The organism is Cellulosimicrobium composti (assembly GCF_010287905.1).
GTDB classification, from domain to species: Bacteria; Actinomycetota; Actinomycetes; order Actinomycetales; family Cellulomonadaceae; genus Cellulosimicrobium; species Cellulosimicrobium composti.
Genome location: NZ_JAAFAN010000027.1, coordinates 1 through 52,958 on the forward strand (window position 1 = coordinate 1; position 52,958 = coordinate 52,958).

47 protein-coding genes are annotated in these 52,958 nt (G+C 76.5%); 15 read left to right on the forward strand and 32 right to left on the reverse strand.

Features of this window, described 5'->3' with window-relative positions; all coding sequences use genetic code 11:
* Positions 1-834: 834 nt before the first annotated feature.
* Entirely contained in the window at positions 835-3,180 is a 2,346-nt protein-coding gene (locus GYH36_RS09595) for a glycoside hydrolase family 65 protein (protein ID WP_162289735.1), read from the forward strand.
* 11 nt (positions 3,181-3,191) lie between these two features.
* Here GYH36_RS09595 and GYH36_RS09600 read toward each other — a convergent pair whose 3' ends face one another.
* The 3 genes from GYH36_RS09600 to GYH36_RS09610 all read right to left on the reverse strand — a co-directional run bounded on the left by GYH36_RS09600 (position 3,192) and on the right by GYH36_RS09610 (position 5,901).
* Positions 3,192-4,058 carry an alpha/beta fold hydrolase gene (locus GYH36_RS09600; protein ID WP_162289736.1) on the reverse strand — a complete coding sequence of 289 codons (867 nt, stop codon included), beginning with the start codon at positions 4,056-4,058 and terminating at the stop codon, positions 3,192-3,194.
* A gap of 137 nt (positions 4,059-4,195) precedes the next feature.
* Positions 4,196-5,308 (reverse strand): hypothetical protein, encoded by a 1,113-nt coding sequence (locus tag GYH36_RS09605; protein WP_162289737.1) that lies wholly within the window; start codon positions 5,306-5,308, stop codon positions 4,196-4,198.
* Positions 5,305-5,901 (reverse strand): RNA polymerase sigma factor, encoded by a 597-nt coding sequence (locus GYH36_RS09610; protein WP_162289738.1) that lies wholly within the window; start codon positions 5,899-5,901, stop codon positions 5,305-5,307. The genes GYH36_RS09605 and GYH36_RS09610 overlap by 4 nt, the downstream gene beginning before the upstream one ends.
* 134 nt (positions 5,902-6,035) lie before the next feature.
* On the opposite strand from GYH36_RS09610, the gene GYH36_RS09615 reads away from it, so the two are divergent.
* From GYH36_RS09615 to GYH36_RS09625, 3 genes are all read left to right on the forward strand, one after another.
* Positions 6,036-7,247 (forward strand): serine/threonine-protein kinase, encoded by a 1,212-nt coding sequence (locus GYH36_RS09615; protein WP_162289739.1) that lies wholly within the window; start codon positions 6,036-6,038, stop codon positions 7,245-7,247.
* A 126-nt stretch (positions 7,248-7,373) separates the two neighbouring features.
* Positions 7,374-8,048, forward strand: coding sequence for a histidine phosphatase family protein (locus tag GYH36_RS09620; protein WP_162289740.1), 675 nt, complete (start codon positions 7,374-7,376; stop codon positions 8,046-8,048).
* A gap of 46 nt (positions 8,049-8,094) precedes the next feature.
* Positions 8,095-8,625 (forward strand): GNAT family N-acetyltransferase, encoded by a 531-nt coding sequence (locus GYH36_RS09625; protein WP_162289741.1) that lies wholly within the window; start codon positions 8,095-8,097, stop codon positions 8,623-8,625.
* A gap of 28 nt (positions 8,626-8,653) precedes the next feature.
* On the opposite strand, the gene GYH36_RS09630 is transcribed toward GYH36_RS09625, so the two are convergent.
* Complete coding sequence (locus tag GYH36_RS09630; RefSeq protein ID WP_034604843.1) at positions 8,654-9,115, reverse strand: DUF6194 family protein; 462 nt, start codon at positions 9,113-9,115, stop codon at positions 8,654-8,656.
* Positions 9,116-9,156: 41 nt separating this feature from the next.
* Between GYH36_RS09630 and GYH36_RS09635 the strand changes: the two genes are divergently transcribed.
* Positions 9,157-9,945 (forward strand): MerR family transcriptional regulator, encoded by a 789-nt coding sequence (locus GYH36_RS09635; protein WP_312028581.1) that lies wholly within the window; start codon positions 9,157-9,159, stop codon positions 9,943-9,945.
* Between the two features lie 133 nt (positions 9,946-10,078).
* The gene (locus tag GYH36_RS09640) at positions 10,079-11,965 is read left to right on the forward strand and encodes a glycerophosphodiester phosphodiesterase family protein (protein ID WP_162289742.1); all 1,887 of its coding nucleotides are present in this window, start codon (positions 10,079-10,081) and stop codon (positions 11,963-11,965) included.
* A gap of 236 nt (positions 11,966-12,201) precedes the next feature.
* Here the strand turns inward: GYH36_RS09640 and GYH36_RS09645 are convergent, their stop codons facing one another.
* The gene (locus tag GYH36_RS09645) at positions 12,202-13,035 is read right to left on the reverse strand and encodes a VOC family protein (RefSeq protein ID WP_162289743.1); all 834 of its coding nucleotides are present in this window, start codon (positions 13,033-13,035) and stop codon (positions 12,202-12,204) included.
* Between the two features lie 367 nt (positions 13,036-13,402).
* Here GYH36_RS09645 and GYH36_RS09650 point away from each other — a divergent pair, with 367 nt between their 5' ends.
* On the forward strand, positions 13,403-14,524 hold the full coding sequence (locus tag GYH36_RS09650; protein ID WP_246209318.1) for an endonuclease/exonuclease/phosphatase family protein: 1,122 nt from the start codon (positions 13,403-13,405) through the stop codon (positions 14,522-14,524).
* Positions 14,525-14,751: 227 nt separating this feature from the next.
* Here the strand turns inward: GYH36_RS09650 and pstS are convergent, their stop codons facing one another.
* The 3 genes from pstS to GYH36_RS09665 form a co-directional block, all read right to left on the reverse strand.
* Positions 14,752-15,891 carry a phosphate ABC transporter substrate-binding protein PstS gene (gene pstS / locus GYH36_RS09655; RefSeq protein WP_024841923.1) on the reverse strand — a complete coding sequence of 380 codons (1,140 nt, stop codon included), beginning with the start codon at positions 15,889-15,891 and terminating at the stop codon, positions 14,752-14,754.
* A 213-nt stretch (positions 15,892-16,104) separates the two neighbouring features.
* A complete protein-coding gene (locus GYH36_RS09660) occupies positions 16,105-16,809 on the reverse strand; it encodes a response regulator transcription factor (RefSeq protein ID WP_115943189.1) in 705 nt (234 codons plus the stop codon).
* Entirely contained in the window at positions 16,806-18,044 is a 1,239-nt protein-coding gene (locus GYH36_RS09665) for a sensor histidine kinase (RefSeq protein ID WP_231492900.1), read from the reverse strand. The genes GYH36_RS09660 and GYH36_RS09665 overlap by 4 nt, the downstream gene beginning before the upstream one ends.
* A 220-nt stretch (positions 18,045-18,264) precedes the next feature.
* Here GYH36_RS09665 and phoU point away from each other — a divergent pair, with 220 nt between their 5' ends.
* Complete coding sequence (gene phoU, locus GYH36_RS09670) at positions 18,265-18,948, forward strand: phosphate signaling complex protein PhoU (protein WP_155097893.1); 684 nt, start codon at positions 18,265-18,267, stop codon at positions 18,946-18,948.
* A gap of 156 nt (positions 18,949-19,104) precedes the next feature.
* Here the strand turns inward: phoU and GYH36_RS09675 are convergent, their stop codons facing one another.
* Positions 19,105-19,842, reverse strand: coding sequence for a phosphoglyceromutase (locus GYH36_RS09675; protein WP_115943191.1), 738 nt, complete (start codon positions 19,840-19,842; stop codon positions 19,105-19,107).
* 123 nt (positions 19,843-19,965) lie between these two features.
* Here GYH36_RS09675 and GYH36_RS09680 point away from each other — a divergent pair, with 123 nt between their 5' ends.
* Positions 19,966-20,412 carry a nitroreductase family deazaflavin-dependent oxidoreductase gene (locus tag GYH36_RS09680; RefSeq protein ID WP_115943192.1) on the forward strand — a complete coding sequence of 149 codons (447 nt, stop codon included), beginning with the start codon at positions 19,966-19,968 and terminating at the stop codon, positions 20,410-20,412.
* Positions 20,413-20,440: 28 nt separating this feature from the next.
* Here the strand turns inward: GYH36_RS09680 and mshA are convergent, their stop codons facing one another.
* The 22 genes from mshA to dacB form a co-directional block, all read right to left on the reverse strand.
* Entirely contained in the window at positions 20,441-21,697 is a 1,257-nt protein-coding gene (mshA, locus tag GYH36_RS09685) for a D-inositol-3-phosphate glycosyltransferase (protein WP_034605322.1), read from the reverse strand.
* Between the two features lie 68 nt (positions 21,698-21,765).
* Positions 21,766-22,947 (reverse strand): lactonase family protein, encoded by a 1,182-nt coding sequence (locus GYH36_RS09690; protein WP_162289744.1) that lies wholly within the window; start codon positions 22,945-22,947, stop codon positions 21,766-21,768.
* A gap of 141 nt (positions 22,948-23,088) precedes the next feature.
* Positions 23,089-23,424, reverse strand: a complete 336-nt coding sequence (locus GYH36_RS09695; RefSeq protein WP_024841931.1) for a histone-like nucleoid-structuring protein Lsr2 — start codon at positions 23,422-23,424, stop codon at positions 23,089-23,091.
* A 178-nt stretch (positions 23,425-23,602) separates the two neighbouring features.
* On the reverse strand, positions 23,603-23,782 hold the full coding sequence (locus GYH36_RS09700; RefSeq protein WP_024841932.1) for a hypothetical protein: 180 nt from the start codon (positions 23,780-23,782) through the stop codon (positions 23,603-23,605).
* A 26-nt stretch (positions 23,783-23,808) separates the two neighbouring features.
* On the reverse strand, positions 23,809-25,272 hold the full coding sequence (gene lysS, locus GYH36_RS09705) for a lysine--tRNA ligase (protein ID WP_162289758.1): 1,464 nt from the start codon (positions 25,270-25,272) through the stop codon (positions 23,809-23,811).
* A 131-nt stretch (positions 25,273-25,403) separates the two neighbouring features.
* On the reverse strand, positions 25,404-26,381 hold the full coding sequence (gene nadC, locus GYH36_RS09710; protein ID WP_115943194.1) for a carboxylating nicotinate-nucleotide diphosphorylase: 978 nt from the start codon (positions 26,379-26,381) through the stop codon (positions 25,404-25,406).
* Between the two features lie 58 nt (positions 26,382-26,439).
* Positions 26,440-26,880 carry a hypothetical protein gene (locus tag GYH36_RS09715; RefSeq protein ID WP_143314355.1) on the reverse strand — a complete coding sequence of 147 codons (441 nt, stop codon included), beginning with the start codon at positions 26,878-26,880 and terminating at the stop codon, positions 26,440-26,442.
* Between the two features lie 85 nt (positions 26,881-26,965).
* Entirely contained in the window at positions 26,966-28,666 is a 1,701-nt protein-coding gene (locus tag GYH36_RS09720; RefSeq protein ID WP_162289745.1) for an L-aspartate oxidase, read from the reverse strand.
* On the reverse strand, positions 28,663-29,103 hold the full coding sequence (gene panD, locus GYH36_RS09725; protein WP_034605323.1) for an aspartate 1-decarboxylase: 441 nt from the start codon (positions 29,101-29,103) through the stop codon (positions 28,663-28,665). Before panD ends, GYH36_RS09720 begins: the two co-directional genes overlap by 4 nt.
* A gap of 53 nt (positions 29,104-29,156) precedes the next feature.
* A complete protein-coding gene (gene panC, locus GYH36_RS09730) occupies positions 29,157-30,182 on the reverse strand; it encodes a pantoate--beta-alanine ligase (protein WP_162289746.1) in 1,026 nt (341 codons plus the stop codon).
* Positions 30,179-31,210: a Rossmann-like and DUF2520 domain-containing protein gene (locus tag GYH36_RS09735; RefSeq protein ID WP_162289747.1), complete on the reverse strand. Its 1,032-nt coding sequence runs from the start codon at positions 31,208-31,210 to the stop codon at positions 30,179-30,181. Before GYH36_RS09735 ends, panC begins: the two co-directional genes overlap by 4 nt.
* Positions 31,207-32,745: a PH domain-containing protein gene (locus GYH36_RS09740; protein WP_162289748.1), complete on the reverse strand. Its 1,539-nt coding sequence runs from the start codon at positions 32,743-32,745 to the stop codon at positions 31,207-31,209. Before GYH36_RS09740 ends, GYH36_RS09735 begins: the two co-directional genes overlap by 4 nt.
* On the reverse strand, positions 32,742-33,260 hold the full coding sequence (locus tag GYH36_RS09745) for a PH domain-containing protein (protein ID WP_115943199.1): 519 nt from the start codon (positions 33,258-33,260) through the stop codon (positions 32,742-32,744). Before GYH36_RS09745 ends, GYH36_RS09740 begins: the two co-directional genes overlap by 4 nt.
* Before the next feature lie 69 nt (positions 33,261-33,329).
* Positions 33,330-33,836: a DUF3180 domain-containing protein gene (locus GYH36_RS09750; RefSeq protein ID WP_024841942.1), complete on the reverse strand. Its 507-nt coding sequence runs from the start codon at positions 33,834-33,836 to the stop codon at positions 33,330-33,332.
* The gene (folK, locus tag GYH36_RS19295) at positions 33,836-36,478 is read right to left on the reverse strand and encodes a 2-amino-4-hydroxy-6-hydroxymethyldihydropteridine diphosphokinase (protein ID WP_312028582.1); all 2,643 of its coding nucleotides are present in this window, start codon (positions 36,476-36,478) and stop codon (positions 33,836-33,838) included. Before folK ends, GYH36_RS09750 begins: the two co-directional genes overlap by 1 nt.
* Positions 36,479-36,601: 123 nt before the next feature.
* Complete coding sequence (gene folP / locus GYH36_RS09765) at positions 36,602-37,474, reverse strand: dihydropteroate synthase (protein WP_081772491.1); 873 nt, start codon at positions 37,472-37,474, stop codon at positions 36,602-36,604.
* Positions 37,475-37,538: 64 nt separating this feature from the next.
* On the reverse strand, positions 37,539-38,198 hold the full coding sequence (gene folE, locus GYH36_RS09770) for a GTP cyclohydrolase I FolE (protein WP_024841945.1): 660 nt from the start codon (positions 38,196-38,198) through the stop codon (positions 37,539-37,541).
* Entirely contained in the window at positions 38,198-40,300 is a 2,103-nt protein-coding gene (gene ftsH, locus GYH36_RS09775; RefSeq protein WP_024841946.1) for an ATP-dependent zinc metalloprotease FtsH, read from the reverse strand. Before ftsH ends, folE begins: the two co-directional genes overlap by 1 nt.
* 180 nt (positions 40,301-40,480) lie before the next feature.
* Positions 40,481-41,035, reverse strand: coding sequence for a hypoxanthine phosphoribosyltransferase (hpt, locus tag GYH36_RS09780; RefSeq protein ID WP_024841947.1), 555 nt, complete (start codon positions 41,033-41,035; stop codon positions 40,481-40,483).
* A 5-nt stretch (positions 41,036-41,040) separates the two neighbouring features.
* Positions 41,041-42,084, reverse strand: coding sequence for a tRNA lysidine(34) synthetase TilS (tilS, locus tag GYH36_RS09785; RefSeq protein WP_162289749.1), 1,044 nt, complete (start codon positions 42,082-42,084; stop codon positions 41,041-41,043).
* Between the two features lie 3 nt (positions 42,085-42,087).
* Positions 42,088-43,254: an Rv3626c family coenzyme F420 biosynthesis-associated protein gene (locus GYH36_RS09790; protein WP_312028583.1), complete on the reverse strand. Its 1,167-nt coding sequence runs from the start codon at positions 43,252-43,254 to the stop codon at positions 42,088-42,090.
* A 61-nt stretch (positions 43,255-43,315) separates the two neighbouring features.
* Positions 43,316-44,728: a D-alanyl-D-alanine carboxypeptidase/D-alanyl-D-alanine endopeptidase gene (gene dacB, locus GYH36_RS09795; RefSeq protein WP_162289750.1), complete on the reverse strand. Its 1,413-nt coding sequence runs from the start codon at positions 44,726-44,728 to the stop codon at positions 43,316-43,318.
* A 244-nt stretch (positions 44,729-44,972) separates the two neighbouring features.
* Between dacB and GYH36_RS09800 the strand changes: the two genes are divergently transcribed.
* Positions 44,973-45,476 (forward strand): inorganic diphosphatase, encoded by a 504-nt coding sequence (locus tag GYH36_RS09800; RefSeq protein WP_024841951.1) that lies wholly within the window; start codon positions 44,973-44,975, stop codon positions 45,474-45,476.
* 79 nt (positions 45,477-45,555) lie between these two features.
* Here GYH36_RS09800 and GYH36_RS09805 read toward each other — a convergent pair whose 3' ends face one another.
* Positions 45,556-47,022 (reverse strand): C40 family peptidase, encoded by a 1,467-nt coding sequence (locus GYH36_RS09805; RefSeq protein ID WP_162289751.1) that lies wholly within the window; start codon positions 47,020-47,022, stop codon positions 45,556-45,558.
* A 321-nt stretch (positions 47,023-47,343) separates the two neighbouring features.
* Between GYH36_RS09805 and GYH36_RS09810 the strand changes: the two genes are divergently transcribed.
* The 5 genes from GYH36_RS09810 (at position 47,344) to GYH36_RS09830 (ending at position 52,807) form a co-directional block, all read left to right on the forward strand.
* A complete protein-coding gene (locus GYH36_RS09810) occupies positions 47,344-48,681 on the forward strand; it encodes a bifunctional o-acetylhomoserine/o-acetylserine sulfhydrylase (RefSeq protein WP_034605307.1) in 1,338 nt (445 codons plus the stop codon).
* A 46-nt stretch (positions 48,682-48,727) separates the two neighbouring features.
* Positions 48,728-50,038, forward strand: a complete 1,311-nt coding sequence (gene metX, locus GYH36_RS09815) for a homoserine O-acetyltransferase MetX (protein WP_162289752.1) — start codon at positions 48,728-48,730, stop codon at positions 50,036-50,038.
* 61 nt (positions 50,039-50,099) lie between these two features.
* Positions 50,100-50,810 (forward strand): maleylpyruvate isomerase N-terminal domain-containing protein, encoded by a 711-nt coding sequence (locus tag GYH36_RS09820; protein WP_162289753.1) that lies wholly within the window; start codon positions 50,100-50,102, stop codon positions 50,808-50,810.
* A gap of 69 nt (positions 50,811-50,879) precedes the next feature.
* Positions 50,880-51,839 (forward strand): zinc-binding dehydrogenase, encoded by a 960-nt coding sequence (locus GYH36_RS09825; protein ID WP_162289754.1) that lies wholly within the window; start codon positions 50,880-50,882, stop codon positions 51,837-51,839.
* Entirely contained in the window at positions 51,836-52,807 is a 972-nt protein-coding gene (locus GYH36_RS09830; protein WP_162289755.1) for an alpha/beta hydrolase, read from the forward strand. Before GYH36_RS09825 ends, GYH36_RS09830 begins: the two co-directional genes overlap by 4 nt.
* The last annotated feature ends 151 nt before the right edge of the window (positions 52,808-52,958 follow it).

Sequence of the window (52,958 nt, forward strand, 5' to 3'; positions counted from 1 at the left end):
GGGTCGGTCAGCCAGTCGAGCGCGAGCCACCGGATGCCGCCCCGGTCGGGCGCCGGGGGGGGGGGCCCCCCCCGGGGGGGGGGGCCCCGCGGCGGGGGGGGGGGCGGCCCCGGGGGGGGGGGGCCCCCCGACGCTCCCTCCGGCCCCGAGCAGCAGGGCGGCCGCGGGGCTCGCGGCGACGACGCCGGCCCCGGCGAGCAGGGCGCGTCTCGAGAGCGGCCTCGCGGGGGTCTCGGTCTCGGTCGTCGGGTCGGACATGTGGACTCCTTCTGGGCGTGCGGGGTCGCCCGGGCAGCCTCCGGGCGCGCCGGACCGGCGTGGCGGCGCGCGACGCCACGCCGGCCGGCGCCTCGAGGGCGCGCGGACGTCCCCCGGTGGTGCGGGGGGTCGTGCAGAGAGGTGCTGGGTCGGGCGGGAGGTCTCCCGCGTCGTCGCAGGGTCGAGACGGTGCTCGGTCGTGCGGGGCTCGTCCCGGTCCGGTGGGAGACCGGCCCGTGGCGAGGTCCGGGGCCGCCGTGGCCCCCGCCGGGGGCGCGCGTCGGTGCGCGCCGACCGGCTGTCGGCCCGGGCGCCGAGCTCCCCTGCGCCGGCGTCCGGTCCCCTGGTCGTTCCAGGGGCAACGAGGTTCATGACACCGCAGTCAGTCACCGATGTCAACAGGTATGCGAAAGTTGTGTCGACAACAAGCAAAAGTCGCGAAACGCGCGTCGGCTTTTACTCCTGCGGCGTCGCCGAGGAGCGTCGCGGCGGGTCCGGCCGCCGCCCGTCGGGTACCGCTCCCGGCACTCCGCCGCCGGACGGGCGAGCGACCCGCACCCGTGGTGGAGTGTCCGCGTGACAGCCCAGCCTGACGCGTGGACCCTGCGGGAGTCCACCCTCGACGTCGACGACCCGCGGGTCGTCGCGTCCCTCCTCGCCGTGGCCAACGGGTACGTCGGCGTGCGTGGCGTGCTCGACGAGACCGACCCGGACGACGACCCCGCCACGCTCGTCGCGAGCGTCTACGAGGAGTTCGACCAGACGTACGCCGAGCGCGCCTACGGCTACCCCGAGGTCGAGGAGCGCCTCGTCCCCGTCGTCGACGCGTGGCGGCTCGGGTGGTCCGTGGACGGCGAGCCGGTCGACGTGCGCGCCGCGGCCGAGGACGACGCCGTGCGCGTCGCGGGGACGGTCGAGGCGCACGAGCGGTCCCTCGACCTGCGCCACGGGGCCCTGCACCGGACCCTGCGCTGGGCGTCGCCGTCGGGCGGGCGCGTCACGCTGCGCGCCGAGCGGCTCGTGCCCCTCTCGCGGCGCGAGGTCGTCGCGACGCGCTGGCACGTCGAGGCGCACGACGACGTCACCGTGGCCGTGCGCCCCGTGACCGGCTGCACGCACGGCGAGGCGGAGCAGGGCCGCACCGCCCCCGGGCTCGTCACCGTCTCGTGCCGGCACGAGGCCGAGGGGTCGTCGGTGCGGCAGCGCACCGTGCGCTCCGAGCGAGGCGTCGCAGTCGAGACGGCGCACCGCGTCGAGGCGGCGGACGACGTCGCCGCCGCGTGGCACCGCCGCGGCGGCGGGGCGGTCCTCGTGGCCGAGCTGCGGGCCGGCCAGCGGCTCACGCTCGAGGTGCTCGCGGCCTACGCGGGCGGCCCGGACGCCGACGCGCTGCCCGCGCACGCGCGCGCCGTGCTCGCCGGCGCCGTGGACGCCGGGTGGGACGCGCTCGCGCGCGAGCAGACCGACGCGATGGAGCACGTGTGGGAGCGCGGCGACGTCGAGCTCGACGGCGACGACGAGATGCAGCTCGCGGTGCGCCACGCGCTGCTCGCGGTGGTGCAGGCGGCGGCACGCGTCGAGGGCGTCGGCGTGCGCGCCAAGGGCCTGACCGGCACCGGGTACGGCGGGCACGCGTTCTGGGACTCCGAGAGCTTCGTGCTCCCCGTGCTGGACCAGGTGCTCCCGGGCGCCGCGGCCGCGCACCTGCGCTGGCGGCACGCGACCCTGCCCCACGCACGCGAGCGCGCGGCGGAGCTCGGGCTCCCCGGCGCGGCGTTCCCGTGGCGCACGATCAGCGGGCGCGAGTCCTCGGGGTACTGGCCCGCGAGCACGGCCGCCGTGCACGTCGCGGCGGCGGTGGCGCTCGGCGCGGTCCGGCACGTGGCCGCCACGCACGACGACGACCTCGCGCGCGACGTCGCGGTCGACCTCGCGGTCGAGACCGCGCGCCTGTGGGCGGCGCGCGGCCACCACACGGCCGCGGGCTTCCGCATCGACGGCGTGACGGGCCCGGACGAGTACACGGCCGTCGTCGACAACAACACGTACACGAACCTCATGGCCCGCAAGAACCTGCGGGCCGCGGACGAGCTCTGCGCACGGTTCCCCGACGCGGCGGCCCGGCTGGGCGTCGACGAGGACGAGCGCGCGGGGTGGCTCCGCGCGGCCGACCGGATGGTCGTGCCGTACGACGCCGAGCTCGGCGTCACCGAGCAGTCGCAGGACTTCACGCGCCACGCCCACTGGGACTTCGCGCCGCGCGGGACGGCCCGCTTCCCGCTCGACGACCACGTGCACTACGTCGAGCTGTACCGCAGGCAGGTCGTCAAGCAGGCCGACCTCGTGCTCGCGCTGCACACCGCGCCCGAGGAGTTCACGCCCGAGCAGCGCCGCCGCGACTTCGACTACTACGAGCCGCTCACGGTCCGCGACTCGTCGCTGTCCGCGCCGGCGCAGGCCGTGGTCGCCGCGGAGATCGGCTACGTCGACCTCGCGTACGACTACGCGCGCGAGTGCGCGCTCCTCGACCTGCGCGACCTGCGCGGGTCCGCCGACGGCGGCCTGCACGTCGCGTCGCTCGCGGGGGCGTGGACCGCGCTCGTCACGGGCGTCGCGGGCCTGCGGCACGACGACGGCGCGCTCCGCCTCGCGCCCCGGCTCCCCGCCCGCCTGACGCGGCTCGCGTTCGCGGTCCACCACGGCGACGCGCGGGCCCGCGTCGAGGTCCGTCGCGACGGCGTGACGTACCGCCTCGAGTCGGGCGACGCGCTGCGCGTCGTCCACGGCGACGAGACCGTCGACCTCACGCCCGCGGACCCGGAGCAGGTGCGGCCCCTCCTGCGGGGTGTCGCGGGCCCGCCGCCCGCGCAGCCGCCCGGTCGCGCGCCGCTGTTCGAGGCGTCGCCCGGCGGCGGGTCCTGAGGACCCGGGCCCTACCCGGCGAGCACCTGCCGCAGCGTCTCCGCGAACGCGGCCGGGTCGTTGTGCGGCGACCACTCGCTCACCATGAAGCCCCCGTGGTCGCCGGGGAACGTCACCGGCTCGACGCCGAGGAGCGCGGCCACCGCGGCGCCTCCCCGCCACGCGAGCGTCCCCTCCCCCTGCGCGCTCACCGCGGGCACGACGCGCGTCCCCGAGGCGCGCAGCGCGTCCACGTCGGGCGACCACGACGGCATGGTCGCGAGGTTCCGGCCCAGCAGGAGGTCGTCGCGCGAGCCGTCGTCCTGCGTCGGGAAGCCGAACGTCGCCGGGTCGGGCGCCGGCCGGTCGAGGTAGTCGGCGGGAAGCAGGCCGACGTGGCTGACGAGCGCGACGAACTTCGCCATCGCCGGCCCGAAGCCCTCGCGGCGGTAGGTCTCGACGATGTCCGCCTGCACCGCCGTCGCGACCTCCGCGTCCTCGAGGACCGGCGTCACCGGCGGCTCGTGCGCGACGAGCGTCCGCACGTCGCCCGGGTGGCGCTCGACCCACGACAGCCCGGCCACCGCGCCCCCGCTCGACCCGAGCACGTCCACCGGCCCGAGGCCGAGCGCCGCGACGACCGCGTGCAGGTCGTCCGCGTGCCGCTCGACCGACACCTCGCCGTCCGCGTCGAGCGTGCTGCGCTCCGCGCCACGCGGGTCGTACGTCACCACGACCCGGTCGTCGATCAGCCCCGCGAGCTGCTCGAACCCCGACGCGGCCATCGGCGAGCCCACGACGACCAGGGGCGGCACGTCCGCCGCCGCGTCCGGCGTCCGGACGTCGTACGCGAGGACGGCTCCGGGCACGTCCAGGGTGTGGGTCTTGCGGTCGCTCATGGGCGTCCTCCGCTCGGTGCGCCGCGCCGGGTGGCCGCGGTCCTGGACGTTCCGACGCCGCGGGGCGCGTGAACTCATCGCACCCCGCGGCGTCGGTCGTCGCGGCCCGGCCGCCGAGCCGTCGGCCCGTCAGCTCGTCAGCTCGTCAGGCGCGTGTACTCGTCCTGCGACACCTCGCGCAGCCCGTCGGTCGACGGCTCGAGGAGGGCGAGCGACGCCTCGTCGCGCGGGTGCCACGTGTAGCGCGCCGTCGTGACCACGAGGCTCGGCTCCGAGGCGTCGTCGAGCACGTACCGCTCGCTGCGCTCGTCCGAGAGCGGCAGGTGCGTCTCGTCGTCGAAGCACGCCTCGCGCGTCCAGTCCACGGTCTCCGGCATCCCCGCCTCCGGGCCCCCTGCCGTCCCCGCGGAGCCCTCACCCGCGAGCTCGAAGCACGTCGCCGCGCGCCCCCCGACCGTCCGCGCCTCGGGCCCGCTCGTCACGACGTCCTCCCGGTCGGCGAGCCCCCGGACGGTCTCCATCTGGGCCGCGAGGTCCGCGATCCGCTCGGTGAGCTGCTGCCGGATGGTGCCCTCCTGGACGTCGTCCCAGTTCTCGGCCGGCACCGTGAACCGCGTGTAGACGCCGTCGCCCGGGCTCACCCACCAGTACGTCGTCTGCCCCTCGGGGCCGGCGGGGTCCGCGTGCTTGACCTCCTCGACGCCCGCCAGCCCGGCCCCCGCCGAGGACGCGGAGTCCTCCTCCTGGACCCACCGCGTCGCGCTGCCGTCACCGGCGGTGATGTCGCGCGTGACGGAGGTGTCGAGCGCGGCGTCGCCCGGGTGCTGGACGCCGAACGAGGACTCGACCTCGAGCACGAGGGTCGCCAGGTCGACCTCCTCGACGGCGGTGCGCGCCCGCTCGACGTACGCGACCGCCTGGACCGTCCCGAGCTCGTCCGGGTCCACGCCGACGACGCCGTCGCGCACCTCCACGCTCGGCGACGGCGCCGCGACGGGCCCGGTGCCGCCCCCGGGCGCGCCACCGCCACCGAGGCCGGGGAGCACGAGCGCGCCCGCGGCGAGGACGCCCACGCCGACGGCCCCCACGGCACCGACCCCCACGGCGCGGCGACGGCGCGAGACGTGCCCGGGCCGCTCCCCCGCGGTCCGGGCGTGGACCGCGGCGAGGACCGCGTCGGACGGGGCGCCGGCGTCGGGCCCGGCCTCGGAGCGCAGGCGGTGGATCGGGTCGGTGGTCGGGTCGGTCATGGCGTCGTCCTTCCGGGAGTGGCGGGGGTCGTGACGGCGGCGAGCGGCGCCGGTGCCGGCGCGGCCCGTCGCTCCGGCGGCGCTGCCGCCTGGTCCTGCTCGGCGTAGAGGCGCGCGAGGCGCTGCTTGGCCCGGCGCACCCGGGCCGACGCGGTGTTCGGCCGGCACCCGAGGGCCTCGGCGAGCTCGGGCACCGACAGGTCGTCGAGCACGAGGAGCCGCAGCACCTCCTGGTCCCGCGCGGGCAGGCGGGCCAGCAGGCGCTCCGCCGCGTCCCTGCCCACGACGTCCGGCGCGTGGTCGGGCACGCTCGGCGGGTGGACGCCCGTCACGCGGCGCACGAGCGCCGCGCGGCGCGAGCCCGCACGCAGGTGGTTCGCCATGACGTTGCGCGTGACCCGCAGGAGCCAGCCGAGCTCGTGCTCCGGGATCTCGGTGATGCGCCGCCACGCGACGACGAACACCTCGCACACCACGTCCTCGGCGTCCTGCGGCCGCAGCCGCGTCGCCGCGCACCGGTACACCGACCGCGCGTGGTCGCGGTACAGGCGGTCGAGGCGCTCGCGCGCCGCCGCCTCGTGGGGTGGGGACATCCGCTCTCCTGTCTCGTCCCTCGGCGCCGCCCCTCGCGGCGCTCGGTAAGGGGATGTCCGGCAGTGCCCCGGGGATGACAGCCCGCCCCGACCGGGCGGTGCGGGGCGCGACGTCGGGCCACTACCCTCGCAGGATGCCGTCATCGAGGACAGTCCCTTCCGTCGTCGTCGCCGGAGCGCTCACCGCGGTCCTGTGGGTGGTCACGGGCCGGGTCGGGGACTGGCTGTCCGGGGCGTCGGACGTCCTGCCGGGCGCCCTCGTGCGCGCCGTCCTCCCCCACCCGACCGGCGTCGCGGGCGGCGGGCCGGTCTCCGGGAGCACGCTGCTCGCGGCGGCGCTCGCGGGCGCGCTCGTCGCGGCCGGGACGCACCTCGCGCTGCGGCGCCTGCCCGCCGGAACGGGCCGGTGGGCGACGTTCCTCGCCGTCTGGTTCGCCGTCGTCGCCGCGTCCGCGCTCGCCGCGACCGCCTCGTGGTTCTCGGGCGTGACCCTGCCGTGGCGCGCGGACACCGTGACCGAGCTCGTCGCGACCGCGCTCGGCGGCTGGTGGGGGTTCGTCGAGGGACCGCTCGTCGCCCTCGCCGTCGCCGTGACGCGGGCCCTGACCGACCGCCGCGACGACCCCGCGGGCACCCGGCACACGCGCGCGCCCGCGACCGTGCGGGCCTGGCCCGCGGCGCTCGCAGCGGGCACGACGACAGGCGTGCTCTGGGCGGCCGCCGGCGTCGGGCGCACGCTGCTCCCGGGCGCGGCCGACGCGCAGTCGCCGTGGGGCGTCGCGCGCGACGTCGTGCTGCTGCCGTCGGCGCGGCTCGCCGTCGACGTCGACGCGCTCCTCGCGGACCCGGTGCACCTCGCGCTGCCGCTCGGCGTGGGGCTCGTCGTCGCGGTCCTCACGGCGCTCGCCGCGCGACGGCTCCCACCCGTCGAGGGCACGGGCGCGCTCGTGCTCGCCGTCTGGCTCGCGTGCTCGGCGGGGGCGGCGCTCGCCGCCGCGGTGCCCGTCGTCGTCTCGACCGTGCAGGCCGGGGGCGTCCTGCCCGACGCCGGGCGCGCCCTGCCCGTGCTGGAGGCGGGCCTCGCCTGGGGCCTGGTGTGCGGCGTCGTCGTGGCGCCGTTCGCGGCGCTCGTGCACCGCGCCGCGGGCACCCGCCCGGACGTGGCGCCGGAGCCCGCGGAGGACCCGTGGCCCGCGCCCGTGCGTCGGCCGGAGGGGCAGGACGCCCACGACACGGCGCCCGCGAGCGCCGACGCCCCTGAAACAGAGGCGGCCGCAGGCCCGGCCGAGCCCGACGCTGCGCCGCAGGACGTCCGGGCACGCGACGAGGTCGGTGCCTCGGCCTGACGCCGGCGCCGGACGTTCCCGGGACCGCCACGCGCACGCCACCCGCGCGTCGCCGTCGCGACACCCCGGAGCCGTAGCGTCGGCCCCGACCAGCGGACCGGGACGACCGGAGAGGGCACGACGGCGATGACCCTGACGATCACGCTCGTGCGGCACGGGCAGACGTACCTCAACGCGCGGCGGCACCTGCAGGGGTCGTGCGACTCGCCCCTCACGCGCACGGGGCGCGCGGGCGTGCGTGTCACGGCGCAGCATCTCGCGCGGTACGACCTCGACGCCGCCTACTGCTCGCCGCAGGGCCGGGCCGTCCTCACGGCGATGGAGATCCTGCGGCACCACCCCGACCTGCCGCTCACGGTCGACCCCGACCTGCGCGAGCTGTCGTTCGGGTCGTTCGAGCGTCGCCCGGAGGCGGTCCTCGACGCGGTCGAGCCATGGGCCGAGCTCGTGCCGCGCATGCTCGCCGGGACGCACCCCGGCGTCGGCGGCGGAGAGCGCGGCGCGGACTTCATGGCGCGCGTCCGCGCCGTGTCCGCACGGGTCGTCGCCGCGCACGACGACGCCTCGCGACCGGGCGCCGCGTGCGACCGCCACGTGCTCGTCGTCGGTCACGGGCTCACGCTCGGCGCGTGGCTCGCGACGATCGACCCGTCGGGGCTCGTCGCGCTCCCGAACGCGTCGGTGTCGACGATCGAGGTGACCGACGGCGTCGCGCGCGTCGTCACGGCCGGCGTCGACGTCGCGGGGCACGGCCACCGCGCCACGCGCCCCGCCCCGGCGGGCGCCGCCGTCCCGGCGTGACGACGCACCGGTGCGGCGACCGGCCGGCGTGCCGCACACTCGGGGCGTGACCGCAGCGACCCCGACACCCGACCACCCGTTCGTCGTCCGCGCGGGCGGCCCCGACGACGCGGACGCGCTCCTCGCGCTGTTCGACGAGCGCGTCGCGTGGCTCGCCGCGCGCGGCTGGACCGGGCAGTGGGGCGCCGAGCCGTTCTCGACGAGCGACCGGCGGGTCGAGCAGGTGCGGCGCCGGTGCGCCGAGAGCGAGGTCCGTGCGGCCGAGCGCGACGGCCGCGTGCAGGCGTTCGTCGTGCTGGGCGACCACCACGACTACGTGCCCGCGCCCGACGAGCCGGAGCTCTACGTCCAGGTGCTCGTCGCGGCGTCGGGGCCGGCGGCGCGCGGCGCGGGCGCCACGCTGCTCGACGACGCCGCGCGCCTCGCGGCCGGGCGCGGCCTGGCGCGGCTGCGCGTCGACCGCTACGCGGGGAACGACGGCCGGCTCGTCGCCTACTACCGCGCGCAGGGCTTCGAGCCGACGGAGCCCTTCACCGTGCGGGACTGGCCGGGCCAGCTGCTCGTGCGCCGGGTCTGACGACGCCCGGCGCGGCTGGTCACGCCCCTCAGCCGCCGGCGCGCCGCACGGTCCGCGCCCGCGCGTCGTCGTGCGCGGCGCGCAGCAGGTCGAGGACGACGCCGGTCGTGCGCTCACCCGGGTTCACGACCGCCACCCAGCCGAGCGCGCCGTAGACGGGGTGCGGCACGACGACGTCGGTCTCCGCGACCTCCGCCGCCTCGCCGTCGCGCGGGTAGGAGCCGACGAGCGCACGGAACCGCTCGCGCCCGACGTGCACGTTGACCCTCCAGCGGCCGTCCGGACCGCCGAGGTGCGACGCCTCGTCGTCGGGGTAGTCCTTCGTGACGACCGTCCCGTACGGCTGCCCGTGCGGGATCTCGCCGTCCGGCGCGTAGTAGAAGAAGTGGTCGCCCCATGCGACGTCGGGGAACGCGCTCCCGGGCCCGGGCGAGAGCACGAGGACGCCGTCGAACGACCGGACCGTGGCGAGGATCTGCTCCATACTCATGGTTCGAGTGTGTGCTTGAAGTGCCTGTGGAGGGTTCGGACGTGGGCGTGGGTCAGGAGCCGGTGACGGGAGCGGTGCACGGGTCGCTGCGGACGTCCGACGTCGCGCGCGCGTCCGGCTGGTCCGTCCAGCAGGTGCGCGACCTCGAGGCCCTCGGGGTCCTGCCGCCCGCGCACCGGTCCGCGAACGGCTACCGGGCCTTCGGCGACGAGCACGTGCTCGCGCTGCGCGCCTACCGGGGGCTCGCGGCCGCCGTCGGGCCGGTCGTCGCGCGCCGCGTCCTGCGCGACGCGCGCTCGCTGCCCCTCGACGAGGCGACCGCGCTCGTCTCCGCCCTCCACGTGACGCTCGCGCGCGAGCGCGACGAGGCGCTCGCGGCGCGGCGCGCGCTCCTCGCGATCCGCGCGGAGGGCGCGGCGACGGGCTCCGGCGACGCGACGCCGCGGTCGGTCCAGGACGACGGCGCGGTGCTGACGATCACGGAGCTCGCCGCGGCGCTCGGCGTGCGCGCGTCGACGCTGCGCTTCTGGGAGCGCGAGGGCCTCGTCGCGCCCGAGCGCGTGGCGACCCGGTCCGGCGCGGTGTCGGCGCGCCGGTACCCGCCCCCCGCCGTCCGCGAGGCCCGGGTCGTCGCCGCGCTGCGCAGCGCCGGGTACCGCGTCCCGGACGTGCGCCGCACGGTCGAGGCGCTGCGGCGGCTCGACGTCGCCGACCCGCTCGCCGCCCTCGACGCGCGCCTCGACGCGATCGCCGCACGCACCCTCGCGCTCCTGCGGGCGGGCGACGACGTCGCGCGCCTGCTGACGCGCGAGCCCGCGCCCCGCGGGTGACGCTCGGGAGGACGCCACAGGGGGCGGCGTCCCGTCACGTGTCCGTCGCTCCGGCGTCGCCCGGCGTCCATCGGAGCGCAACGCGGCGTTCCTAGGGTCGCCGGGGCAACCGACCCGACGTTCGGAGGACCCGATGACGACCACCCGACGCCGCGCCGCGCGCGGCACCGCCGCCGCGCTGGCGGGCACGCTGCTCGCGAGCACGCTCGTCGCCGCCGCGGCGACGACCGCGACCGTCCCCCTCGCCGCCCCGGCCGCCGCCGAGCCGGGCGACGTGCTGCTCGCCGAGACGTTCGACGGCGACACCCTTCCCGACGGCTGGACGCCGGTGCTCGGCGACTGGCAGGTGCGCGACGGCCGGCTCGTCGGCGACGCCCCGGACGGGTCGTCGCCCGCGCGCATCGTGTTCGGGCAGGCGGCGCGGAACTACCGCCTCGACGCGACGCTGCGCTTCGAGAGCGTCGACAACGCGACGCGCTGGGCCGGGGCGATCCTCGACGTCGCGCCCGACGGCGCCACCCCGTGGTGGCAGGCGGTGCTGCGCAGCACCACGACCGCGCACAACGGCGTGGAGATCGCGCAGCGCACCGCCGCGGACGCGTGGAACGTCCCGTACACCGGGTCGGCCGGGCGGGACGCGGCGACCGGTCGCGACGTGCACCTGTCCGTCGAGGTGCAGGGCGCGGCGGTCACGTACGCGCTCGACGGGACGACGGTCCTGGAGGGCCGCATCGACCGGTCGCGCGACGGCGCGCTGGGGTTCGTCACGGCCGGGGCGACGGTGAGCGTCGACGACGTGACCGTCACGGAGATCGAGCCCGCGTCCTACGTCGGCGACGAGGGCGAGCTCCCGGTCACGGTCGCGCACCGCGGCTACTCGTCCGTCGCGCCCGAGAACACGCTCGCGGCCGTCGCGTCGGGCATGCGCACGGGCGCCGAGTACGTCGAGATCGACGTGCACACCACGGCGGACGGCGTCCCCGTGGTCCTCCACGACCAGACCGTGGACCGCACGACCGACGGCACGGGCGACGTCGCCGTGCTGCCGGGCGCCGACGTGACCGCGCTCGACGCGGGCGCGTGGTTCTCGCCCGCGTTCGCGGGGCAGCGCCTGCCCACGTTCGCGCAGGTGCTCGACCTGCTGGAGACCGGCTCGTCGACCCTGCTCCTGGAGATCAAGGGCCCCGAGACGTCCGCCGAGGTCGAGCGCGTCGTCGACATGGTGGTCGAGGCCGGGCTCGAGGACCGCGTGGTCCTCCAGTCGTTCGACGTCGACGCCCTGCGCGCGGCCCGCGAGCACGCCCCGCAGATCCCGCGCGGTCTCCTGCGCGGCGCGCTCGACGCCGACCCGGTCGCCGTCGCCCGGGACCTCGGGGCGGTCATGTACAACCCGTCGGCGAGCGCGCTGCTCGAGCGGCCGGACGTCGTGGCCGAGCTCAACGCTGCCGGGATCGCCGTCATGCCGTACACCGTGAACTCGGCGGCCGACTGGGCGCGGCTCACGGAGATCGGGGTCGACGGCGTCATCACCGACCGCGCCGGGGCGTTCATCGGCTGGAAGGAGGGGCGCGCCCAGGAGGCGCCGGCCCCCGAGCCCACCGTCACGGTGGTGAGCCCCGCCGAGGGCGCCGAGGTCGAGCGCGGCGGCACGCTCGTCGTCGCCGCCAGCACCACCGACGCGGACGAGGTGGCCCTGACGCTCGACGGCGAGCCCGTCGAGAACGGGGCTACCGTCCCGGCGGCGGGCCTCGCGCTCGGCGAGCACACGGTGACCGCGACCGCGCGGGGCGCCGGCGGCGAGGCGACGGCGGAGCGCACCGTCGTCGTGACGGTCACCCCGGAGGGTCTGCGCGCGCGCCTCGCGCAGCACGACCTGCCGCCCGGCCAGCTCGGCTCCGCACTCACCGCGGTCGACGCGGGCCGCTGGGCGACGGTGCGGCGGGTCGTCGAGCGGTTCGTCGACGACACCGCGGCGCGCGAGCGCCTGCTCGAGGAGATCGACCACCTCGACGGCCGCTGACCACACCTGCCGCCGGAGGGCGGCGCGCGAGGCCCGCTCCCGGCTGCTGCAGCGGTCGGGGGCGGGCCCGTTCACGCGTCGGCGAGGAACCGCCTCCGCGCCGCGAGCGCGAGGTGCGCGGCGCGGACACGATCGAGGACCTGGTCGTGCGGGGCGCGCGTGACGACGTTCACGGGCGTCATGATGCCCGACCGCCGCCCGCCGCACGCACGCGCCCATCAGGCGGATGCGAGCGCTCAGAAGCCCTCCGGCGGCGTGAACTGCGACAGCGTGAACGTCGCGCCCTGGGGGTCGCGGACCTCGGCGTCGTGCGTCCACTCCGTGACGGCCGTGGAGAGGACGACGCCGCCCGCCCGCTCGGCCGCCGCGGCGGAGGCGTCGCGGTCCGCGACGGCGAACGTCACGGTGTGGCGCGCCGGGCCGGGCTCCTCCAGCACGCCCGCGACGACGTCCCGGAACCCCGGCGGGGCCCCGGCCTGGAGCGTGTCGATCTCCGGGTTGACCGTGCGGGCGAGGTGGTCGCCGTACCCCTCGACGCGCGCCATCCCCGCGCCGAGGTCGGGGTCCACCTCCCACCCGAGCAGCGGGCCGTAGAAGTGCAGCGCCCGCGCGAGGTCGGGCGTGTGCAGCACGCTGAAGTTCCAGGTGTCCGGGTCGTTGGCGCGCTGCGCGCCGAGGCGCGTGCCGGGCTGCCACAGCCGGAACGTCGCCCCCTGCGGGTCGCACACCACCGCCATGCGCCCCGGCGGCCCGATCGTCGTCGGCTCGACGAGGACCTCGCCCCCGAGGTCCGGGACGCCGCGGGACGAGGCGTCCACGTCGTCGACCGCGACGTACGTGATCCACTCCGGCGCACCCTGGCCCGACGCGACGGCCGCGACGTCCTGCCCCTCCAGGGACGCGACGACGTACCGCTCCCCCGCGCCGGGCGGCAGCTTCTCCTCGAAGTCCCACCCGAAGAGGGCGCCGTAGAACGCGAGGGCGGCGTCGACGTCGGGCTGCTCGGTGTCCACCCAGCAGGGGACGCCGTGCGGGTAGGTGCGGACGGGTCGGGACGGCGTGGTGTCCATACCTCAGGCTCCCACCGGCCGCCCACGTCGGCAGGCCCGGTGGGCGTCCCGGGGACCTTCCGTGCGCGGACGCACGTGCGTACGGTGGCCGGGAACCTCTCGACGCCCACCCGTCACCGACGACGAGGAGCCACCCGTGTCCACGAGACCTGCACCCCACTCCCTCCCCCGCAGCGCGCGGACCGTCCTGGTCCCCGTCCTGGCCGCGGCCCTCGCGCTGGGCACCGGCGCCGCCGCGGCGGGCCCCGCCCTCGCGCACGGCGACGGTCCCGGCCACAGCCACGGGCCCGGTCACGGCCACGCCCACGGGCCCGGTCACGGTCACGGTCACGGTCACGGTCACGGTCACGGTCACGGTCACGGCACGCTGCGCGTCGCCACGTACAACGCGAGCCTCAACCGCGCTGCCGCGGGCGAGCTCGAGGCGGACCTGTCCACCCCCGACGACCCGCAGGCCGCGACGATCGCCGAGGTGCTCCAGCGCACGCGGCCCGACGTCGTGCTCCTCAACGAGTTCGACCACGTCCCCGACCACCGCGCCGTCGACCTGTTCCGCGACCACTACCTCGAGGTGCCCCAGGGCGGCGCGCAGCCGATCGACTACCCGTACGCCTACGTGGCGCCGTCGAACACGGGCGTCCCCAGCGGGTTCGACCTCGACGACGACGGCACGGTCGGCGGGGGCGACGACGCGTTCGGGTTCGGCGACTTCGAGGGCCAGTACGGCATGGTCGTGCTCTCGCGGTACCCGATCGACACGCGCGGCGTCCGCACGTTCCAGCACTTCCTGTGGAAGGACATGCCCGGCGCGCTCCTCCCCGACGACCCGGCGACGCCCGAGCCCGCCGACTGGTTCACGCCCGAGGAGCTCGAGGTCGTGCGGCTGTCGAGCAAGTCGCACTGGGACGTGCCGGTCCGGGTGGGCCGCCAGACCGTGCACGTGCTCGCGTCGCACCCGACGCCGCCCACGTTCGACGGCCCCGAGGACCGCAACGGTCGGCGCAACCACGACGAGATCCGGTTCTGGGCGGACTACGTCACCCCGGGCAAGGCGTCGCGCTACGTGTACGACGACGCGGGCCGCCGCGGCGGGCTGCACCCGGGCGAGAGCTTCGTGGTCCTCGGCGACCAGAACGCCGACCCGCTCGACGGCGACTCCGTGGAGGCCGCGATCGACCAGCTCCTCGACCACCCGCGCGTCCAGGACCCGGCGCCCCGCTCGGCGGGCGCCGTCGAGGCCGCGGCGCTCCAGGGCGGCGCGAACGCGACCCACCGGGGCGACCCGGCGCTCGACACCGCCGACTTCGCGGACACCGCGCCGGGCAACCTGCGCGCCGACTACGTGCTGCCGTCGCGCGACCTGCGCGTGCGCGACGCCGGGGTGTTCTGGCCCGTCCAGGCGGACCCGCTGTCGCGACTGACCGGCGTCTTCCCGTTCCCGAGCAGCGACCACCGGCTCGTCTGGGTCGACCTCGCCGTGCGCGGCTGAGCCCCGCCGGGGGCCCCCCCCCCCCCGGGGGGGGGGGGGCCCCCCCCCCCCCGCGGGGGGGGGGGGGCCCCCCCCCCCCCACGGGGACCCCCCCCCCCCCGCCGGCGGGCCGGGCGCCCCGCCGCGCCCGCCGGGCGGGGGGGGGGGGGGCGGGGGCCCGCGGGCGGGCCGGGGGGGGGGGGGGGGGGGGGCCCGCCGCCCCCCCCGCCCCTGGCGTCCGCGGGTCGTCAGCCGACGGTGCCGACGGTGATGGCCTCGATCGCGGCGTGGACGTCGGTGCGCAGGTCCTCCGAGATCGGCGCGCTGCCCGCGGCCGACGCGGAGGCCGCCTGGCCCTCCTCGCTCGAGAGGTAGGTGAGGAACGCCTTGACGAGGTCGCCCGTCGCCTCGTCCTCGTAGCTCGTGCACGCGATCGCGTACGAGACGAGCACGAGCGGGTAGGCGCCGGCCTCCGTCGTGGTGCGGTCCAGCTCGACCGCGATGTCGTGCTCGGCGCGGCCCTCGACGCGCGGCGACGCGTCGACGACCTTCGCGGCGGCCTCGGGCGAGTACGCGACCCACTCCTCGCCGACCTTGATCTTCGCGGTGCCGAGGTCGCCGGCCTTCGAGGCGTCGGCGTAGCCGATGGTGCCCTCGCCGCCCTGGACGGTCTGCACGACGCCCGACGTGCCCTGCGCGGACTCGCCGCCCTGCGTCGGCCAGTCGCCGCTCGGCTCGTGGCCCCAGGCGTCGCCCGCCGTCGCGGCGAGGTACTCGGTGAAGTTCTCGGTCGTGCCCGACTCGTCCGAGCGGTGGACCGGCGTGATCGCGAGGTCGGGGAGCGTCGTGCCCGGGTTGTCGGCCGCGATCTCCGGGGCGTCCCACCGCGTGATGGTGCCGTTGAAGATCCCCGCGATGGTGGCCGGCGCGAGGTTGAGCTCCGCGACCTCCGGCAGGTTGTAGATGATCGCGATCGGGCTGACGTAGACCGGCAGGTCGATCGCGCCGTCGGGGCCGCACACGGCCTGCGACTGCGTGATCTCCTCGTCCTTGAGCACCGCGTCCGAGCCGGCGAACGCGACCCCGCCCTCGAGGAACTGGGTGCGGCCGCCGCCGGAGCCGACGGGGTCGTAGTTCACCGTGACGTCGGGGTTCGCGCTCTGGAACCCGGCGCGCCACGCCTCCATCGCGGACTCCTGCGAGCTCGCCCCGGCGCCGTTGAGCTCGCCGCTGAGGTCGCTCGCGGTCTCGGACGAGCCGTCGGCCGGGCCGGTGGCGTCGCCGCCGGCGCCGCCGACGGGGTCGTCCGACCCGCACGCGGCGAGGGTCAGCGCGAGCGCGCCGATCGCGACGGCGGATCCAGCACGGGAGATTCGGCTGAGCTTCACGTGTCGTTCCATCCTGTTCAAGCGTCTCGTGCACCAGCGAGCGCCGGTGACGAGCCCGACGCTAGGAGCGCCGGGTGACGCGCCGCCCGAGAGCGGGTGAACGACGGATGAACAGTGCACAGACCTTCCGTGCCGCCCGACGACGACGGCCCCGGCCGTCCTCGCAGGACGTGCCGGGGCCGTGCGCGCGCCGCGCGGGCCGGTCGGGCGGCGTCAGGCCTGGCCCACCCCGTCCGCGATCTTGTACCCCAGGCCGCGCACCGTGAGCAGGTAGCGCGGGCTCGCGGGCTCGGGCTCGATCTTCGACCGGATGCGCTTGACGTGGACGTCGAGCGTCTTGGTGTCGCCCACGTAGTCCGTGCCCCACACGCGGTCGATGAGCTGCCCGCGCGTGAGCACGCGCCCGGCGTTGCGCAGGAGCAGCTCGAGGAGCTCGAACTCCTTGAGCGGGAACGGCACGACCTGCCCGTCGACGCTCACCGTGTGGCGCTCGACGTCCATGCGCACCGGACCGACCTCGAGCGCGCCGTCCCCGGCGGGCTCGCCCCCGTTCTCCCCGCCCTTGCGGCGCAGCACGGCGCGCACGCGCGCGAGCAGCTCGCGGAACGAGTACGGCTTGGTCACGTAGTCGTCGGCGCCCAGCTCCAGGCCCACGACCTTGTCGATCTCCGAGTCCTTCGCGGTGAGCATGATGACGGGGACGTCCCCGCGCTGCCGCAGCTCGCGGCACACCTCGGTGCCGCTCAGGCCGGGGAGCATGAGGTCGAGGAGCACGAGGTCGGCCCCGTCCGCGTCGTACCGCTCGAGCGCCTCGGTGCCCGTCGCGGCCTCCACCACGTCGAAGCCCTCGCGCCGCAGCTGGTACGTCAACGGGTCGCGGTACGACTCCTCGTCCTCCACCACCAGGATGCGCGTCACGCGTCTACCTCCTCGTCCTGTCCGTCGTCGGGTGCGGCGGCCTCCACGGGCTGCCGCTCGTCGTCCTGCCCCCGCTGGTCCGCCTCGGCCGGCGCGGTCTCCCCCGCGGCCGGGATGCGCAGCGTGAAGGTCGAGCCGCGCCCCGGCTCGGACCACATCGTGACCTCGCCGCCGTGGTCGGCCGCGACGTGCTTGACGATGCTCAGCCCCAGGCCCGTGCCCCCGGTGTCGCGCGAGCGCGCCGGGTCCACGCGGTAGAACCGCTCGAAGACGCGCGCCTGCTCGTCCGCCGCGATGCCGATCCCCTGGTCCACGACGGCGATCTCGACGAGGTCGCCCGAGCGCGTCACGCCCACCCCGACGCGCGTGTTCTCGCCCGAGTAGGCGACCGCGTTGTCGAGCAGGTTGCGGACGGCGGTCACGAGCAGGTTGTGGTCGCCGTAGACGGCGGCGTCGAGCTCGCCGCCCGTCGTGAGCGTGATGCCCTTGCCCTGCGCGGTCGTGCGCGCGCGGTCGACGGCCTCCTCGACCACCCCGCGCACGGGCACGACCGTGACCTCCTGGAGCGCGCCGGCGACCTGGAGGCGCGAGAGCTCGATGATCTCCTGCACGAGCGCGGACAACCGTGTCGCCTCCGACTGCATGCGCGCGGCGAAGCGCCGGACGGCGACGGGGTCGTCCGCGGCGTCCTGCACCGTCTCGGCGAGCAGCGCGAGCGCGCCCACGGGCGTCTTCAGCTCGTGCGACACGTTGACGACGAAGTCGCGGCGGATCGCCTCGACGCGCCGTGCCTCGGTCCGGTCCTCGGCGAGCACGAGCACGTTGCGCGGCCCCACCTGGGCGACGCGGACCTGGAGCATCACCGTGCCGCGGCCGACCGGGCCGCGCGGGAGCTCGAGCTCCTCGTCGCGGATGACGCCGTCCTTGCGGACGTCGTCGATCATGTCGCGGATCGCGGCGTGCGCGATCACGTCGCCGCGCACCACGCCGAGCGCGTACGCGGGCGGGCTGGCCCGCACGACCTCGCCCTCGTCGTCGAGCACGACGGCCGCCGAGCGCAGCACCGCGAGCACGCGCACGAGACCCTCGTCGAGCTCGGGCGCCGGCTCCGGCCGGGCCGCGCGCTGCTGGCGCTCGCTCACGCGGAACGCGATCGCGGCGATGACGCCCACCACCACGCCCACGACGCCCGCGAGCAGCACGGTCGCGCCCTCGATCAGACTCTCGGCTTCCACGCGTCCAGCGTACGGTCGCGCACGCGTCGTCCCGGCCGCGAGAGGGCCGTGCGGGGCCCGTGCCGCCAAGAGTTCACCTGGCCGCGTCCTGCCGTTCACCGCGCGGTCGACCGGGCCTGCGAGCGTGACCGGAGCCTACGGCGTGCCCGGGCGCCGTGCGGCGTGCCGGCGCGCACGCCGTCACCGGACCGGACGGGCCGGTCACGACGAGAGGGAAGCGATGCGGGAGATCTTCGAGGCCGAGCTGAAGCAGGTCGGCGACGACCTGGCCGAGATGAGCCGGCTGGTCGAGTCGGCCGTGAACCGCGCCGGGCAGGCGCTCCTCACGGCGGACCTCCAGCTCGCGCAGTCGGTCATCGGCGACGACCGGACGATCGACGCGCTCGAGCGCGAGCTCGACGAGCGCTGCGTCCTGCTCCTCGCGCAGCAGCAGCCCGTGGCGACCGACCTGCGGGTCGTCGTCAGCGCGCTGCGGATGAGCGCGACGCTCGAGCGGATGGGCGACCTGGCGCGCCACATCGCGCAGGTCGCGCGCGGACGGTACCCGGCGCACGCCGTCGTGCCGACGCTGCACCGGACGTTCGAGCAGATGCACGACGCCGCGGTGCGGGTCGCGCGGCGCACGACGACGCTCCTCACGACGCGCGACCTCACCGTCGCGGCGAACGTGCAGCGCGACGACGACCTGCTCGACTCGCTGCACCAGGACACGTTCACGGCGCTGCTCGACGGCACGTGGACGGGCACGCCGCAGGAGACGGTCGACGTGACGCTCGTGGGCCGCTACTACGAGCGGTTCGGCGACCACGGCGTGTCGATCGCCAAGCGCGTGACCTACCTCGTCACGGGCGACTTCGCCGACGACCGCGGCGCGCCCGCGGGCCCCGCCCGCGCCACCGCCTGACGACGGGGCCACGGCCCGCCCGCGAGGGAGAGCCTCCGGTCTCGAGCGAGAACGAACCCGCGGGCCCCCACCTCGGTGCACGCGGCTCCACCTCGCGACGACGGCCCGCCCCGGAGCTCCCGGGGCGGGCCGTCGTCGTGCGTGCGGGTCGCGCGGTCAGCGGCCCTGGTTAGCGACCGCGGCGGCGGCCTCCGCGGCGGCCTCCGGGTCGAGGTAGCGCCCGCCCTTGGTGACCGGGACGAGGTTCTCGTCGAGCTCGTAGAGCAGCGGGATGCCCGTCGGGATGTTGAGCCCGGCGATGTCCTCGTCGGAGATGCCGTCGAGGTGCTTGACGAGCGCGCGCAGCGAGTTGCCGTGCGCGGCGACGAGCACGGTCTTGCCGGCCTTGAGGTCCGGGACGACCTCGCTCTCCCAGTACGGCAGGGCGCGCTCGAGCACGTCCTTGAGGCACTCGGTGCGCACCACGGGGGCGTCGGCGTAGCGCGGGTCCGCGTCCTGCGAGAACTCCGAGCCGAGCTCGATCTCCGGCGGCGGGACGTCGTACGAGCGGCGCCAGAGCATGAACTGCTCCTCGCCGAACTCCTCGAGCGTCTGCTTCTTGTTCTTGCCCTGGAGCGCGCCGTAGTGACGCTCGTTGAGGCGCCACGACCGCTTCACGGGGATCCAGTGGCGGTCCGCCGCGTCGAGCGCGAGGTTCGCCGTCGTGATGGCGCGGCGCAGGAGCGAGGTGTGCACGACGTCGGGCGAGACGCCGGCCTCGGTGAGGAGCTGACCGCCGCGCTTCGCCTCCTCGGTCCCCTTCTCCGACAGGGCGACGTCCACCCAGCCGGTGAACAGGTTCTTGGCGTTCCATTCGCTCTCGCCGTGGCGGAGCAGCACGAGGGTGTAGGTCATGGCTCCATCCTGCCGCACCGTCCGGCGCGCGGGCACGGGCGTCCCACGTGGTGGTGACCGACGCCGCCGGCCGTGGGACGAAGGTCCGGGAATCGGCGGCGCGGCCCGCGCGTTGCCGCTCACATGCCGATCGACGGAGAGTACGCACCCAGCCCGAGCACCTGGTCACGCCAGCAGGCCGAGGCCTACGAGTCGTCCGGCGGGACGCGCAGCACGACCCTGAACGGGATGCCGGTCGTCGTCCTCACGACCGTCGGGCGCCGCACGGGCAAGGTCCGCAAGACGCCGCTCATGCGCGTCGAGCACGACGGCACGTACGCGGTCGTCGCGTCGCTCGGGGGCGCGCCGAAGCACCCCGTCTGGTACCACAACGTGCTCGCGCACCCGCGCGTCGAGCTGCAGGACGGGCCGGAGCGCCACGACTACGTCGCGCGCGAGGTGCACGGCGAGGAGAAGGCGCTGTGGTGGGAGCGCGCCGTCGCGGCGTACCCGCCGTACGCCGACTACCAGGAGCGCACGACGCGCGAGATCCCTGTCCTCGTCCTGGAGCGCGCCGAGCCGGGCGCCTGACGCACGACCGATCGGCCCGGGCGCGGGCTCAGCGCGCGGCGCGGACCTTGCGGGCCTGCGCGTAGACGTCGAGCATGCGCAGCGCGGCGGCGTCCCAGCCGAAGCGCTCGCCCGCGCGCCGGGCGCCGTCGCCGAACCGGGCGAGGCGCGCGTCGTCGGCGAGCAGGTCCGCGAGCACGCGCGCCCACGTCTGCGGGTCGTGACCCGGGACGAGCACGCCCGACACCTGGTCCTCGACGACGGTGCGCAGGCCGCCGACCGCCGCCGCGACGACGGGCGTCCCGCTCGCCTCGGCCTCGGCGGCGACGAGGCCGAACGTCTCGTTGTGCGACGGCACGGCGACGACGTCGGCCGCGCGGTACCAGCGCACGAGCTCGTCCCGCCGCACGGGCGGGCGCACCACGAGCCGGTCGCTGACCCCCACCTGGTAGGCGAGCGCCTCGAGCTCGCGCACGGCCGTCGGGCGGCCGCTCGGCCCGCCGAGGACGACGAGCGTCGGCACGGGCTCACCCCGCTCGGCGAGCACGCCGAGCGCCCGGACGAGGACGTCGGGCCCCTTGAGCGGCTGCACGCGGCCCGCGAAGAGCACGAGCCCGCCGTCGACGGGCAGCCCCAGGTCCGCGCGCAGCCCGCGACGGTGCGCGCGGCGCGCCGTCGCGTCACCCGTCGTCGCACCGGGGGACGGGGAGAACAGGTCGAGGTCGACTCCGGGTGGGACGACGTGCACGCGCGCCGGGTCGGCGGCGTAGTCGCGCACGAGGTCCTCGGCCTCGGCGTCGGTGCTCGCGACGAGCGCGTCCGCCTCGGCGACGACCTGCTCCTCGCCGATGATGCGGCCCAGCGGCTCGGGCGCGTCGCCCGGCGCGAGCGCCGCGTTCTTCACGCGCGCGAGCGTGTGCATCGTGTGCACGAGCGGGACGTCCCAGCGGTCGGCCGCGAGCCAGCCCACCTGGCCCGAGAGCCAGTAGTGGGTGTGCACGACGTCGTACCAGCCCTCGCGGTGCCGGGCCTCCGCGCGCAGCACGCCCGCGGTGAACGCGCAGAGCTGTCCGGGCAGGTCGTGCTTGTCGAGCCCCTCGAACGGGCCCGCGACGACGTGGCGCACCGTCACGCCGTCGGACACCTCCACGGCGGGAGGCTGGCTCGACGCGGTCGCGCGCGTGAAGATCTCCACCTGCGTGCCGCGGCGCGCGAGCGCGTGCGCGAGCTCGGTGACGTACACGTTCATGCCGCCCGCGTCGCCGGTGCCCGGCTGGTCGAGCGGCGACGTGTGCACCGAGAGCATCGCGACGCGCAGAGGGGTCGCCGGGTCCGGGGAGACGCCCCCCGGCAGCTCGAGCGCGGTCACCGCGGTCAGGCTTCCACGACGCACGCCGGCGACGGGAGCGCGAGCACGTCGAGCACGTGCGCCGCGCCGTCCGAGCGGCGCACGCGCAGCAGCGCGAGGTTCGACGTCGGCTGCTCCGGGCCGGCCGCGACGGCCCGCTCGATCAGGGGGTCGTCGTTCTGGTTCGCGACGACGACGAGGTCGTGCAGCACCTCACCCCCCTCCCCCGCGTCGCCGGAGAGGACCGCGAAGTGGCGCGGCCACGCGCCGCCCACGGGCGAGTCGGCGAGGTGGCGCAGGGCGGGCACGCCGCCCTCGGCGCCGGGCTCCACCGCGTGCACGGCGAGCACGTCGGCACCGCGCACCGCGACGAGGACGCGCGTGCCGTCCGCCGTGACCGCGACGTGCGAGGGGTAGTTCCCGCCGTCGGCGGGAGCCGGAGCGTGCGTGGCGTCGTGGCGCGCGACGACGTCGTAGGTGCGCGCGCCGTCGGGGCCGTCGACGGGCGCGAGGACGAACACGGCGGGGTCGAACTCGCCCACGACCACGAGGTGGCCCGACGGGAGCGCCGCGAGGTGCCGCGGGCCCGTGCCCGGGGGGAAGGTCGCGACGACGCGCGGCGCGGTGCCGTCGGGCGCGCCGGGGTCGTGCCGGCGCAGCTCGTCGGTGCCCAGGTCGACGACGAGCACGTCACCGCTGCCGTCGTCGGCGGCGCCGAGGTGGGCGAGCGGCGCGACGAAGTGGGCGTGCGGACCCTCCTGGCGGTCGGCGACCGGGCCGGTCCCCGCGTGCCGCTGCCGGCGCGGGCCGCCGTCGGACGCCCCCTCGAACGCGCCGTCGTCCGCCGTCGGCACGACCGTGAGGACGCCGTCCCCGTAGTTCGCGACGAGCACGTCACCGCTCACGGTGACGTGGCACGGGAAGGAGCCGCCCGTCGCGACGGGCTCGCCGCGACGCTCGAGGCCGCCGTCGGGCCCGACGGCGAACGCCGACACCGAGCCCGACTCGGTCTCCCCGACGGCGTACAGCGTGGCCCCGTCGAGCGCGAGGAACGACGCCGAGGGCGACGGGGCGGCCGGCGCGCCGCCCACGAACGACCCCGTCCCCGCCACGACGTCCGCGTCGAGCTCGACGCGCCACACCCCCTCCGGACCTCCCGTGGGGTGCGGGTAGGTGCCGATCCAGAGGGCGCGGGTCGCGGAGGTCATGCCCCGAGCCTAGTTCGCCGGGCCGCCGCCCCGGGCACCGGGCGGGGCGACGGAGCGGGCGCGGCGGGAGACGCGAAAGGGCGCCCGGCCGACGGTGCTCGTCGACCGGGCGCCCCCGGCGTGCGCGGTGTGCGGGACGCGTCAGTGCGCGGCGTCGTACGCCGCCTGGATCTCCTGCGAGATGCGGCCCCGGTCGTTGACCGTGTAGCCGTTCGCGCGCGCCCACTCGCGGACCTCCGTCGCGCGCGCCGAGCCGGCCGAGCGGCCGCTGCGCCGGGCGGGGCGCGTCGTGCTCGTGCGGGAGGAGACCTTGCGAGCGTTGCCGACCCAGGACGCGAACGCGTCGCGCAGCTCCTGCGCATTCTTGGTGCTCAGGTCGATCTCGTACGAGACCCCGTCGAGGGCGAACGTGACGGTCTCGTCGGCCGCCCCACCGTCGAGGTCGTCGACGAGAATTACCTGGACTTTCTGGGCCACTGTGGTTACCTCACGTCTCACGGGAAGAATTGTCCTCGCCAGGATGCCATCGTGACGACGCGAGCGTCAATTGGACACGCTGTTCCGCGGGCGTCGCTCTTCCGTGATCCGCTGTGCATTCTTGGACGCCGGTACATTTGTTCCGTCGATTTCCGGCCCGGAAATGCCCGGCCGACGATCAGGGCTCGCGGACGGGGGCGGCCTGGGCCGCCGCGGCCCGCGCCTCCTCCTCGTCCAGCCGCGCGAGCGCGGCGCGCTCGTTGCGGTCGGCGCGCACGATCGCGCGCATCGCGACGTAGAAGAGCACGCCGACGCCGATCGAGGGGATCAGCGCCGCGACGGTGGGCCAGATGTCCATGCTGTCGATCCTAGGTCTGCCGCGCGCTACTGCTGCGCGGGCTTCACGAGCGGGAAGAGGATGGTCTCGCGGATGCCGAGGCCGGTGAGCGCCATGAGGAGGCGGTCGATGCCGAGGCCCATGCCGCCCGACGGCGGCATGGCGTACTCCATCGCGGTGAGGAAGTCCTCGTCGATGCGCATGGCCTCCTCGTCGCCCGCCGCCGCGAGCAGGGCCTGCGCCTCGAAGCGCTGGCGCTGCACGACGGGGTCGACGAGCTCGGAGTACGCCGTCGCGAGCTCGACGCCGCGCACGTAGAGGTCCCACTTCTCGACCTGGCCGCGCACCGTGCGGTGGTCGCGCGTGAGCGGGGAGGTCTCGACGGGGAAGTCGCGCACGAACGTCGGGGCGACGAGGTGGTCGCCCACGAGGTGCTCCCACAGGCCCTCGACGAGCTTGCCGTGGTTGACGTTCTTCGGGTCGAACGAGATCTCGACCTTCTCCGCGAAGGTCAGCAGCGTCTCGACCGACGTCTCCGGCGTGACGGCCTCGCCCAGCGCGTCCGACAGCGAGTCGTACATCTTCAGCTGCGTCCATTCACCGCCGAGGTCGTACTCCGTCCCGTCGGCGAGCGTGACGAGGGTCGTGCCGAGCGCGTCCTGCGCCGCGCGCTGCACGAGATCCTGGGTGAGCACCGCCATGGTGTCGTAGTCGCCGTACGCCTCGTACGCCTCGAGCATCGCGAATTCCGGCGAGTGCGTGGAGTCCACGCCCTCGTTGCGGAAGTTGCGGTTGATCTCGAACACCTTCTCGACGCCGCCGACCGCCGCGCGCTTGAGGAACAGCTCGGGCGCGATACGCAGGAACAGGTCGATGTCGAATGCATTCATGTGCGTCTCGAACTGGCGCGCGGCGGCGCCTTCCGGACGCGTCTGCAGCATCGGCGTCTCGACCTCGACGAATCCGCGCTCCCAGAAGTTCTCGCGGATCGAGCGCACGACGGCGGCGCGCAGGCGCACGGTGTCCCGGGCGGCCGGGCGCGCGATGAGGTCCACGTAGCGCTGGCGCACGCGCGCCTCCTCCGACAGCTCCTTGTGGAGCACGGGGAGCGGGCGCAGCGCCTTCGCGGCGATCTGCCACGCGTCGGCGAACACGCTCAGCTCGCCGCGGCGCGAGCTGATGACGCGGCCGTGCGCGAACAGGTGGTCGCCGAGGTCGACGTCGGCCTTGAACGCCGCGAGCGACTCCTCGCCGACGACCGCCTGGCTCAGCATGACCTGGAGGCGGTTCCCGGCGCCGTCCTGCAGCGTGGCGAAGCAGAGCTTGCCGGTGTTGCGCAGGAACACGACGCGGCCCGCGACGCCGACCTCGTCCTGCGTCTCCTCGCCGGTCTCCAGGTGCGCGTAGGCGGCCCGCACCTCGGCGATCGTGTGCGTGCGGGGCACGGAGACGGGGTACGCGTCCTCGCCGCGCGCGAGGATCCGCTCGCGCTTCTCGCGGCGGACCTGCATCTGCTCGGGCACGTCGTCGACGTGCTCCTCGGGATCGGGCACGGCAGGAGAGGGGGTTCCGGCGGGGGAGGTCACCCGAGGATTCTACCGGCGCCGCGCACGGGCTCCCGGGCCCGGCGGCTCGGGCTCCCCTAGCGCGACGGCGGCGCGGGGAGCAGGTCGAGCGCGAGGTCGAGGATCGGGGCCGAGTGGGTCAGGGCGCCGACGGAGAGGTAGTCGACGCCCGTGCCCGCGACCTCGCGCGCCCGGTCGAGCGTGAGGTTGCCCGTCGCCTCGAGCTCGACCTTCGCGGGCACGCCGTCCGTGCCCTCGAGCGCCCGGACGGCCGCGACCGTCTCGGCCAGCACCGGCGTGGGCATGTTGTCCAGGAGGAGGAAGTCCGCGCCCGCGGACACGGCCTCGAGCGCCTGCGCGGTCGTGTCCGCCTCGACCTGCACGAGCACGTCGGGGAACGTGCGGCGGATCGCGTCGATCGCGGCGCTCACCGAGCCGGCGGCCACCACGTGGTTGTCCTTGACCATCGCGACGTCGTACAGGCCCATGCGCTTGTTCGTCCCACCCCCGGCACGCACGGCGTACTTCTCGAGCGCGCGCAGACCGGGCGTCGTCTTGCGCGTGTCGAGGACCTGGGCCCCGGTGCCGGCGAGCTCGCGCGCCCAGGCACGCGTCGCCGTCGCGACGCCCGACGCGCGGCTCGCGAGGTTGAGCAGCGTGCGCTCGGCGGTCAGGAGCACCTGGACGGGGCCCGTGAGCGCGGCGAGGACGCGGCCCCGGCCCACGGCCTCGCCGTCGGACGCGACGAACGTGACCTCGACGCGCGGGAGCCCGAACCGCTCGGCGACCTGGCGCGTCACCTCCTCGACGACCACGAGGCCCGCGACGACCCCGTCCGCGCGCGCGACGAGGTGCGCGGTGCCGGTGGCCGACGACGGCACGGTCGCCTGCGTCGTCACGTCGCGACCGGGTGCGGCGCCGAGGTCCTCGTCGAGCGCCCGCGCGACGGTCTCGGTGACCCATGCCGGGTCGAGGCCCGGCTCGACGCGCGTCGGGACGCGCGGCGCCGGGGCGTCGGACGAGGGCTCGGGACGGGGCTGGGCAGGGGTGCTCACGGTGCCCCACCGTATCCGCTCGCGGCGTCGCCGACGGCGCCGCGGTCGCCGTGGGTGGTCAGCCCGCGAGCCGCGGGACGAGCGTCAGCGCGAGCGCGGCGACCCCGAACAGCGACGGCGGCCCCGCCCACCACGCGATGCGCCGCTGCTGGCGCGGGTCCGCGCCCGCCGCCCTCAGCTCGCCGCGCCACCGCGTGTACAGGCCGGGGGTCAGCGGCGCGGTCGCGACGGCGAGCGGCGCGTACGCGAGGAGCGCGGGCACGAGGACGACCAGGGCCCACGCCGGGCTCCCCACGGCCCTGCCCACGGCGCCCCCGAGCGCGACGAGCAGTCCGTAGCCCGCGAGCGCCGCGAGCGACACGGCGAACGACCACGGCCCGGCCCACGCGCCGCGGCGGCCGGCCCGCGCGACCCACCACCGGGCGAGGCGGCGTTCCGCGTCCACGACGACGTCGAGGAGCACGACCCACCCGACGAGCGCGAGGCCCGTGACCAGCACGGCCCACCCTCCGGTCACGGCGGACCCGCTCCCGGCCCGGTCTGTCCCGCGGTCGCCGTGCGGGCCGCGGGGAGCGTCGCGCGCGTCACCGGACGCGCAGCGTCCCGTCGGCGTCGAGCGACACGACGACGCGGCGCTCCCACGCCGGGTCGGTGTCCGGGTGGTCGGTGCGGAAGTGCCCGCCGCGGCTCTCGGTGCGCAGGGCGGCGGCCGCGGTGAGCGCGGTCGCGACCTGGTGCACGTTCGTCGTCTCCCACTCCGCGGCCTGCGGCTGCGCGACGACGTCGCTCGCCTCGTGCGCGTCGGTGCGGACCGCGGCGAGGCGTGCCGCGGCCGCGGCGAGGCCGTCGCCGTCGCGGATCACGCCCGGACCGGCCGAGGCGATCGACTGGATCCGCGAGCGCGCCGCCGCCGCCACGAGCGCGGACGGCCCGGGACGGTCGACCGGCTCGACCTGCTCCAGCTCGCCCGCGGCCACGCGCTCGGTGACCTGCCGCGCGGCGCGGTGCGCGAACACGAGCCCCTCGAGCAGGGAGTTGGACGCAAGCCGGTTCGCGCCGTGCACGCCCGTGCACGCGACCTCCCCGATCGCGTAGAGGCCGTCGAGCGTCGACCGGCCGTGCAGGTCCGTCACGACGCCGCCCGAGTGGTAGTGCTGCGCGGGCGCCACGGGGACCGGCTCCTCGGTCCAGTCGAGCCCGTTTTCCGCGAGCCGCTCGGTGATCGTCGGGAAGCGCGAGCGCAGGAAGTCCGCGCCGAGGTGGCGCGCGTCGAGCAGCACGTGGTCCGAGCCGGTCGCGGCCATCTGCCGCACGATCGCGTGCGCCACGACGTCGCGCGGCGCGAGCTCGGCCATGGGGTGCTGCGCGGGCATGAACCGGTGGCCGTCGGTGTCGAGCAGGATCGCGCCCTCGCCGCGCACGGCCTCGGAGATGAGCGGGAGCTGGCCCTTGGCGCCGAGCCCGAGCCACAGGACCGTCGGGTGGAACTGGACGAACTCGAGGTCGCCGAGCGTCGCGCCCGCACGCAGGGCCGCCGCGATCCCGTCGCCCGTCGCCTGCGGCGGGTTGGTCGAGGAGCGGAACACCTGGCCCACTCCCCCGGTGGCGAGCACGACGGCGCGCGCGAGGACCGCGCCGACGCCGTCGCGCGTGCCCTCGCCGCGCACGTGGAGCGTGACGCCGCACGCACGCGTGACCGGGCCGTCCGGCGTGCCGGTGGAGGACGTGCCGGTGAGCACGTCGAGCACGAGCGCGTTCTCGATGACCTCGATGCCCGGGTCGCTGCGCACGGCGTCGAGCTGCGCGACGAGCGCGCGCGAGATCTCGGCGCCCGTCGCGTCGCCGCCCGCGTGCGCGATGCGGTCCGCGTGGTGGCCGCCCTCGCGCGTGAGCGCGATGTCGCCGTTGGCCGCGAGGTCGAAGTTCGCGCCGCGCGCGACGAGCTCGCGCACCCGCGCCGGGCCCTCGGTGACGAGCACCTCGACCGCCGCGGGGTCGCACACGCCGACGCCCGCGACGAGCGTGTCCGCGAGGTGCGCCTCGGGCGAGTCCTCGGGGTCGAGCGCCGCCGCGATGCCGCCCTGCGCCCAGACCGTCGACCCGGACGACAGCTCGCCCTTCGTCACGAGCAGGACGTGCGGCACGCGCGTGCGCAGCTCGAGCGCCGCGGTGAGGCCGGCGATGCCGGACCCGACGACGACGGCGTCCACCGTCGTCGTCCAGCCCGGCGCCGGGGCGGCGAGGGTCCGGGCGAGCACGGGCGCCGCGGCGCCGGGCGTGCTCACGCGGGGCGCACCACGTCCGCGCCCTCGCGGAACGGCGCGAAGGGCAGGCCGCTCGCCTCGAGGCCGTGGCCCGCGGGCACGAGTCCCGGCTCGTCCGAGAGCTCGACGATCCGGTTGTGCTCGTCCACGAACACGACGTGCGGCAGGTAGGTCCGCGCGTCCGCGTCGTCGAGCATGCCGTAGGCGATGAGGATGACGACGTCGCCCGGCTGCACGAGGTGCGCCGCGGCGCCGTTGATGCAGACCTGGCCCGCGCCGCGCTCCCCCGGGATGACGTACGTCGTCAGGCGCGCGCCGTTGGTGACGTCCACGACGTCGACCTGCTGACCCGGGTAGAGGTCCGCGGCGTCGAGCAGGTCGGCGTCCACGGTGATCGAGCCGACGTAGTGCAGGTCGGCCTGGGTCACCGTCGCCCGGTGGATCTTGCCGATCATCATGGGGCGCTGCAGGGACGCCGGGCGGCGCTGCGGGCTCGGCGGGGTCGGCGCGGTCACGCGGTACCTCCAGGTGCGGGGGAACGGCCGGCGGGGTCGTCGGCCCGGGTCGCGGGCGCGATCTCGACGGTCGCGTTGTCGATGAGTCGGGTGGTGCCCACGCGTGCCGCGACCAGGAGGAGCCCGGGCCCGACGGCGCCGGGCGCCAGGTCCTCCACGGTAGCGGGATCGACGAGCGCCACGTAATCCACCTCAACACCGTCGGCGGCGTCGAGGATTCCCCGCACGGCGGCGAGCACGGCGGGCACGTCCGCACCCGACGCGGCGGCGTCGGCCCCCGCGCGCAGCGCCCGGCTGAGCGCGAGCGCCTCGTCGCGCTCGGCGGACGAGAGGTAGGCGTTGCGCGACGAGCGCGCCAGCCCGTCCGCCTCGCGCACCGTGGGCACCGCGACGATCTCCACGTCGAGGTCGAGGTCGGCGACCATGCGGCGCACCGCGAGGAGCTGCTGGGCGTCCTTGGCGCCGAACACCGCCGCGTCGGGCCGCACGAGGTGGAGCAGCTTGAGCACGACGGTGAGCACGCCGTCGAAGTGGCCCGGGCGCGACGCGCCCTCGAGCACCGTGCCGAACCGCCCCGACGTGACGCGCACGACCGGGCCAGCGCCTCCTGCCGACACGGCGAGGTCCGGGTACATCTCGTCCGCGGCCGGGGCGAACACGACGTCGACCGCCGCGTCCGGGCCAGCGGCGGCGAGCAGCGCGACGTCCGCCGCGACGTCGCGCGGGTAGCGCTCGTAGTCCTCGCCGGGCCCGAACTGGAGCGGGTTGACGAAGTCGGTGACGACGACCTGGCCGCCCGGCCCGGCCTCGGCCCGGGCGCGGCGCACGAGCTCGAGGTGGCCGGCGTGCAGGGCGCCCATCGTCATGACGACGACGCGCCGCGCGCGCGGGTGGTCCGCGCGCCACGCGTCGAGGGTCGTGCGCAGGTCGGCGCGCGTCGTGACGACGCGCGGGGTGCGGTCCGTCGCGCCGGACGGCGCGGCCGGGGCGCCCGGGACGTCCGGGCGGGGCGAGGTGGTCATGCTGTTCCTTCGTCGTCGTGCGGGTCCTGGTCGCCGTCGGGCCGGGGCCCGCGGGGCGGGCCGTGCGGGCCGTCCGGGGAGGCGTCGTCGAGCGCGTCGAGGACCGCGCGCGCCGCGCCCTCGTCGAGCCGGCCGCTCGCGCGCGCCCGGGCCGCGGCGGCCCGGCCGAGCGCCCGGTAGGTGGGCGGCACGTCGGCCGCGTCGCTCGTCGCCGCGAGCGCGTCGAGGGCGCGCAGGTGCTCGCGCACCGTCCCGACGTCGCCGCGGACCACCGGGCCGGTGAGCCCGAGGACGGCGCCGGTCCCGGCGCCCGCGCCCGACTCGGCGCCCGCGTCCGCGCCTCGCGTCGCGCCGTCGAGCGCCGCCGCGAGCAGCGGGGCGAGCGCGCGGCCCGGCTGGTCGACGCCCGCCGCCTCGAGCGCCTGCGCCGCCTGCGCGACGAGCACCACGAGGTGGTTCGCACCGTGCGCGAGGGCCGCGTGGTACAGGCCGCGGGACTCCTCGGCCACGACGACCGGCTCACCACCGAGCTCGACGACGAGCGCCTGACCGATCGGGAGGACGGGCGCGGGCGCCGTGACGGCGAACGTCGTGCCCTCGAGCCGCGCGAGGTCGAGCGACGTGCCGGTGAAGGTCATCGCCGGGTGGAGCGCGATCGGGATCGCGCCCGCGCCGCGGGCCGGGTCGAGCACGCCCGCGCCGTGGCGGCCGGACGTGTGCACGACGATCTGCCCGGGCTGCCACGCCCCCACGTCGGCGAGACCGCGCACGAGGTCCGGCAGGGCGTCGTCGGGCACCGCGAGCAGCACGAGCTCGGCGCGCTCCACGACCTGCGGCACCTCGAGCACCGGCACGCCCGGCAGGAGCGTCGCGATGCGCTCGCGCGACGCGTCGGAGACGCCGCTCGCGCCCACGACCGCGTGCCCCGTGGCGCGCAGCGCGCTCCCGAGGACAGCGCCGACGCGCCCGGCGCCCACGACGCCGACCCCGAGCCGGCCCGGACGACGCCCGGCGTCCGGGGCGCTCACGCCCGCTCCCCGAGCGGCACGTCGTCGCGACGCATCCACAGCTCGGGGCCCGCGTGGGCGCGGGCCTCGCGGGCGCGCGCCGCCTGCGTGTCCAGGAGCCGGGCGGCGTCCGCGGAGTCGAGGTGCGCGGCCTTGGGAGCGATCGGGCCGGGCGTCGAGTGCACGGCGAACGTCGCGACGTCGAACCGGCGCTGCAGGGGCCCCTGCTCCAGGCCGAGCGACTGCGTCCGCTCGTGCGGCACGACGACGAGGCTGCGGAACACGCGCCCGCCGCGCAGCACGAGCGCGCGGTCGGTCACGGTGAAGCCGTTGCGCCGCCACGAGAGCGGGTCCAGGAGCCGGGCACGGCGCGGCGAGACCACGAAGTGCTCGCCCGCGTCGAGGCCGGACAGGCCCTCGTCGAGCAGCGCGCGCGGGTCGGGCGTGCCGAGGTCCGGCAGCACGAGCCACAGGGCCGCGAGCGCCTCGTCGCGCGTGCCGACGGGCAGCAGCACGCTCTTGGTGTCCGTGCCGCCGTCCGTGCTCAGGCCGTAGCCCGCGACGTTGACGTCGACGCGCCACCAGTCCGGGCCGCGCCAGAACGGTCCCTGCCGCAGGCGCACCGCCTGGACGCGACCGGGCGGGATCGTCTGGGAGCGGGTCTCGAGCAGTCCGTGGCGCAGGCGGATGCCGTCCGGCGAGATCGCGGAGCGGAAGCCGAACTCGCCCGTGAACCGCGAGAAGAGGTAGCCGCCGAAGCCCAGGACCGCGGGCAGCGCGCTGAACAGCACGCCGATCTCGCGCGTGCCGACGACGACGCCCGCGATCGCGAGGACGCCGAGCACGAGGCCGACGGTCGCGCCCGACCGCAGGAGCGACGCGACGAGCCGGCCCGGCCCGACGGCGGTGACCGGCTGCTCCGGTGCCTCGGGCGCGAGCGGCGGGGGCGCGGACGTCGCCGCGGGGACCGCGCCGCCGGGCGCGGCGACCGGCGCATCCGCGACCCCCGGCGCTCCCGGGGCTCCCGGGGCTCCCGGGGCTCCCGCGGGACGCTCGCGCCCGACCCGCAGGCCCGCGGCGCGCGCGAGGAGATCGTTGCGCAGCCGGTTCGCCTCGGCCTCCTTGAGGAAGCCGAGCTTCACGCCGGAGTCCGCGCCCCCGGCCACCTCGAGCTTGAGCTCCGCGAGGCCGAAGAAGCGCGCGAGGAGCGGCTGCACGACGTCGACCGCCTGCAGCCGGTCGAGCCGGGCCCGGCGCTGCTGGCGGAACAGCACGCCGGTGCGCAGGTGGACGGACTCGTCGTCGACCGCGTAGCTCGTCATGCGCCACGCGAGCGCCGAGTAGCCGAGGCCGACGAGTCCCACGGCGAGGATGCCGAGCAGGATCATCCACCAGCGGTCCCCCTCGAGCAGGTTCTCGCCCTCGGGCAGCCCGTTGAGGGTCTGCTGGCCGACGACGACGAGCAGCACCGCGATGACCGTCCAGCCGCGCACGAGCGGCGTGACCGGGTGCACCCGGTGCCACACGAGGTCCTCGGTGGCCGGCGCGTCGTTCACAGGCCCGCCAGCCGGGCCTCGCCGCGCGAGGCGAGGCGGTCGCGCAGGCGCTCCGCCTCGGCGGGCTCGAGGCCGTCGATCGTCGCGTCGGTCGAGGCCGACGCGGTGTGCAGCTGGACCGTCGCGATCCGCAGCTTGCGCGCGAGGGGCCCGGCCTGCACGTCGACGTACTGCATGCGCCCGTAGGGCACCACGACGAGCGTGCGGAACATGATCCCCTGGCGGATGAGCAGGTCGTCGTCGCGCTCCGCGTAGCCGATCGCACGGACCTGGCGCGGCACGAGGACGGCCGCCCACAGGCCCAGGAGCGCGAGCAGCCCGAGCACCAGCCACTGCCACCAGTGCGGGAACAGCACGAGGAGCACGATCACGCCGACCGCGGGCACGGCGAGCGTGATGCCGGTCGACAGCAGCCGCGCCGTGACGAGCCGGGGCGAGACGTGCGTCCACTCGACGCCGGGCGGGTCGAAGGGGCCGGTCCCGCGCGGACCGGTCTCGGGTGCAGGGTCGGTCATGCGTCGATTCTCCCATCCCGTGCCGGTACGACCCGGGTCGGCCCGTGCCCGGCCGCGGCCCTCGGGCCGTCAGGCCGGTGTGCTGGCTCCCGGCGTCTCCGGGTCCTCGCGGGTCGTCGTGCCCTCGCCGCCCTCGTGGTCCTCGGGCGGGAGCTGGCAGAACCGCTCCGCGACGAGGCCCACGACCGCGAGCACGACCGCGCACACGACCGCGACGCCAGCGGCGACCGCGCGGTCGCGGAACGCGTCGATCGCAAGGTCGGGCAGGGTCACGAGGACCTGCGCGCCGTACCAGCCCGCGAGCAGCGCGCCGGTGAGCGCTGCCGCCTTGGCGAGCACGAACGTCCGGGCCGCGCGGATCGCGTCGAGCGACGGTCGCTTGCCCTGCTGGTAGGCGCGCACCGTCCACCCGGCCCAGAACACGCCCGCGGCGAGCGCGACGACGGTCACGTCGACGACCCACGGCACCGCGGGCAGGAGCGTGCCCCGGCTCTGGAGCAGGCGCACGACGAACCAGCCCACGACCGCCGTCGCGACGGCCACGAGCACGAGGGTGCGGACCGAGGTGCGCCGCATCAGCGCTGCGCGTCGTGCCCGCTGCCCGAGACCGGGCCGAACGGCGGCCACGGGTCGGTCACGGGGTGCAGGGCCTCGTCCGCGAGCGGGCCGGGCGCGGACGCCTGGGTCGGTGTCGACGTCGGCCCGTGGGCCGGCGCGGGCGGCGCGGTGACCGGCGCGAACGGCACCGACCGGATGATGCCGTCGTCCGCGGCCACCGGACCGGCGGGTCCCTGCTCGGGGGCGGCAGGCGGCGCCTCGACGGGGTGCACGGGCGCGAAGACCGGGAGCGCGGGCGCGCCCTGCTCCGACGACGCGGCGGCGTCACGCGGCGCGGGGTCGGGCGCGGGGTGCTCCGACGGGCGCGCGGACGGCCCGGGGAACGGCGGGACGGCGTCGTCGGGCGCGCCGGCCGGCGTCGCCGGAGGGGTCGGCTCCGCGGGCGGGGCCACACCCTCGGACACGGGCGCGAACACGGGGCGCGTCGGCGGCGCGTCGGGTGCGGCCGCCGCGCGGCCCGGGCCCTGCTCGCGCGGCAGGTCCGCCTGCGGCGGGGCGACCGGGAGCGCCGCGCCGGGTTGCTGGGGCATCCCGGGCTGCTGCGGCACTGCGGGCTGCTGCGGCACCGGAGGCTGCTCGGGGGTGGGCGCGTGCGGGAACACCTGCTGGGGCAGGGCCTGGTGCGGCACCTGCGGCGGGACCGGCGCCTGGGGAGCCGGGGCGCCCGGGGCGGGCCCACCCGGAGCAGCCTCCGGCGCCGGACCGCCGGGCGGGGTGCCGTAGGGCTCGCCGCCGGCGGGAGCCGGTGCGGCGGGCACGGGGGCCGGCGGCGCGGCGTCGGTGCTGCCCGTCGCGACCGGCGCACCGCCCGTGGGCTCGGGGGCCGGGTCGGTCAGCCAGTCGAGCGCGAGCCACCGGATGCCGCCCCGGTCGGGCGCCGTCGCGGCGAGCGCCGCGACGGGACCACCGCCGAGGCCCGGGAGCACGGCGTCCGGGTCGATCTGCGACCACGGCTCGAGCACGAACGCACGCTCGTGCGCACGCGGGTGCGGCAGCTCGAGGTCGTCCGCGACGGCCGTGAGCGTGCCGTAGACGACGAGGTCGACGTCGAGCGTGCGCGGACCCCAGCGCTCGTCGCGCACCCGGCCGTGCGCCTGCTCGACCGCCTGGCACGCGTGCAGCAGGGCGCGGGCCGACAGGCGCGTGCGCGCGAGGAGCACCGTGTTGAGGAAGTCGGGCTGCTCCGGCCCGCCGACGGCGGCCGTCCGCGCGAGCGGGGACACCTCGGTGATCTCCAGGCCGGAGATCCGGTCGAGGTCCGTGATCGCGTCGCGCAGCGTCTGCTGCGCGTCGCCGAGGTTCGCGCCGAGCGCGAGCACCACGTCGACGAACCCGGCGGGCACGTCGTCCATGCGGTCGTGCTCGACGGGCGCGACGGCGACCTCGTCGGGCACGGCGTCGCGACCGGCCGGCTCCGCGGGCGTCGGCTCCGGGCCCGCGGGCGCCTCCGGCGCGGGGGCGGGCGGCGGGGCCTGCTCGGAGCGGGACTCGGACACCTGCTCCGCGGGGGCGCCCGCGGGCGCCTCGGGCGCGACGGCGCCGTGACCTGCGGGCGCGAGCGGCGGCGCGGGGACGGGCGCGGCGGGACCGCCCGGCTCGACCGGTCCACCGGTCTCCGCGACGAGCGCGTCGTACGAGGCCGCGTCCGGGGGCCCCTCGCCCGGCGCAGGCGCGGCGTGGGCGGAGGCGGCGGTCTCGGGGTGGGCCTGCTCGGCGTAGGCCGGCTCAGGGTAGGCCGGCTCAGGGTAGGCCGGCTCCGCGCGGCCTGCCTCCTCCGGGTGGCCGGGCTCGCCGAGACCCGGCTCGCCGTGACCCGGCCCGGCGTCCACGGGCTCCGCGGAGGGGCCCGCACCGTGCGCGGTCGCGCCGGTCACGTCGGCCACGGCGGGCGCCTCGCGGGTCGCGTCGAGCGCGTCGTCGGGAGCGGGCTCGCCGGCGTCGGCCCAGGACGACTCGGCGTCGGCCCGAGAGGCATCGCCCACGGGCGCCTCGGACGCCGCCGACGCGGCCGGCGGGATGCTCGGCGGCATGACGTCCGGCGCGGGGGCCAGCTCGGCCCGGTCCTCGGGGAGCGGGACGTCGCCCACCCCGTGGATGAGCGCGGGCGCGACGGAGCCCACCGGGATCGGCGCGACGGGCTGCTGCCCGTCACGCTGCTCGCCGCGGCGGGTCAGCGGGGCGACGACCGGGACGACGACGCGGTCGCGACGGATGACGACCTCGACGTCCTCGAACGGGACGGTGATCGGAGCCTGCGGCTTGTGCACGGCGACGTCCACGGCGACGACCTCGTCGTGCGTGAGGATCGTCGCCGCGATGCGCTCGGCGACGGTCTCGACGAGGTCGGCCGGCGAGCCCGCCAGCACCGCGACGACGTCCTCCGCGACGCCGGCGTAGCTCACCGTCCGGTCGAGGTCGTCCCCGCTCGCGGCGGCGCGCGTGTCCAGGTGGAGCACGACGTCCGCCCGGAAGATCTGGCCCTGGGCCTTCTCGTGGTCGAGGACGCCGTGGTAGCCCGTGGCGCTCAGCCCCGTGAGGCGGATCCGGTCGAAGGGCCGTCCGTCCGCGTCGAGGACAGCTCCTGCGAACGCTGTGGTCACGTCGTGCTCCTGTCCGACCGGTCGGCGGTCGCCCACCGTTCGGGGGACGGACCGCGTCGCCGTGTCTCGTTGCGTGTGTCGTGCTGCGGGCCCGGCCACGACCGGGGCCCCTCGCCCATCCTGCTAGGTCGCGGGCCGCGCCGTCGAGTCGCTCCCGGCCCCCGGTCCGCCCGGGACGGCCCGCCCCGTCGCGCGCTCGTCGCGCGCACGACCCCACGCCGCCGCGACCCGCACCGCGTCCGCGGACGCGCGCACGGCGTGGACGCGCACGCACCACGCGCCGGAGGCGGCGGCGAGCGCGGTGACGGCCGCGGTCGCGTCGTCGCGCAGCAGCGGGGGCACGGGCTGCCCGTCGGAGCGCGCGAGGAGGTGCCCGAGGAACCGCTTGCGCGACGCCCCGACGAGCACGGGCAGCCCGAGCGCCTCGAGCTCGCCGAGGTGCGCGAGCAGGGGCCAGTTCGACGACCCGGACTTGGAGAACCCGAGGCCGGGGTCGAGCACGAGCTGCTCTCGCCGCACCCCCGCCGCGAGCAGCGCCTCGACGCGCGCGGCGAGCTCGTCGCGCACGTCCGTCACGACGTCGTCGTAGTCCTCGAGCGTGTCCATGACGTCCGCGTGGCCCCGCCAGTGCATGCACACGTACGCGACGCCGGTGCGGGCGACGACCTCGGCCATCGCCGGGTCGGCGAGGCCGCCGGAGACGTCGTTGACGATCCGGGCGCCGGCCTCGACGGCGCGCTCGGCGACGACGGCGCGCGTCGTGTCGACGCTGACGACCGCGCCCTCGGCCGCGAGCGCGGAGATCACGGGGAGCACGCGCGCGAGCTCGGCCTCGACCGGCACGCGGCCCGCGCCGGGGCGCGTCGACTCGCCGCCCACGTCGAGGACGTCCGCGCCCTCGCCCAGGAGCTCACGCCCGTGCGCGATCGCGGCGTCCGGCTCGTACCACTCGCCGCCGTCCGAGAACGAGTCGGGCGTGACGTTGACGACGCCCATGACGAGCGTGCGACCCACGTCCGCGAGCTCCTCGAGCCCGGCGACCACGAAGCGGTCCACGGGACTAGCGCCCCAGGATGAGGCTCATCGCCTCGGCGCGCGTCGCGCCGTCGCGCATCTGGCCGCGCACGGCCGACGTGACGGTCCGCGAACCCGGCTTGCGCACGCCGCGCATCGACATGCACAGGTGCTCGCACTCGACGACGACGATGGCCCCGCGCGGCTGCAGGTGCTCCACGAGCGCGTCCGCGACCTGGGACGTGAGGCGCTCCTGGACCTGCGGGCGCCGCGCGTACACCTCGACGAGGCGCGCGAGCTTGGACAGACCCGTGATGCGCCCGTCGACGTTGGGGATGTAGCCGATGTGCGCGACGCCGTGGAACGGCACCAGGTGGTGCTCGCACGTCGAGTACACCTCGATGTCCTTGACGAGCACCATCTCCTCGTGCCCGAGGTCGAACGTCGTCGTGAGGACGTCGGACGCCTCCTGGCGCAGGCCCGCGAAGATCTCGCGGTAGGCGCGCGCCACGCGGGCCGGGGTGTCGCGCAGGCCCTCGCGGTCCGGGTCCTCGCCCACGGCGATGAGCAGCTCGCGCACGGCGGCCTCGGCGCGGTCCTGGTCGTACGGCGGGACGTCCGCGGGCGCGCGCAGGTCCTCGGCCGCGCGGGCGCGCGTGATGGCGCCGGGTGCGGCCTCGGTCGGGGTGCCCGCGACGTCGCCCATCAGTCCTGCCCCGGCTCGCGGACGTCCGTGACGTCCGCCGTCGTGTCGCGGCCCAGCGCGCGGTCGAGCGGGGAGTCCGCGGGGACCTCGCCGATGCGCTCGGGCGGGAGCTCGTCGTTCGCGGCCGCCGCCTCGTCCTGCGGGATGACCGGGCTGCCGTTCTGCGCCGCCTTCTCCGCCTCGGTGAGCACAGGCCCGCGCTGCGACACCGCGCGCTGCTCGCTCGAGAGCCACACGTCGCGCGGTGCGCGCTTCTCGACGGGCGCGAACACGCGGGCGAGCTCGGCCTGGTTGAGCGTCTCCTTCTCGAGGAGCTCGAGCACGAGGGCGTCGAGGACGTCGCGGTACTGCGTGAGCACCTCCCACGCCTCGTCGTGCGCGGCCTCGACGAGCTTGCGGACCTCGTGGTCCACGGTCCCGGCGACGGACTCGGAGTAGTCGCGCTGGTGACCCATGTCGCGGCCGAGGAACGGCTCGCCGGAGCCGGTCCCGAGCTTGATCGCGCCGACGCGCTCGCTCATGCCGTACTCGGTGACCATCTTGCGCGCGATCGCCGTGGCCTTCTCGATGTCGTTCGACGCGCCCGTCGTCGGGTCGTGGAACACGAGCTCCTCGGCCACGCGACCGCCCATCGCGTAGGCGAGCTGGTCGAGCAGCTCGTTGCGCGTCGTCGAGTACTTGTCCTCGGTCGGCATGACCATCGTGTACCCGAGCGCCCGGCCGCGCGGCAGGATCGTCACCTTGGTGACGGGGTCCGTGTAGCGCATCGCCGCGGCGACGAGGGCGTGGCCGCCCTCGTGGTACGCGGTGATCTTCTGCTCCTTGACGTTCATGACGCGCGTGCGCTTCTGCGGGCCCGCGACGACGCGGTCGATCGCCTCGTCGAGCGCGCGGTCGTCGATGAGCTGGGCACCGCTGCGCGCGGTGAGGAGCGCGGCCTCGTTGAGCACGTTCGCGAGGTCCGCGCCGGTGAAGCCCGGCGTGCGGCGCGCGACGGCGGCGAGGTCGATCTCGGGGACGATCGGCTTGCCCTGGGCGTGCACGCGCAGGATCGCCTCGCGGCCCTTGAGGTCGGGGGCCTCGACGGCGACCTGGCGGTCGAACCGGCCCGGGCGCAGGAGCGCCGGGTCGAGGATGTCGGGGCGGTTCGTCGCCGCGATGAGGATGACGTTCGTCTTGACGTCGAACCCGTCCATCTCGACGAGGAGCTGGTTGAGCGTCTGCTCGCGCTCGTCGTGACCGCCGCCCATGCCGGCGCCGCGGTGGCGGCCGACGGCGTCGATCTCGTCGACGAAGATGATCGCCGGCGAGTTCTCCTTGGCCTGCGTGAACAGGTCGCGGACGCGGCTCGCGCCGACGCCGACGAACATCTCGACGAAGTCGGAGCCGGAGATCGAGTAGAACGGCACGCCCGCCTCGCCCGCGACGGCGCGCGCGAGCAGCGTCTTGCCCGTCCCGGGCGGGCCGTACAGGAGCACGCCCTTGGGGATCTTCGCGCCGACGGCCTGGAACTTGTCCGGCTCCGCCAGGAACTCCTTGATCTCGTGGAGCTCCTCGACGGCCTCGTCCGCGCCCGCGACGTCCGCGAAGGTCACCTGCGGGGTGTCCTTCGAGACGAGCTTGGCGCGCGACTTGCCGAAGCCCATGACGCGCGACCCGCCGCCCTGCATGCGCGAGAGCAGGAACCAGAACAGCACGCCGATGATGAGGAACGGGATGAGCAGCCCGAGCAGCGAGGACCAGAACGACGGCTGCGCGACCTCCGAGTTGTACCCGTCCTTCGGCTCCGCGGCGACGACGGCGTCGACGACCGCCTCGCCCTGCGGCTCGACGTAGTAGAACTCGACGTTCTTGCCCTTGTTCTCCTCCGAGTCCGTGCCCTCGTCCACGACGAAGTCCTCGGAGAGCGTGAGGCGCACGCGCTGGTCGCCGTCCACGATGAGGGCCTGCTCGACGGTGTCCCCCGACAGCAGCTCGAGGCCGGCGGACGTGTCGATGCGCTGGACCGTGGGGCGCGACAGGGTCGCGAACGCGATCCACAGGATCACGAGGCCCAGGACGATCCACACGATCGGCCCACTGAGAATCTTCTTGATGTTCATCGGCGACGGGGCGTGCGCCCCGGATCCCTCCGCTCGCGCAAGTGTTCGGGCTCGAAACTACACTCTGGACCTTGACGTCTGCTGGGGATCACGCCTCTGTTCGCCCAGGGCGTGGCCCGCGGCGCCGGCGCACCGGGGCCGGGCGCCGACCGTCGTCGCACCGCCCGGCCGGGCGCGCGCTCAGCTCGAGTACACGTGCGGCGCGAGCGTCCCCACGAACGGCAGGTTGCGGTACTTCTCCGCGTAGTCGAGGCCGTACCCGACGACGAACTCGTTGGGGATGTCGAACCCGACGTAGCGCACGTCGACCTCGGTCTTCGCCGCGTCGGGCTTGCGCAGCATCGCCGCGATCTCGACCGACGCCGGCCCGCGCGAGCGGAGGTTCGACAGCAGCCACGAGAGCGTGAGGCCGGAGTCGATGATGTCCTCGACGATGAGCACGTTGCGGCCCGTGAGGTCCGCGTCGAGGTCCTTGAGGATCCGCACGACGCCGGACGACTTGGTGCCCGAGCCGTACGACGACACGGCCATCCAGTCCATCTCGACGTGGCTGCGCAGGCGGCGCGCCAGGTCCGCCATGACCATGACGGCGCCCTTGAGGACGCCGACCAGCAGGAGGTCCTTGCCCGCGTAGTCGCGGTCGATCTGCGCGGCGATCTCGTCGAGCCGGGCACCGAGCTGCTCCTCGGTGAGCAGGATGTTCTCGAGGTCGCCTGCGACGTCCGATGCTTCCACGGGGGTCACTCCTGAGCTGAGGGGAGGTGGGGGGCGGCTCGGGTCGCGGTGCCCGGGCCCAGGGAAAGCCTGCCATACGCGCGCGACGCCCTCCGGTCGCCCGGCAGGTGCGCGGGGCCCTGACCGCGCCACGCGGTGACGAGCGCGTCGAGCGCGTCGACGTGCACGGCGAACAGGTCGCTCGCGGGGCAGCCCGCCCGCAGCGCCGCGGTCCGCAGCGCCCGCCGGCGCAGGGCCGGGTGCGCGGCGGCGAGCGTCGCGACGTCGAGCACGACCGTCGACCCGGGGGCCGGGTCGGTGCGGGGGGCGACGAGCGCCTCGGCGAGGAGGTCCGCCGCGAGCGCGTCGAGGAGGTCGGCGTCGTCGCGCAGGAGGTCGGCGGTGCGCGCGAGCGCGGGCACCGCGCCCGGGCCGAGCACGTCGACGAGCGCGGGCACGACGCGCGCGCGGACCTGCGAGCGCAGGGGCGGGCCCGCGTTCGTCGGGTCGTCCCACCAGTCGAGGCCGAGCGCCCGGCACACCGCCTCGGTCTGGGCACGTCGGAGCCCGAGGAACGGGCGCCGGTACGCGCCGCGCCGGGCGGGCATCCCCGCGAGCGAGCGGGCGCCCGCGCCGCGCGCGAGACCGAGGAGGACGCTCTCCGCCTGGTCGTCGAGCGTGTGCCCGAGCAGGACGGCGCCCGCGCCGTGCGCGGCGGCCGCGGCGTCGAGCGCCGCGTACCGGGCGGTGCGCGCGGCGGCCTCGGGCCCGTCGCCCGTCGAAGGGACGTCCACGCGGCGCACCTCCACCGGGTCGAGGCCGAGGTCGCGGCAGCGCGCCGCGGCGGTCGCGGCGACGTCCGCGCTGCCCGGCTGCAGCCCGTGGTCCACGACGACGGCGCCCGCCCGCAGGCCCGCGCGCGGCGCCACGAACGCCGTCGCGGCTGCGAGCGCCGTCGAGTCCGCGCCGCCGGAGCACGCGACGAGCACGCGGGTCCCGGGCACGAGGTCGGCGACCGCGGCGCGCACGGCGCGGCGCGCGGTCGCCACGACGGGGGCCGGTCCGCCCACGGCTCAGCCGTGGACGCGCCGCACCCAGGCGCGCGCGTCGGCGATCTCGCGGGCCGTCGGCAGGTTCTCGGGCGCGGCCCACACGGCGTTGAACCCGTCGCGCCCGACGTCCTTCTCGACCGCGCGGACGAACGCGGCGCCGTCGCGGTACTGGGCGATCTTCGCGTCCATGCCGAGCACGCGCCGGAGCACGACGTCGAACCCCGTGCGCCCCTCGCCGTCGCGCCGGGCCTCGAACTTGCGCCGGATGCTGCGCACGGTGCGCACGGTGCGCGGCCCCACGGCGTCCATCGCGACGTCGGCGTGCCCCTCGAGGAGCGCCATGACCGCGGTGACGTCCGCGAGGCGGTCCTGCTCCTCGGGCGTGAGCAGGCCGTCGACGAACGTCGCGCCCTCGCCGCGCACCGCGCCGAGGACGGCGCGGCCCACGGTCGCGAGCTTCTCGCGCAGCCGCGCCTCGGCGAGCCGCCGCGACGACGCGGACAGCTCGGCGAGGAGCCCGTTCGCGCGCTCGCGCAGGTGGTCGGCGAGCCAGGGGGCCGCGGCGAACTGCAGCGCATGCGTCTGCTCGTGCAGGCACACCCACAGGCGGAAGTCCGCGGGCCGCAGGTCGAGCGCGCGCTCGACCTGCAGCACGTTGGGCGCGACGAGCACGAGGCGTCCGGGCGACGCCGCCGGGGGCGACGCCGCGCCGTCGGGCACGGCGGCCCGGGCGGCGTGCGCGCTGTACGGGTCGAACTGGCCGAGCACGCGGCTCGACAGCACGGCGAGGACCGACCCCACCTGCGCGGCGCCCACGAGCGCGGTCGCGGCGGGGACGCGCCCGCCCTCGCCCACGAGCGCGTCGGCCGCACCCGCGGTGAGCGACGCCATGATCTCGGTGTTGGCGCGCGCCCAGCGCGCGCGGTCCACCACGTACACGCTCCCGAGCCCCGCGGCCGCGTCGCCCGCGGCCGGCGTCATGCGGGTCACGTCGAGCACGTGCGGCACGGCGGTCTCGGCCGCGGCGCGCAGTCCCTCGACGAGGTCGGCGAGCTCGTCTCGCGTCGCCTGGGGGCCGGGGCGCGCGAGCCGCCCCGCGATCTGCGCGGCGGCCGACCAGTCGACGATCGACGCGTCGCCTCGCGCCGGGTCGCTGCCCGGACGGCCGTCCTGCTCCACGAGGGTCACCCGTCCACGGTATCCCGGTCGTCGCCGGGCACGCCCCGCCGCCCCGTGGGGGCGGCGCGGGTCACGCCGCGCAGCCGCACTCCGCGAGGGACGCGACGAAGTCGTCGAAGATGAGGCGCGCGCCGTAGGTGCCGCCGTCGGGCACGGCGTCGGCCATGAGGGAGAACACGAGCAGGCGGTCGTCGGCCGTGACGACCGTGCCCGCGAGCGACGTGACGTTCGGGAGGCTCCCGGTCTTGGCGCGCACGACGCCGCGGCCCGCGTTGCCGAGGTACCGCTCGCCGAGCGTCCCGGACAGCCCCGCGACGGGCAGCCCCACCGCGCCGGGCCGCAGCCCCGGGTGCGCCGGGTCGGCGAGCAGCCCGACGACCTCGTCGAGCTGGGCGGGCGTGAGGACCGAGCCGTCGCCGAGGCCCGAGAGGTCGGCGAGCGCGGCGCCCGTGAGGTCGACGCCGAGCCCCTCGACCGCGGCGCGCACCGCCTGCGTCGCGCCCGCCCCGGAGCCGGGGAGGCCCGCGTCGAGCGCGACGACGCGACCCACGACCTCGGTGATCGTGTTGTCGGAGTGCTGCAGGAGGTAGCCGACGACCTCCCCGAGCGGCGCTGACTCCACCTCGCCGACGGTGCGGCCGTCGCTCGGTGCGCGGGCGCGCACGACGCGGCCGTCGACCGTGATCCCCTCGGCCGCGAGCGCGGCCGCGAACGTCTCGGCCGCCGCCATCGCGGGGTCCTCGGCGCGCGCCGCGTACTCCTCGTCCTCGAGCCGCGCGACGTCCACCGCGAGCGCCGCGACCGGCGCGACGTACCCGTTGCGCACGCTCCGCGGGTCCACGGTGGGCGCGACGGCGGGGCCGGTGAAGAGCTCGTCGTCGAGCCGCAGCGCGATCGTCGTGCGCCCCGTGAGCCGCAGCTCGTCCGCGACCTGCGCCGCGAGGTCGCCGAGCCCCGCGCGGCCGTTGACCGCCGTCGGGTCCCCTGCGCCCGCGGCGAGCATCATGTCGCCGCCGCCCACGAGGTACACCGTCTCCAGGCCCTCGAGCACGGCGCGCGTCGGGAGGGTCGCGTGCGCGCCGGGCGACGTGAGCGCCGCCGCGGCGGTGAGCGTCTTGAGCGTGGACGCCGGGACGTGCCCGACGGTCTCGCCGCTCGCGCCGAGCACGTCGCCGGTCGCGGCGTCCGTCACGAGAACGCCCACGCGCGGACCGAGCCGGGTGTCCGCCGCGAGCGCGTCGACGAGCCCCTGCACGGTCGCGGCGTCCGGGACGGGCGCCGCGTCGCCCAGGGCCGGCATCGTCACCTCGAGCGGGGGCGCCGCGACGGCGCCGGGTGCCTGCGGGAACGGGCTCGGCTCCGGGTACGGGGGCTCGGTGGTGAGCACGCCCGGCACGACGTCGTACGCGTCCGCCGCGACGTACCCGCCGGCGAGCGCGAGCACGACGCCGACCGCCACGCCCGTGCGCGTCCCCCAGCCCATGCGTCTCCCTCGGTCCGTCCGCTCGCGCGGCCCGCTCCGCGCGTCCGCCGCCCGCTCCGTCGCGGGGTCGCCGGGCCGCGGCACGTGCGCATTATCACTCACCGCACGTGCCGGACGGGCCCGTGGGAACCCTCCCGCGGGGACAGCACGTGTCACACTAGTTCCCGCACGACGGCGTGGTTCCGTCGTCCACAGACCCAGCCACCGCCCGAGCGTCGCGGTGCCGGTACGACTGGAGGAAGCAGTGGAGTTCGACGTCACGATCGAGATCCCCAAGGGGCAGCGCAACAAGTACGAGGTGGACCACGCGACGGGCCGCATCCGGCTCGACCGCATGCTCTTCACCTCGACGCGGTACCCCGACGACTACGGGTTCATCGAGGGGACGCTCGGCGAGGACGGCGACCCGCTGGACGCGCTCGTGCTGCTGGAGGAGCCCACGTTCCCCGGCTGCCTGATCCGCTGCCGCGCGCTCGGCATGTTCCGCATGCGCGACGAGGCCGGCGGCGACGACAAGGTGCTGTGCGTCCCCACGGGGGACCAGCGCGCCGCGTGGCGCCAGGACATCGACGACGTCTCCGACTTCCACCGCCTGGAGATCCAGCACTTCTTCGAGGTCTACAAGGACCTCGAGCCCGGCAAGTCGGTCGAGGGCGCCCACTGGGTCGGCCGCGCCGAGGCCGAGGCCGAGATCGAGCGATCCCTCCAGCGCGCCATCGACTCCGGGTACCACACGCCGGGCCACTGACCGGTCCGGACCCATCACGCAGATCGGCGGCCGCTCACCTCGCAGGTGAGCGGCCGCCGTCGTCCGTCGTGGGCCGGCGCTACGGTCGGCCGGCGTACGGCATCGCGTCGGTCCAGCGCATCGCGACCTCGTGGACGGGGCTGCCGGGCTGGCGCGCCTCGATCATCATGCCGCCGCCCGTGTACATCGCGACGTGGCGGATCGTCGAGGGGTTCGAGGTGTCGTTCGCGTAGAAGATGAGGTCGCCCGGCCGGAGCCGGTCGTAGGAGATCTTCTGCACGCGCTGGTACTGCGAGCGCGACGTGCGCGTGATGTCGACGCCCGCGGCGGCCCACGCGCGCGACGTGAGGCCGGAGCAGTCGTAGCCGGGTCCGGTGCCGCCGAACACGTACGGCGCGCCGATCTTCGTGCGCGCCCAGGCCACCGCTGCCTGGCCCTGCGCCGCGGTCCCGACGCCCGTCCCCGGTGGCGGCGTGACGACCGGCGGCGGCGTGGGCTTCGGGGCCGGCGCGGGAGCCGGCGCGGGAGCCGGCGCCGGGGCGGGTGCGGGAGCCGGCGCCGGGCTCGGCGCGGGCGCGGTGTCCCGGGGCGGGACGGGGGTCGCCGGTGACGGCGCGGCGGTCGCGGGCGTCCGCGCCCCGTCCGACGACGTGCCCGGCGGCGGGTCCTGGACGCGCGCCCGGGCGGCCTCCTCGCGCTCCCTGGCGGCCTGCGCGTCGAGCGCGTCCTGCCGCTCGCGCTCGACCTCGACGCTCGTCGCGCGGGCGCGGGCGAGCTCGGCGAGCAGCGCCTCGCGCCGGGTCGCGGACTCCTGGACGGCGTCGTCGAGGGCGTCGGCCGAGACCTGGGCGGCTGCGAGCGCGTCGCGCGCCCGGTCCTGGACCTTCTGCTGGTGCGCGAGCGCCGCGTCGGCGCGGGCCTGCGCCGTGTCGGCGACGGCCCGCGCGGTCGCGTGCGCCTCGACCGCGCGCCCGGCGGTGCGGCCCGCGACGCGCTCCGCGTTCTCGCGCTCGACGACCTGCTCCACGCCGTCCGCGTCGAGCACGGCACGCAGCGCGTCGAGCTCCGGGGAGCCGTGCCGGGTCGCGCGGAACAGCGCGCCGACGGCGCCCCGCGCGTCGGCCTCGCCCGTGCGCGCCGCGGTCAGCGACGACCGGGCGTCGGCGAGCTCGGCGTCGGCCGCGTCGAGCGCGTCCTGCGCCGCCGCGTACTCCTCCGCCGCGGACTCGACCGCGGCCTGCGCGGCGGACTGCCGGTCGCGCAGCGCGGCGAGCTCGCTCTCGACCGCCTCGACGTCGCGGGCCGCGCCCTCGGCGCTCTCCCGGGCCGCGCGCACGTCGTCGTCCGACGGCGGGTCCGACGACGCCGACGGCGCCGCGCCGACGCCCAGCGCGAGCGCGAGGAGTCCCGCGGCGCACGCCGAGGCGGCCCGGCGCGCGCGCACGACGTGCCGGCGTCGCCGGGCTCGCGTCCCCGCCGCTGCGGCGACCGTCCCGCTCGTCGCGTCCTCCATCGACACCTCCCCGGCGTGTCCCGTTGACAGCACCCGGACGAGTCTGCCCAGAACGTCGGGAGTGCGCCATCGGAACGGTGAGCACCTTCTCAGGATGTGGTCTCGCATCGCGAGACGGCCCTGTCGGGCGCGCCGAAACCCGCCTAGCCTCACGAGCATGTCCCGCCGAATGTGTCGCTGACCACCGCGCACGTTCGCCTGCCCGCGAGCCGTCGTCGACGACGCTCGCCCGGCATCCCGTCCCGTGTGCGACCACGCCGCGGTCGACGGCCGGCCTCGCGCCACCCCGAACCCGCGGCACCCCGCCCGCCCGGCGCGCCGCGCCGTCGTCCCACCACCCCGCAGGAGACCACCATGAGCACCGACACCGCCCCCGCCTGGTCCTTCGAGACGCGCCAGGTCCACGCCGGCCAGACCGCCGACCCGACGACCGGGGCCCGCGCGCTGCCCATCTACCAGACGACGTCCTTCGTCTTCCCCGACGCGTCCGTCGCCGCCGACCGGTTCGCGCTCAAGGATCTCGGCCCGATCTACACGCGCATCGGCAACCCGACGCAGGAGGTCGTGGAGAACCGCATCGCGTCGCTCGAGGGCGGCGTCGGCGCGCTCCTCCTCGCGTCCGGCCAGGCTGCGACGACGTTCGCGATCCTCAACGTCGCCGAGGCGGGCGACCACGTCGTCGCGTCCCCGAGCCTGTACGGCGGCACGTACAACCTGCTGCAGTACTCGCTCGCGAAGCTCGGCGTCGAGACGACGTTCGTCACCGACCCGCACGACCCGCAGGCGTGGCGCGACGCCGTCCGCCCGAACACCAAGCTCTTCTTCGGCGAGACGATCCCCAACCCGCAGGCCGACGTCCTCGACATCGAGGCCGTCGCCGCCGTCGCGCACGAGGTCGGCGTCCCGCTGATCGTCGACAACACGGTCGCCACGCCCTACCTCCTGCGCCCGCTCGAGCACGGTGCGGACGTCGTCGTGCACTCCGCGACGAAGTACCTCGGCGGCCACGGCTCCGCGATCGGCGGCGTGATCGTCGACGGCGGCTCGTTCGACTACGCCGCCCACCCGGAGCGCTTCCCGAACTACAACACGCCCGACCCCTCGTACAACGGCCTCGTGTACGCGCGCGACCTCGGCGTCAACGGCATCCTCGGGGCGAACCTCGCGTACGTCCTCAAGGCGCGCGTGCAGCTCCTGCGCGACCTGGGCTCGGCGATCTCGCCGTTCAACGCGTTCCTCATCGCGCAGGGCATCGAGACGCTGTCCCTGCGCGTCGAGCGCCACGTCGCCAACGCGCAGAAGGTCGCTCAGTGGCTCGAGGCGCGCGACGACGTCCGCACCGTGCACTACGCGGGCCTGCCCTCGAGCCCGTGGCACGCGCGTGCGCAGAAGTACCTGCCGCGCGGCGCGGGTGCGGTCCTGGCGTTCGAGCTCGACGGCGGCAGCGAGGCCGGGCAGGCGTTCGTCTCCGCCCTGCAGCTGCACTCCAACGTCGCGAACATCGGCGACGTGCGCTCGCTCGTCATCCACCCGGCGTCCACCACGCACAGCCAGCTCACCGTCGAGGAGCAGGCGAAGTCGGGCGTCACGCCGGGCCTCGTGCGCCTCGCCGTCGGCATCGAGCACGTCGACGACATCCTCGCCGACCTCGAGCTCGGCTTCACCGCCGCCAAGTCCGCGCTGGACGCCTGAGCGGCGCCGCCGGACGCGTGACGACGAGCCGACGACGGGTGCAGCGATGACGGATCTGGACAGCCGGGGCGCCCTGGGCGCCCCGGCCGTACAGTGGCCGACGGTGAGCCCTGCGAACGACGACCTCCTCTCCCCCGGCGCCCGCCGCGGTCCGCGGCCCGGCGCCGCGGGAGCGCGCTCCGGGTCGAGCTCGCGCGCGCGGGTCAAGCCGCCGGTCCCCGCGACCGGGGCGTGGCGCGAGGGCGACCCCGTCGGGAGGCGGCAGTTCGCGGACGTCGGCACGTTCGACCTCGAGTCCGGCGCGCGCCTGCCCGACGTGCGCGTCGCGTACGAGACGTGGGGCACGCTCGCGCCGGACGGGTCGAACGCCGTCCTCGTGCTGCACGCCCTCACGGGCGACTCGCACGTGAGCGGCCCCGCCGGCCCCGGGCACGCGACCGCGGGCTGGTGGGAGTCGCTCGTCGGGCCGGGCGCCCCGATCGACACCGACCGCTGGTTCGTCGTCGCGCCGAACGTGCTCGGCGGGTGCCAGGGCACGACGGGCCCCGCGTCTCCCGCGCCCGACGGCCGCCCCTGGGGCAGCCGCTTCCCGCGCGTGACGACGCGCGACCAGGTCGCCGTCGAGATCGAGCTCACCCGGTCGCTCGGGATCTCCTCGTGGGCGTTCGTCGTCGGCGCCTCGATGGGAGGGCACCGCGTGCTGGAGTGGGCGCTGCTCGGCCCCGAGGCGGGGATCGACGTCGTCTCGATCGCCGCGATCGCGACGGCGGCGCAGACGACCGGCGACCAGATCGCCTGGGCGCACCCGCAGCTCGGCGCGGTCCGCGCCGACCCCGGCTTCCGCGGCGGCGACTACTACGACGCGGCGGACGGCGAGGGCCCGCACGTCGGCCTCGGGATCGCCCGCCAGATCGCGCACGCGACGTACCGGTCGGCGCGCGAGCTCGACGAGCGCTTCGGCCGGCTCCCGCAGGGCGGCGAGGACCCGTTCACCGACGGTCGCTACGCCGTGCAGTCGTACCTCGACCACCACGGCGACAAGCTCGCCCGACGCTTCGACGCCAACTCGTACGTCGTGCTCACCGAGTCGATGCTCACGCACGACCTCGGCCGCGACCGCGGCGGCGTCGAGGCCGCGCTCGCGCAGATCACGGCGCACGCGCTCGTCGTCGCCGTCGACACCGACCGCCTCTTCCTGCCGGCCGACTGCGCCCGGATCGCCGCCGGCATCCCGGGCGCGGAGCCGCTGCGGACGCTGCGCAGCGACTTCGGCCACGACGGCTTCCTCATCGAGTTCGACCAGCTCGGCCCGATCGTCGCCGACTTCCTCGGCGAGCGCGCGGGCGTCCGCGACTGACCCCTCGCTCCGGGACCCCGCGGTGGCGGGCGTGCGTCGCGCGCCCTGGCACGATGGAGGGATGGACAGCGACGTGACCGCGGCGGCCGACCACCTGCGCACCCAGTGGGACCGTCTCGACCGCTGGTTGCGCGACCTCGGCGACGAGCTCGACCGCGACGCCGCACGGCCGAGCGTGCTCGACGGCTGGACCGTGGGCGAGCTCGTCTCGCACCTCGGCCGGGCGCTGGAGACGCTGGCGGCGTGCGGCCCCGTCCCCGCCGGGACGGTGCCGCTCACGCTCGCCGAGTACCTCGGCACGTACCCCGAGCGCGCCCAGGAGATCGAGCAGACGACGCGCGCGCTCGACGCGGAGATCGCGGACGACCGCCTCGGGCACGTCGCCGCGTCCGCCGCCGCGGCCTTCGCTCGGCTCGACGAGCTCGCCGACGAGACGGTGGTCCAGGCGCGGCGCGGCCCCATCACGCTGCTCGACATGGTGCGCTCGCGCGTCCTCGAGCTCGTCGTGCACGCCGACGACCTCGCGCGGTCCTTCCCCGACGTCCTCGCCGACCCCGTGGACCCCGCGGCGCTCGACGCGGTCGCGGCCGAGCTCCTCCGGGTCGTCGTGACCCGCGGCGGCTGGGCGCTCGAGGTGCGCGACCCGCGCCTGTGGCTGCGCCTCGCGTGCGGGCGCGCGCCGTACGACGTCGACGAGCTGGCGCGCGCGCTCGAGCCCGTGCACACGTCGGAGGCCGTCCCCGACCTCGGTCGCATGCTGCCCCTGCTCTGACACCGCGCGGGACGCCACGCGCCGGGGGCTCCCGTGGTCCGGCCCGGGGCCGGACCGTAGGTTGGTCCCATGCTCGCCGCCTACGCCGCCGCCACCGACCCCGACGACCCGCTGGCCGGCCTCGTCGTCGGCGACCGCCCCGAGCCCGAGGAGCGCGAGCACTGGACGACGGTCGAGGTCCGCGCCGCGTCGCTCAACCACCACGACCTGTGGTCGCTGCGCGGCGTCGGGCTGCCCGCCGACCGGCTGCCCATGATCCTCGGCACGGACGCCGCCGGGGTCGCGCCCGACGGGAGCGAGGTGGTGGTGCACGGCGTGATCGGCGCGGACGGCCACGGCGTCGGCCCGGCGGAGCGGCGGACGCTCCTCTCCGAGCGCTACCCCGGCACGCTCGCGGAGCGGGTCGCCGTCCCCACGCACAACCTCGTCCCCAAGCCGCCGGAGCTGACGTTCGTCGAGGCGGCGTGCGTCCCGACGGCCTGGCTGACCGCCTACCGCATGCTGTTCACGGCGGGCGGCGCGGCACCCGGCGACAGGGTCCTCGTGCAGGGCGCGGGGGGCGGCGTCGCGACGGCGGCCGTCGCCCTCGGCGCGGCGGCCGGGCTCGAGGTGTGGGTCACGTCGCGCACGGCCGCCAAGCGCGCCGGTGCGGCTCGGCTCGGTGCGGCCGCGACGTTCGAGCACGGGACGCGCCTGCCCGCCCCGGTGGACGTCGTCCTGGAGACCGTCGGCCGTGCGACGTGGACGCACTCGCTGCGCTCCGTGCGGCCGGGCGGGACGGTGGTCGTGGCGGGCGCGACGAGCGGCGACGCGACCGCCGCCGAGCTGTCCCGGGTGTTCTTCCACGAGATCCGGGTCCAGGGCGTCACGATGGGCTCGCGCGACGACCTCGCCGCGGTCCTGCGGTTCCTCGCGCGCAGCGAGGTGCGACCCGTGGTCGACCGGGTGCTGCCGCTCGCGCAGGCCCGCGACGGCCTCGCCCGGCTCGCAGCCGGCGACCAGTTCGGCAAGGTGGTGCTCACGCCGTGACTCCCTCGTCCTGGCGGCCCGACGTCCTCGGGCCCGGCTACGAGCAGCGCACCGTCGAGCTCGAGCCCGACGACGAGGGCGAGGTCGTCGTCACCGTGGTCCGCCGCGTGCCCGACGAGGACGAACCGGTGCGGCCCGCGCGCGCCGTGCTGTACCTCCACGGGTGGAGCGACTACTTCTTCCAGACCGAGCTCGCGGACACGTGGCACGGCCTCGGGGCCGCGTTCTACGCCCTCGACCTGCGCAAGTACGGCCGCAGCCTGCGCCCGCACCAGACCCCCGGGTACGTGGACCACCTCACCGAGTACGACGCCGACATCGCGGCGGCGCTGGGCGTGATCCGCGAGGACCTCGGTGCGCACGCCGCCGTCATGCTCATGGGCCACTCGACCGGCGGGCTCGTCGCCGCGCTCTGGGCGCACCGGCATCCCGGCGCCGTCCGCGGGCTCGTGCTCAACAGCCCCTGGCTCGAGCTCCAGGGCTCCTCGGTCGCGCGCACCGTCTCCGGCCCGGCGATCCGCCAGCTCGCGCGGTTCCAGCCGCGCGCTCCCCTCCCGAACGTGGACCCCGGGTACTACGCGCGCACGCTCCAGGACCGCGACGACGGGACCTGGGTGATCGACGACGCGTGGCGGCCCGTACCGTCCTTCCCCGTCCGGGCAGGCTGGCTGCGCGCGATCATCTCCGGCCACGCGCGCGTCGCGGCAGGGTTGTCGATCGACTGCCCGGTGCTCGTGCTGCTCGCCGGACGATCGCTGTTCAGCACGCGCTGGACGGAGGAGATGCGGGAGGCGGACATCGTGCTCGACGTCGAGCCCCTGGCCCGCCGGGCGTCACACCTCGGGCGTGTCGTCACGCTGGTGCGCATCCCGGGCGGCATGCACGACCTCGCGCTCTCGACGCCGCGTCCACGCGCGCTGTTCTTCGCGGAGATCGTGCGGTGGTCCGCCGCGTACGGCTGGTCGTGACCCGGGCACGCGTGCGGAGACGGACAAGGCCCACCCCCGGTGGGGTGGGTCTCGGCGGTTCGGTGATCTTCCTGGGAAATGCCGAAGGCCCACCCCGTGTGGGGTGGGCCTTCGGTGAAGGGTTGTCCGGCGGCGTCCTACTCTCCCACCC

Excerpts from the sequence above, each read along its gene's own strand:
- GYH36_RS09600 (WP_162289736.1), bottom strand. The coding sequence starts at position 4,058 with ATGAGCGACCGCAAGACCCACACCCTGGACGTGCCCGGAGCCGTCCTC.
- GYH36_RS09605 (WP_162289737.1), bottom strand. The coding sequence starts at position 5,308 with ATGACCGACCCGACCACCGACCCGATCCACCGCCTGCGCTCCGAGGCC.
- GYH36_RS09610 (WP_162289738.1), bottom strand. The coding sequence starts at position 5,901 with ATGTCCCCACCCCACGAGGCGGCGGCGCGCGAGCGCCTCGACCGCCTG.
- GYH36_RS09615 (WP_162289739.1), top strand. The coding sequence starts at position 6,036 with ATGCCGTCATCGAGGACAGTCCCTTCCGTCGTCGTCGCCGGAGCGCTC.
- GYH36_RS09620 (WP_162289740.1), top strand. The coding sequence starts at position 7,374 with ATGACCCTGACGATCACGCTCGTGCGGCACGGGCAGACGTACCTCAAC.
- GYH36_RS09630 (WP_034604843.1), bottom strand. The coding sequence starts at position 9,115 with ATGAGTATGGAGCAGATCCTCGCCACGGTCCGGTCGTTCGACGGCGTC.
- GYH36_RS09640 (WP_162289742.1), top strand. The coding sequence starts at position 10,079 with ATGACGACCACCCGACGCCGCGCCGCGCGCGGCACCGCCGCCGCGCTG.
- GYH36_RS09645 (WP_162289743.1), bottom strand. The coding sequence starts at position 13,035 with ATGGACACCACGCCGTCCCGACCCGTCCGCACCTACCCGCACGGCGTC.
- phoU (WP_155097893.1), top strand. The coding sequence starts at position 18,265 with ATGCGGGAGATCTTCGAGGCCGAGCTGAAGCAGGTCGGCGACGACCTG.
- GYH36_RS09675 (WP_115943191.1), bottom strand. The coding sequence starts at position 19,842 with ATGACCTACACCCTCGTGCTGCTCCGCCACGGCGAGAGCGAATGGAAC.
- GYH36_RS09680 (WP_115943192.1), top strand. The coding sequence starts at position 19,966 with ATGCCGATCGACGGAGAGTACGCACCCAGCCCGAGCACCTGGTCACGC.
- mshA (WP_034605322.1), bottom strand. The coding sequence starts at position 21,697 with ATGCTCTCGGTGCACACGTCGCCGCTCGACCAGCCGGGCACCGGCGAC.
- GYH36_RS09690 (WP_162289744.1), bottom strand. The coding sequence starts at position 22,947 with ATGACCTCCGCGACCCGCGCCCTCTGGATCGGCACCTACCCGCACCCC.
- GYH36_RS09700 (WP_024841932.1), bottom strand. The coding sequence starts at position 23,782 with ATGGACATCTGGCCCACCGTCGCGGCGCTGATCCCCTCGATCGGCGTC.
- lysS (WP_162289758.1), bottom strand. The coding sequence starts at position 25,272 with ATGCAGGTCCGCCGCGAGAAGCGCGAGCGGATCCTCGCGCGCGGCGAG.
- panD (WP_034605323.1), bottom strand. The coding sequence starts at position 29,103 with ATGATGATCGGCAAGATCCACCGGGCGACGGTGACCCAGGCCGACCTG.
- panC (WP_162289746.1), bottom strand. The coding sequence starts at position 30,182 with ATGACCACCTCGCCCCGCCCGGACGTCCCGGGCGCCCCGGCCGCGCCG.
- GYH36_RS09745 (WP_115943199.1), bottom strand. The coding sequence starts at position 33,260 with ATGACCGACCCTGCACCCGAGACCGGTCCGCGCGGGACCGGCCCCTTC.
- GYH36_RS09750 (WP_024841942.1), bottom strand. The coding sequence starts at position 33,836 with ATGCGGCGCACCTCGGTCCGCACCCTCGTGCTCGTGGCCGTCGCGACG.
- folP (WP_081772491.1), bottom strand. The coding sequence starts at position 37,474 with ATGGGCGTCGTCAACGTCACGCCCGACTCGTTCTCGGACGGCGGCGAG.
- folE (WP_024841945.1), bottom strand. The coding sequence starts at position 38,198 with ATGGGCGACGTCGCGGGCACCCCGACCGAGGCCGCACCCGGCGCCATC.
- ftsH (WP_024841946.1), bottom strand. The coding sequence starts at position 40,300 with ATGAACATCAAGAAGATTCTCAGTGGGCCGATCGTGTGGATCGTCCTG.
- dacB (WP_162289750.1), bottom strand. The coding sequence starts at position 44,728 with ATGGGCTGGGGGACGCGCACGGGCGTGGCGGTCGGCGTCGTGCTCGCG.
- GYH36_RS09810 (WP_034605307.1), top strand. The coding sequence starts at position 47,344 with ATGAGCACCGACACCGCCCCCGCCTGGTCCTTCGAGACGCGCCAGGTC.
- metX (WP_162289752.1), top strand. The coding sequence starts at position 48,728 with ATGACGGATCTGGACAGCCGGGGCGCCCTGGGCGCCCCGGCCGTACAG.
- GYH36_RS09820 (WP_162289753.1), top strand. The coding sequence starts at position 50,100 with ATGGACAGCGACGTGACCGCGGCGGCCGACCACCTGCGCACCCAGTGG.
- GYH36_RS09825 (WP_162289754.1), top strand. The coding sequence starts at position 50,880 with ATGCTCGCCGCCTACGCCGCCGCCACCGACCCCGACGACCCGCTGGCC.